The organism is Citrobacter sp. wls710 (genome assembly GCF_005281115.1).
GTDB lineage: Bacteria > Pseudomonadota > Gammaproteobacteria > Enterobacterales > Enterobacteriaceae > Citrobacter > Citrobacter werkmanii.
Genome location: NZ_SZXD01000011.1, coordinates 114,908 through 172,216 on the forward strand (window position 1 = coordinate 114,908; position 57,309 = coordinate 172,216).

General features: G+C 52.1%; 53 protein-coding genes, 1 tRNA gene and 1 other RNA gene (2 of these 55 only partly in view). 29 read left to right on the top strand and 26 right to left on the bottom strand.

The window, feature by feature from the left end:
- On the top strand, window positions 1–268 hold the final stretch of the coding sequence (gene megL, locus FDX14_RS04775) for a methionine gamma-lyase (protein ID WP_061380953.1). 929 nt of this gene lie to the left of the window's left edge; the window shows 268 of its 1,197 coding nt (coding positions 930–1,197); the start codon falls outside the window, past its left edge; the stop codon is at window positions 266–268.
- 117 nt (window positions 269–385) lie between these two features.
- Window positions 386–1,684, top strand: coding sequence for an aromatic amino acid transport family protein (locus FDX14_RS04780; protein ID WP_042311726.1), 1,299 nt, complete (start codon window positions 386–388; stop codon window positions 1,682–1,684).
- Between the two features lie 14 nt (window positions 1,685–1,698).
- On the opposite strand, the gene FDX14_RS04785 is transcribed toward FDX14_RS04780, so the two are convergent.
- From FDX14_RS04785 to FDX14_RS04840, 12 genes are all read right to left on the bottom strand, one after another.
- A complete protein-coding gene (locus FDX14_RS04785) occupies window positions 1,699–2,880 on the bottom strand; it encodes a sigma-54 interaction domain-containing protein (RefSeq protein WP_137349100.1) in 1,182 nt (393 codons plus the stop codon).
- A 176-nt stretch (window positions 2,881–3,056) separates the two neighbouring features.
- Window positions 3,057–4,061 carry a dipeptide ABC transporter ATP-binding subunit DppF gene (gene dppF / locus FDX14_RS04790; RefSeq protein ID WP_137349101.1) on the bottom strand — a complete coding sequence of 335 codons (1,005 nt, stop codon included), beginning with the start codon at window positions 4,059–4,061 and terminating at the stop codon, window positions 3,057–3,059.
- Window positions 4,058–5,041 (bottom strand): dipeptide ABC transporter ATP-binding protein, encoded by a 984-nt coding sequence (dppD, locus tag FDX14_RS04795; protein WP_137349102.1) that lies wholly within the window; start codon window positions 5,039–5,041, stop codon window positions 4,058–4,060. Before dppD ends, dppF begins: the two co-directional genes overlap by 4 nt.
- A gap of 10 nt (window positions 5,042–5,051) precedes the next feature.
- Complete coding sequence (gene dppC, locus FDX14_RS04800; RefSeq protein WP_042311715.1) at window positions 5,052–5,954, bottom strand: dipeptide ABC transporter permease DppC; 903 nt, start codon at window positions 5,952–5,954, stop codon at window positions 5,052–5,054.
- A gap of 9 nt (window positions 5,955–5,963) precedes the next feature.
- On the bottom strand, window positions 5,964–6,983 hold the full coding sequence (dppB, locus tag FDX14_RS04805; RefSeq protein WP_032940634.1) for a dipeptide ABC transporter permease DppB: 1,020 nt from the start codon (window positions 6,981–6,983) through the stop codon (window positions 5,964–5,966).
- 166 nt (window positions 6,984–7,149) lie between these two features.
- Window positions 7,150–8,757 carry a dipeptide ABC transporter periplasmic-binding protein DppA gene (gene dppA, locus FDX14_RS04815; protein WP_038635147.1) on the bottom strand — a complete coding sequence of 536 codons (1,608 nt, stop codon included), beginning with the start codon at window positions 8,755–8,757 and terminating at the stop codon, window positions 7,150–7,152.
- The gene (locus FDX14_RS25130) at window positions 8,672–8,908 is read right to left on the bottom strand and encodes a hypothetical protein (protein ID WP_162267364.1); all 237 of its coding nucleotides are present in this window, start codon (window positions 8,906–8,908) and stop codon (window positions 8,672–8,674) included. Before FDX14_RS25130 ends, dppA begins: the two co-directional genes overlap by 86 nt.
- A gap of 582 nt (window positions 8,909–9,490) precedes the next feature.
- A non-coding RNA gene (locus FDX14_RS04820) (RtT sRNA) lies at window positions 9,491–9,624 on the bottom strand.
- A gap of 32 nt (window positions 9,625–9,656) precedes the next feature.
- A tRNA-Pro gene (locus FDX14_RS04825) sits at window positions 9,657–9,733 on the bottom strand.
- Window positions 9,734–9,825: 92 nt separating this feature from the next.
- A complete protein-coding gene (eptB, locus tag FDX14_RS04830) occupies window positions 9,826–11,520 on the bottom strand; it encodes a kdo(2)-lipid A phosphoethanolamine 7''-transferase (RefSeq protein ID WP_042311709.1) in 1,695 nt (564 codons plus the stop codon).
- Between the two features lie 211 nt (window positions 11,521–11,731).
- Window positions 11,732–12,934: an L-lactate MFS transporter gene (locus FDX14_RS04835; protein WP_042311707.1), complete on the bottom strand. Its 1,203-nt coding sequence runs from the start codon at window positions 12,932–12,934 to the stop codon at window positions 11,732–11,734.
- Window positions 12,935–13,185: 251 nt separating this feature from the next.
- The gene (locus FDX14_RS04840) at window positions 13,186–13,887 is read right to left on the bottom strand and encodes an autotransporter outer membrane beta-barrel domain-containing protein (protein WP_042311705.1); all 702 of its coding nucleotides are present in this window, start codon (window positions 13,885–13,887) and stop codon (window positions 13,186–13,188) included.
- Window positions 13,888–14,046: 159 nt separating this feature from the next.
- Here FDX14_RS04840 and tag point away from each other — a divergent pair, with 159 nt between their 5' ends.
- Together tag and FDX14_RS04850 are read left to right on the top strand one after the other, a co-directional pair.
- Complete coding sequence (tag, locus tag FDX14_RS04845) at window positions 14,047–14,616, top strand: DNA-3-methyladenine glycosylase I (protein WP_137349103.1); 570 nt, start codon at window positions 14,047–14,049, stop codon at window positions 14,614–14,616.
- Complete coding sequence (locus FDX14_RS04850; RefSeq protein ID WP_042311700.1) at window positions 14,606–15,046, top strand: N-acetyltransferase; 441 nt, start codon at window positions 14,606–14,608, stop codon at window positions 15,044–15,046. Before tag ends, FDX14_RS04850 begins: the two co-directional genes overlap by 11 nt.
- Here the strand turns inward: FDX14_RS04850 and FDX14_RS04855 are convergent.
- Window positions 15,015–17,348 (bottom strand): molybdopterin guanine dinucleotide-containing S/N-oxide reductase, encoded by a 2,334-nt coding sequence (locus tag FDX14_RS04855; RefSeq protein ID WP_137349104.1) that lies wholly within the window; start codon window positions 17,346–17,348, stop codon window positions 15,015–15,017. The genes FDX14_RS04850 and FDX14_RS04855 overlap by 32 nt on opposite strands.
- Before the next feature lie 159 nt (window positions 17,349–17,507).
- Here FDX14_RS04855 and FDX14_RS04860 point away from each other — a divergent pair, with 159 nt between their 5' ends.
- The 6 genes from FDX14_RS04860 to ghrB all read left to right on the top strand — a co-directional run bounded on the left by FDX14_RS04860 (window position 17,508) and on the right by ghrB (window position 23,422).
- On the top strand, window positions 17,508–18,170 hold the full coding sequence (locus FDX14_RS04860; protein ID WP_003827397.1) for an OmpA family lipoprotein: 663 nt from the start codon (window positions 17,508–17,510) through the stop codon (window positions 18,168–18,170).
- Window positions 18,171–18,271: 101 nt separating this feature from the next.
- On the top strand, window positions 18,272–19,288 hold the full coding sequence (locus FDX14_RS04865) for a LacI family DNA-binding transcriptional regulator (protein WP_061380947.1): 1,017 nt from the start codon (window positions 18,272–18,274) through the stop codon (window positions 19,286–19,288).
- A gap of 100 nt (window positions 19,289–19,388) precedes the next feature.
- Complete coding sequence (locus FDX14_RS04870) at window positions 19,389–20,138, top strand: sugar phosphate isomerase/epimerase family protein (protein WP_137349105.1); 750 nt, start codon at window positions 19,389–19,391, stop codon at window positions 20,136–20,138.
- Window positions 20,139–20,141: 3 nt separating this feature from the next.
- A complete protein-coding gene (locus FDX14_RS04875) occupies window positions 20,142–21,080 on the top strand; it encodes a sugar kinase (protein WP_079225842.1) in 939 nt (312 codons plus the stop codon).
- A 64-nt stretch (window positions 21,081–21,144) separates the two neighbouring features.
- Entirely contained in the window at window positions 21,145–22,425 is a 1,281-nt protein-coding gene (locus tag FDX14_RS04880; RefSeq protein ID WP_042311692.1) for an MFS transporter, read from the top strand.
- 22 nt (window positions 22,426–22,447) lie between these two features.
- Window positions 22,448–23,422 carry a glyoxylate/hydroxypyruvate reductase GhrB gene (ghrB, locus tag FDX14_RS04885; RefSeq protein ID WP_137349106.1) on the top strand — a complete coding sequence of 325 codons (975 nt, stop codon included), beginning with the start codon at window positions 22,448–22,450 and terminating at the stop codon, window positions 23,420–23,422.
- 57 nt (window positions 23,423–23,479) lie between these two features.
- Here the strand turns inward: ghrB and FDX14_RS04890 are convergent, their stop codons facing one another.
- On the bottom strand, window positions 23,480–24,190 hold the full coding sequence (locus tag FDX14_RS04890) for a DUF3053 domain-containing protein (protein ID WP_042311688.1): 711 nt from the start codon (window positions 24,188–24,190) through the stop codon (window positions 23,480–23,482).
- 380 nt (window positions 24,191–24,570) lie between these two features.
- Between FDX14_RS04890 and FDX14_RS04895 the strand changes: the two genes are divergently transcribed.
- The 3 genes from FDX14_RS04895 (at window position 24,571) to cueP (ending at window position 26,081) form a co-directional block, all read left to right on the top strand.
- A complete protein-coding gene (locus FDX14_RS04895; RefSeq protein ID WP_003024273.1) occupies window positions 24,571–24,861 on the top strand; it encodes an HTH-type transcriptional regulator in 291 nt (96 codons plus the stop codon).
- A gap of 280 nt (window positions 24,862–25,141) precedes the next feature.
- Window positions 25,142–25,354 (top strand): transcription antiterminator/RNA stability regulator CspE, encoded by a 213-nt coding sequence (cspE, locus tag FDX14_RS04900; protein ID WP_000014594.1) that lies wholly within the window; start codon window positions 25,142–25,144, stop codon window positions 25,352–25,354.
- A 187-nt stretch (window positions 25,355–25,541) separates the two neighbouring features.
- Window positions 25,542–26,081: a copper-binding periplasmic metallochaperone CueP gene (gene cueP / locus FDX14_RS04905; protein ID WP_042311683.1), complete on the top strand. Its 540-nt coding sequence runs from the start codon at window positions 25,542–25,544 to the stop codon at window positions 26,079–26,081.
- Between the two features lie 66 nt (window positions 26,082–26,147).
- Here cueP and glyS read toward each other — a convergent pair whose 3' ends face one another.
- The 3 genes from glyS to FDX14_RS04920 form a co-directional block, all read right to left on the bottom strand.
- The gene (gene glyS, locus FDX14_RS04910) at window positions 26,148–28,217 is read right to left on the bottom strand and encodes a glycine--tRNA ligase subunit beta (protein WP_042311682.1); all 2,070 of its coding nucleotides are present in this window, start codon (window positions 28,215–28,217) and stop codon (window positions 26,148–26,150) included.
- Window positions 28,218–28,226: 9 nt separating this feature from the next.
- A complete protein-coding gene (gene glyQ, locus FDX14_RS04915) occupies window positions 28,227–29,138 on the bottom strand; it encodes a glycine--tRNA ligase subunit alpha (protein ID WP_001168552.1) in 912 nt (303 codons plus the stop codon).
- A gap of 95 nt (window positions 29,139–29,233) precedes the next feature.
- A complete protein-coding gene (locus FDX14_RS04920; RefSeq protein WP_137349107.1) occupies window positions 29,234–29,542 on the bottom strand; it encodes a YsaB family lipoprotein in 309 nt (102 codons plus the stop codon).
- Window positions 29,543–29,714: 172 nt separating this feature from the next.
- Here FDX14_RS04920 and FDX14_RS04925 point away from each other — a divergent pair, with 172 nt between their 5' ends.
- Window positions 29,715–30,710: an acyltransferase gene (locus FDX14_RS04925; RefSeq protein ID WP_137349108.1), complete on the top strand. Its 996-nt coding sequence runs from the start codon at window positions 29,715–29,717 to the stop codon at window positions 30,708–30,710.
- On the opposite strand, the gene yiaB is transcribed toward FDX14_RS04925, so the two are convergent.
- From yiaB to xylA, 3 genes are all read right to left on the bottom strand, one after another.
- The gene (gene yiaB, locus FDX14_RS04930; protein WP_137349109.1) at window positions 30,707–31,072 is read right to left on the bottom strand and encodes an inner membrane protein YiaB; all 366 of its coding nucleotides are present in this window, start codon (window positions 31,070–31,072) and stop codon (window positions 30,707–30,709) included. The two genes, FDX14_RS04925 and yiaB, sit on opposite strands and share 4 nt — an antisense overlap.
- Before the next feature lie 166 nt (window positions 31,073–31,238).
- Complete coding sequence (gene xylB / locus FDX14_RS04935; protein WP_137349110.1) at window positions 31,239–32,693, bottom strand: xylulokinase; 1,455 nt, start codon at window positions 32,691–32,693, stop codon at window positions 31,239–31,241.
- Window positions 32,694–32,765: 72 nt separating this feature from the next.
- A complete protein-coding gene (xylA, locus tag FDX14_RS04940; RefSeq protein ID WP_137349111.1) occupies window positions 32,766–34,088 on the bottom strand; it encodes a xylose isomerase in 1,323 nt (440 codons plus the stop codon).
- A gap of 357 nt (window positions 34,089–34,445) precedes the next feature.
- Between xylA and xylR the strand changes: the two genes are divergently transcribed.
- Window positions 34,446–35,624 (top strand): D-xylose utilization transcriptional activator XylR, encoded by a 1,179-nt coding sequence (gene xylR, locus FDX14_RS04945; RefSeq protein WP_042311672.1) that lies wholly within the window; start codon window positions 34,446–34,448, stop codon window positions 35,622–35,624.
- Window positions 35,625–35,693: 69 nt separating this feature from the next.
- On the opposite strand, the gene FDX14_RS04950 is transcribed toward xylR, so the two are convergent.
- The gene (locus FDX14_RS04950) at window positions 35,694–36,518 is read right to left on the bottom strand and encodes a protein bax (protein ID WP_042311671.1); all 825 of its coding nucleotides are present in this window, start codon (window positions 36,516–36,518) and stop codon (window positions 35,694–35,696) included.
- A 316-nt stretch (window positions 36,519–36,834) separates the two neighbouring features.
- Between FDX14_RS04950 and malS the strand changes: the two genes are divergently transcribed.
- Both malS and avtA read left to right on the top strand, forming a co-directional pair.
- Entirely contained in the window at window positions 36,835–38,865 is a 2,031-nt protein-coding gene (gene malS / locus FDX14_RS04955; RefSeq protein WP_137349112.1) for an alpha-amylase, read from the top strand.
- Between the two features lie 176 nt (window positions 38,866–39,041).
- The gene (gene avtA, locus FDX14_RS04960; RefSeq protein WP_079225834.1) at window positions 39,042–40,292 is read left to right on the top strand and encodes a valine--pyruvate transaminase; all 1,251 of its coding nucleotides are present in this window, start codon (window positions 39,042–39,044) and stop codon (window positions 40,290–40,292) included.
- 35 nt (window positions 40,293–40,327) lie between these two features.
- Here the strand turns inward: avtA and FDX14_RS04965 are convergent, their stop codons facing one another.
- Window positions 40,328–40,801, bottom strand: coding sequence for a 4Fe-4S binding protein (locus FDX14_RS04965; RefSeq protein ID WP_137349113.1), 474 nt, complete (start codon window positions 40,799–40,801; stop codon window positions 40,328–40,330).
- A gap of 117 nt (window positions 40,802–40,918) precedes the next feature.
- Window positions 40,919–41,734: an IclR family transcriptional regulator YiaJ gene (yiaJ, locus tag FDX14_RS04970; RefSeq protein WP_038642923.1), complete on the bottom strand. Its 816-nt coding sequence runs from the start codon at window positions 41,732–41,734 to the stop codon at window positions 40,919–40,921.
- A gap of 217 nt (window positions 41,735–41,951) precedes the next feature.
- Between yiaJ and yiaK the strand changes: the two genes are divergently transcribed.
- The 8 genes from yiaK (at window position 41,952) to araD (ending at window position 49,530) form a co-directional block, all read left to right on the top strand.
- A complete protein-coding gene (gene yiaK, locus FDX14_RS04975; protein ID WP_137349114.1) occupies window positions 41,952–42,950 on the top strand; it encodes a 3-dehydro-L-gulonate 2-dehydrogenase in 999 nt (332 codons plus the stop codon).
- Between the two features lie 11 nt (window positions 42,951–42,961).
- Window positions 42,962–43,426, top strand: a complete 465-nt coding sequence (locus FDX14_RS04980; protein ID WP_137349115.1) for a YhcH/YjgK/YiaL family protein — start codon at window positions 42,962–42,964, stop codon at window positions 43,424–43,426.
- 13 nt (window positions 43,427–43,439) lie between these two features.
- Entirely contained in the window at window positions 43,440–44,372 is a 933-nt protein-coding gene (locus FDX14_RS04985) for a DUF4862 family protein (protein ID WP_137349116.1), read from the top strand.
- Window positions 44,373–44,403: 31 nt separating this feature from the next.
- Window positions 44,404–45,723 carry an MFS transporter gene (locus FDX14_RS04990; protein WP_137349117.1) on the top strand — a complete coding sequence of 440 codons (1,320 nt, stop codon included), beginning with the start codon at window positions 44,404–44,406 and terminating at the stop codon, window positions 45,721–45,723.
- A 100-nt stretch (window positions 45,724–45,823) separates the two neighbouring features.
- The gene (locus FDX14_RS04995) at window positions 45,824–47,326 is read left to right on the top strand and encodes an FGGY-family carbohydrate kinase (RefSeq protein WP_137349118.1); all 1,503 of its coding nucleotides are present in this window, start codon (window positions 45,824–45,826) and stop codon (window positions 47,324–47,326) included.
- Window positions 47,326–47,988: a 3-keto-L-gulonate-6-phosphate decarboxylase UlaD gene (ulaD, locus tag FDX14_RS05000; RefSeq protein ID WP_137349119.1), complete on the top strand. Its 663-nt coding sequence runs from the start codon at window positions 47,326–47,328 to the stop codon at window positions 47,986–47,988. Before FDX14_RS04995 ends, ulaD begins: the two co-directional genes overlap by 1 nt.
- On the top strand, window positions 47,981–48,841 hold the full coding sequence (locus FDX14_RS05005; protein WP_079225830.1) for an L-ribulose-5-phosphate 3-epimerase: 861 nt from the start codon (window positions 47,981–47,983) through the stop codon (window positions 48,839–48,841). The genes ulaD and FDX14_RS05005 overlap by 8 nt, the downstream gene beginning before the upstream one ends.
- Window positions 48,835–49,530 carry an L-ribulose-5-phosphate 4-epimerase gene (gene araD, locus FDX14_RS05010; protein WP_137349120.1) on the top strand — a complete coding sequence of 232 codons (696 nt, stop codon included), beginning with the start codon at window positions 48,835–48,837 and terminating at the stop codon, window positions 49,528–49,530. The genes FDX14_RS05005 and araD overlap by 7 nt, the downstream gene beginning before the upstream one ends.
- A 40-nt stretch (window positions 49,531–49,570) precedes the next feature.
- Here araD and FDX14_RS05015 read toward each other — a convergent pair whose 3' ends face one another.
- The gene (locus FDX14_RS05015; protein ID WP_252182513.1) at window positions 49,571–51,496 is read right to left on the bottom strand and encodes a methyl-accepting chemotaxis protein; all 1,926 of its coding nucleotides are present in this window, start codon (window positions 51,494–51,496) and stop codon (window positions 49,571–49,573) included.
- Between the two features lie 177 nt (window positions 51,497–51,673).
- Window positions 51,674–52,063 (bottom strand): winged helix-turn-helix domain-containing protein, encoded by a 390-nt coding sequence (locus FDX14_RS05020; RefSeq protein ID WP_042311638.1) that lies wholly within the window; start codon window positions 52,061–52,063, stop codon window positions 51,674–51,676.
- Between the two features lie 423 nt (window positions 52,064–52,486).
- On the opposite strand from FDX14_RS05020, the gene FDX14_RS05025 reads away from it, so the two are divergent.
- On the top strand, window positions 52,487–53,287 hold the full coding sequence (locus tag FDX14_RS05025; protein WP_061380930.1) for a winged helix-turn-helix domain-containing protein: 801 nt from the start codon (window positions 52,487–52,489) through the stop codon (window positions 53,285–53,287).
- Complete coding sequence (locus tag FDX14_RS05030; protein WP_137349121.1) at window positions 53,277–53,750, top strand: YqeJ family protein; 474 nt, start codon at window positions 53,277–53,279, stop codon at window positions 53,748–53,750. Before FDX14_RS05025 ends, FDX14_RS05030 begins: the two co-directional genes overlap by 11 nt.
- A gap of 4 nt (window positions 53,751–53,754) precedes the next feature.
- Here the strand turns inward: FDX14_RS05030 and FDX14_RS05035 are convergent, their stop codons facing one another.
- The gene (locus tag FDX14_RS05035; RefSeq protein WP_042311635.1) at window positions 53,755–54,567 is read right to left on the bottom strand and encodes a helix-turn-helix domain-containing protein; all 813 of its coding nucleotides are present in this window, start codon (window positions 54,565–54,567) and stop codon (window positions 53,755–53,757) included.
- Between the two features lie 252 nt (window positions 54,568–54,819).
- On the opposite strand from FDX14_RS05035, the gene FDX14_RS05040 reads away from it, so the two are divergent.
- Entirely contained in the window at window positions 54,820–56,220 is a 1,401-nt protein-coding gene (locus FDX14_RS05040) for an MFS transporter (RefSeq protein WP_137349122.1), read from the top strand.
- A gap of 10 nt (window positions 56,221–56,230) precedes the next feature.
- Window positions 56,231–57,309, top strand: partial view of a glycoside hydrolase family 127 protein gene (locus tag FDX14_RS05045; RefSeq protein ID WP_137349123.1) — the 5' portion only. It continues 877 nt past the right edge of the window; only the first 1,079 of its 1,956 coding nucleotides appear in the window; the start codon lies at window positions 56,231–56,233; its stop codon lies beyond the right edge, outside the window.

The window sequence follows — 57,309 nt, forward strand, 5'->3', positions numbered from 1 at the left end:
AGGAATTATTAGCTTCGAAATCGCCGGCGGCCTCGAGGCTGGCAGACGGATGATCAATTCTGTAGAATTGTGCCTCCTCGCGGTCAGTCTCGGTGATACCGAAACCCTCATTCAGCACCCAGCGTCTATGACACATTCGCCCGTTGCGCCAGAGGAACGGCTTAAAGCAGGTATTACCGACGGGCTTATCCGTCTTTCTGTGGGTCTTGAAGATCCAGAAGATATTATTAACGACCTTGAACACGCCATCAGAAAGGCAACATTCTGACCACTACAGCCTGAGCCGACGCCGATCGGTTCAGGCTGTTGGGAATCAAGGCACAACAGTCTGGCTATACGCGCAATCCTTTTCCGGGGAGAGCGTGTATTTTGGGCAGGGGGTTCTATGCAGGACAACACATTACAATTAAGCAACAATACAGCAACCGCCGTACCAATCTCAAAAAAAATACCGTTCACGAAATACGATTTTGGCTGGGTATTACTCTGTATCGGCATGGCAATTGGCGCCGGAACGGTACTGATGCCGGTACAAATTGGCTTAACTGGTATTTGGGTATTTATTGTCGCCTTTATTATTGCTTATCCCGCAACCTATATTGTGCAGGACATTTATTTAAAAACATTATCAGAAAGTGAAACCTGTAATGACTATACCGATATTATAAGTCATTATTTGGGGAAAAACTGGGGCGTATTTCTTGGCGTCATTTACTTCCTGATGATTATTCATGGTATATTTATTTATTCCTTATCCGTAGTATTTGACAGTGCCTCTTATATCAAAACCTTTGGCTTGACCGAGGCCGACCTTTCGCAGTCAATAATCTACAAAGTTGCCATTTTTGCCGTGCTGGTCGCCATTGCTTCCGGGGGAGAAAAGCTGCTGTTCAAAATCTCCGGTCCGATGGTAGTAGTAAAAGTGGGGATCATCATCGTGTTTGGTTTTGCGATGGTCCCGCACTGGAACTTTAGCAATATCAGCGCATTTCCTGAAGCCTCGGTTTTCTTTCGCAACGTGCTGTTGACCATCCCGTTCTGCTTCTTCTCTGCGGTGTTTATACAGGTATTAAACCCAATGAACATCGCTTATCGCAAACGGGTGGCTGACCGGGTACTGGCGACGCGCATGGCGATACGCACGCATCGCATCAGTTACATTACGCTGATTGCGGTTATTCTGTTTTTCTCCTTCTCTTTTACCTTTTCGATTAGCCATGAAGAGGCCGTTTCGGCCTTTGAACAAAATATTTCCGCCCTGGCGTTGGCAGCGCAGGTTATTCCAGGACAAATTATTCATATCACCTCAACGGTACTGAATATCTTCGCCGTATTAACGGCGTTTTTTGGTATTTACCTGGGGTTCCATGAGGCGATTAAGGGTATTATTCTTAACGTCCTGAGTCGTGTCATTGACGTTGAGAAAATTAATCCGTTAGTGCTTACGCTGGGTATTTGCACATTTATTGTGATCACCCTGGTTATTTGGGTGTCGTTCCGCGTATCGGTACTGGTTTTCTTCCAGTTGGGTAGCCCACTGTACGGGATTGTGTCGTGTATTATTCCTTTTTTCCTGATCTATAAAGTAACGCAACTGGAGAAATTGCGCGGCGTTAAAACCTGGCTGATCCTGCTGTACGGAATTCTGCTATGCCTGTCGCCATTATTGAAGCTGATTGAATAACCCGTCTAACGCGCCTAGCTGCGAATTTTATTCAACACCGTCGTATGCGACACCCCCAACGCTTTAGCGATATGCCGCGACGACACATTATCTTCGACCATTTGTTCGATGAGCTGACGCTCAGCACTAAGAACCTGTTCTTTAAAAGGGCGTTCCGTTGGGGCTTGCTCAACCGCGGGTAAATTCACCATTCCCAGTTCGTCCAGGGTAATGACATCCGATTCCGCCATCAGCATCAGACGAATAATGGTATTTTCCAGTTCACGAACGTTTCCCGGCCAGGCGTGATGGTGCAAGGCCGCAAAACAGGCTTTATCCAGGATTATCCGGCGCTGAAATTCCTTCGCGTACTTCTGCACAAAGTGGCGAATAAGCAGAGTGATATCCTGCGGACGCTCCCTTAAAGGAGGAATGGTGAGTGAAAGTACGTTGATGCGATAATAGAGATCGGCACGCAGCAGACGCTGTTCCACCATCTCTTCCAGATTGGCGTTGGTCGCCACAATAATACGTACATTAACCGGTATAATTTGTGCCCCGCCAACGCGACGGATCCCACCATCCTGAAGCACACGCAGTAATTTAGCCTGTAAGCTCAGCGACATTTCACCAAACTCATCGAGAAATAGGGTGCCTTTATCAGCCATTTCAAACAGCCCTTTTTTGCCTTTACAATCTGCGCCGCTAAAGGCCCCTTTCTCATAGCCAAAGAATTCACTCTCCATCAACGACTCAGGTAATGCAGAGCAGTTGACCGGAATAAACGGATAAAACCGCCGCTGCCCGGAATTATGGATAGCCCGGGCCAGTAACTCCTTGCCGGTTCCCGTGTCACCGCGGATCAGAACGGTATATTTGCTGTCGGCAATTCTGATCGCCTTTTCGATAAGCAAGCGCATGCTCTGGCTACTGCAAATAATGTCAGAGAAATAGCGCGGGCGTTCCGGCTCGGACGTTGACAGTTCGCTTATCTCTTCACACAGGTAAGCGACGTTAATAATATCGGCGCGCTGGCTTAAACAGGATTGCACGCAGGAAATATCCTGTAACTGGCGGCACCAGGATTTAATCAGGATCCGTCCCGGCGTGACTTTCATGGAGATGATATTGATATCACAGCAGGAAAACTCCTTCAGGACATCCTCAACCATCGACAGACGATCAATTGTTTTAATATCCCAGCGTATCGTGACCACATTTGCTCCTGATCGTTAGCAACTGCGAAATCGCTATTTCTGTGACAAAAGGGAATCTGACTACATTTTAGACGCTGTGGAATAATGTTCTGCCAGAGGACTCACATTGTGGACGTAAAAACAAAATATAAAAAAACCGGAGCACAAGGCTCCGGTTATTAGGTCATAACCCACGTTTATCGCTGTTGGTTTTCATCCTGGTCAACGGCGAAACAGGCCACCAGCTGACCGCCATAGTCTTTCAACTGCGGCTGAAGCTGGGTACACGGACCAAAGCGGCGGCGGCAACGAGCATTGAACGCACAGCCCGGCGGCGGATTCAGCGGGCTCGGCAGCTCGCCGGTCAGTTTGATACGCTCGCGGCGGTCGTCCGGGTTCAGACGTGGCGTGGCAGAGAGTAGCGCCTGGGTATACGGATGACGCGGATTATTGAAGATCTGATCCTTGGTCCCCTTTTCCACGCAGCGGCCTAAATACATCACCATCACTTCATCGGCAATGTGCTCCACCACCGACAGGTCGTGCGAGATAAAAACGTAGGACAGTCCAAGATCCTGTTGTAAATCCATCATCAGATTCAGTACCTGCGCACGAACCGAAACGTCGAGCGCCGAGACCGGTTCGTCGGCAATCACCACGTCCGGGTCCAGCATCAGACCACGGGCAATCGCGATACGCTGACGCTGGCCGCCGGAGAACATATGCGGGTAACGATCGTAATGCTCCGTTTTCAGCCCGACTTTCGCCATCATCGCCAGCGCTTTTTCACGCCGCTGCTCTTTGCTAAGCGTGGAGTTGATCAGCAACGGCTCTTCCAGAATCTGCCCCACTTTCTTACGCGGATTCAGAGAACCGTACGGGTTCTGGAACACAATCTGGATTTTCTGCCGACGCAACTTCTGCGCCTGCGGGTCGTGCTTGAGCAGATCCTGCCCCTGGTAATACAGCTCACCGCCGGTCGGCACTTCAATCATCGTCAACAGGCGGCCAAGCGTGGATTTTCCACAGCCGGACTCACCTACCACCGCCAGCGTTTTACCGCGCTCGAGGGTAAAGGAGACACCGTCCAGCGCTTTTACCAGGCGTTCCGGGGCGAACATGCCCTTTTTCACCGGGTAGTGCTTTTTCAGATCGATAGCCTGCAACAGCGGCTGTTGCAAGGTGGCCTCATGCGTACTCATAGTGTGGGCCTCCCGGCATCATCAAGTGGGTAGTGGCATTTCGACTGACGACTGCCTTCCAGCAGATTCAGTTCAGGTTCTTCAGCGCGGCATTTGTCGGTTGCATACGGACAGCGCGGGTTCAGCAAACAGCCCGTCGGTCGGTCATATTTACCTGGGACCACACCCGGTAACGAGGCCAGACGCGCTTTATCCTGCGCAAACTCTGGCAACGCGCGTAGCAATGCCTGGGTATACGGATGACGCGGCGCGCGGAAAATATCCTGTGCAGCGCCGGTTTCTACGACTTGCCCGGCGTACATCACGATGATTTTGTGCGCCGCTTCTGCCACCAGCGCCAGGTCGTGGGTAATCAAAACCAGCGCCATATTCTCTTTTTGCTGCAACTCCAGCAGCAGCTCGATGATCTGCGCCTGAATGGTCACGTCCAGCGCCGTCGTCGGTTCGTCGGCAATCAGCAACTTCGGACGACAGGCAATCGCCATCGCGATCATCACGCGCTGGCTCATCCCACCGGACAACTGGTGCGGATACACATCCAGACGCGAAGCCGGATCGGGGATCCCCACCAGCGTCAGCAGGTCAATCGCCCGCTGAACGCGCGTTTTTTTATTGCCGCCCTGATGCACCTTGATGGCTTCCATAATCTGATAGCCGACGGTGTAGCACGGGTTAAGGCTGGTCATCGGATCCTGGAAAATCATCGCCACTTCCGCGCCCACAAGCTGGCGACGCTCTTTCTCAGAGATGCGCTTCAGGTCACGACCGTTAAACTCCAGATTTTCGGCCATCACACGGCCAGGGTAGTCAATCAACCCCATAATCGCCAGCGAACTGACAGACTTACCAGAGCCGGACTCTCCCACAATGCCAACCACTTCACCCTGGTTCACACTGTAGCTAATGCGGTCTACGGCGCGGAATTCGGAGCCTACGTCGCCGAAGTGCACCGATAATTTATCTACATTTAATAACGCCATCTCGAACCTCTTACTGCTTCAGTTTGGGATCGAGCGCGTCACGCAGACCGTCACCCATCAGGTTAAATGCCAGCACCGTCAGCAGGATCGCCAGCCCCGGGAAGGTCACGACCCACCAGGCGCTTTGGGCAAACTGCAGAACGTCAGAGAGCATGGTGCCCCATTCCGGCGTAGGCGGCTGTGCGCCCATCCCCAGAAAGCCGAGGGCAGCCATATCGAGAATAGCGTTAGAGAAACCAAGCGATGCCTGAACAATCAGCGGCGCAAGACAGTTAGGCAGAATATTGACGAACATTTGGCGCATCGCACCGGCTCCCGCCACGCGCGAAGCGGTAACGTAGTCGCGGTTGACTTCCACCAGTACGGCGGCGCGTGTCAGGCGCACATAGTGCGGTAACGCCACGAACGTCAGCGCCAGCGCGGCGTTGCCAATCGAGGGGCCAAATACCGCCACTAGCACCAGCGCCAGTAACAGGCTCGGCAGCGCCAGCATGATATCGACCACGCGCATGATAACGTTATCGATAATCCCGCCAAAGTAGCCGGCGATCAGCCCGAGAATGACCCCCATCAGCAGGGAGAGAACCACGACCAGACAGCCGACCAGCAGCGACAGACGCGCGCCGTACATCAGACGCGAGAGCACATCGCGGCCCACATCGTCAGTACCAAACAGGTGCGCCATCGTGCCGCCTTCCTGCCACGCAGGCGGTGCCAGCAGCGCATCACGGAACTGCTCAGCCGGATTATACGGGGCGAGAACATTCGCAAAGACCGCAATCAGAATCATGATGACAACATAAACCAGCCCGACAACCGCGCCTTTATTGCGCTTGAAATAGTGCCAGAACTCCTGCATCGGGGTCATCGGCACCGGTGCGGCAATAACTTTATTTTCAGTAACCTGTGACATGATGGCCCCTTACTTCTTATGACGAATACGCGGGTTCACCACGCCGTACAGCAGGTCTACCAGCAGGTTGACGAGAATAATCATCGTCGCGACCAGTAGCACCCCGCCCTGTACCACCGGATAATCGCGGCGCTGTAACGCATCGATCAACCAGCGTCCCAGCCCAGGCCATGAGAAAATAGTCTCGGTCAGGATCGCCCCGGCCAGCAACGTACCAACCTGTAGGCCGATAACGGTGACAACGGGCAGCATGGCGTTACGCAAAGCGTGAATGATGATGACGCGCATACGGGTCAGGCCTTTGGCACGGGCGGTACGAATGTAATCTTCACCCAGTACTTCCAGCATTGATGAACGAGTCATACGCACAATTACCGCCAGAGGAATGGTACCCAGCACCATCGCGGGCAGGATCATATGCGCCAGCGCATCAATAAAGTTACCCTCTTCACCCCAGATAGCGGTGTCAATCAGCATAAAACCGGTCAGCGGGTTGGAATCATCAAGGAATACCATGTCGCTCACCCGGCCGGAAACCGGCGTCAGGTTCAACTGCACGGAAACCAGCATGATCAGCATCATGCCCCACCAGAAAATCGGCATCGAGTAACCGGTCAGCGCCAGGCCAACGGCGGTGTGATCGAAAATGGAACCGCGCTTAACGGCGGCAAGCACACCCACCGGAATACCCACTGCGACGGCGAAAATCATCGCGCAGACACCAAGTTCCAGCGTGGCTTTAAAACGAGGCACGAACTCATCCCACACAGGTAAACGACTTTTCAGCGAGATACCTAAATCACCATGCATAACCCCCCAGATATAATGGAGGTACTGCTGCCACATCGGTTTATCCAAACCAAGTTCGGCCAGCAGTTGAGCATGACGCTCAGGGGAGATCCCACGCTCACCCGCCATGATCATTACCGGATCGCCGGGGATCATATGGACGAAGGCAAAAGTGAGAAGAGTGATACCGATAAACGTGGGGATGACGAGTCCCAAACGTCGGAGAATGAACTGCAACATAACCCGGATTCTCTCTAATGACGCACGGCCTGGAACCGTGAGTCTGTATTGCTCACAAATCTTATCCCACGCAAACTGCATCGCGGGTAAAGCATTACGCCGGATGGCGCTGCGCTTATCCGGCCTACACAACACCGGGGCGCAGCGCTTCCTTGATTGCTTTTAATTATTCGACAGAGACGTTTTCGAAGTGATGTTTGCCTAATGGATCAACCACATAGCCTTTAACTTCTTTACGCACTGGCTCGTACACGGTGGAGTGAGCAACAATCAGAGCCGGAGCCTGATCGTGCATAACAACCTGAGCTTGTTTGTACAGTTCGATACGCTTGTTGTGATCGTCGGTGGCACGCGCTGGCTGGATCAAGTCTTCAAACGGCTTGTAGCACCAGCGAGAGTAGTTTGAACCGTCTTTCGCTGCCGCACAGCTGAACAGGGTGGCGAAGAAGTTATCCGGATCCCCGTTGTCACCGGTCCAGCCCATCATAACGGCCTGATGCTCACCCGCTTTGGCGCGTTTCAGATACTCGCCCCACTCGTAGGTCACAATCTTGGCCTGAACGCCAATTTTCGCCCAGTCAGCCTGAACCATCTCCGCCATACGGCGCGCGTTCGGGTTGTACGGACGCTGTACCGGCATTGCCCACAGTTCAACGGTAAAGCCCTTGTCCTGACCGGCTTCTTTCAGCAGCGCTTTCGCTTTCTCAGGATCGTAACTGTAGTCTTTAATGTCATCGTTATAACCCCACATGGTCGGCGGGATCAGGTTCTTCGCAGCTACGCCAGCGCCCTGGTAAACGGCTTTGATGATCGCTTCTTTGTTTACCGCATAAGTCAGCGCCTGACGAACTTTAACGTCATCAAACGGTTTCTTCTCGGTGTTGTAAGAGAGGTAGCCCACGTTCAGACCAGCCTGCTCCATCAGGTTGATGTTTTTATCCTGCTTCATGCGCGCGATGTCTGCCGGGTTCGGATACGGCATCACCTGGCACTCATTCTTCTGCAGTTTGGCGTAACGCACGGAAGCATCAGGCGTAATAGAGAAGACCAGACGGTCGATCTGCGGCTTAGTACCCCAGTAGCCAGGGAAAGCTTTATACAGAATACGGGAGTCTTTCTGGTATTGCTGCAGCTGGAACGGACCGGTACCAATTGGGTTGAGGTCTACTTTCTCCGGGGAACCGGCTTTCAGCATGTTGTCCGCGTATTCTTTAGAAAGAATAGAAGCGAAGTCCATCGCCAGATCGGCCAGGAACGGTGCTTCCGGACGCGTCAGTACGAACTGAACGGTTTTATCATCCACTTTTTTCACTTCGGAGATCAGATCTGGCAGACCCATCCCTTCGAAGTATTCATAACTGCCGCCAGAGACTTTGTGGTACGGGTTCTGGGCATTTTTCTGACGATCGAACGAGAACACCACGTCATCGGCGTTAAAATCGCGCGTCGGTTTGAAATCTTTGTTGTCCTGCCACTTCACGCCCTGGCGCAGGTGGAAGGTGTAGGTTTTACCGTCTTCGCTGATTTCCCACTTCTCAGCAAGGCCCGGGATCACTTCGGTGGTACCGATTTTGAATTCAACCAGGCGGTTATAGATCGGTACGGAGCTGGCATCATAGGTGGTGCCAGAGGTGAAAAGCTGTGGGTTAAAGCCTTCAGGAGATCCTTCTGAACAATAAACCAGAGTTTTAGCCTGTACGCTTGCTGCGACGGTCATGGCCACCAGGCTCAGACCAAGCTTCAGCATCCCTGACTTCTTCAAGGAAATACTCATTCTTCTGCTCCAAATGTGATGTTTGTTGTTTTACCCTTTGCAGTGGGTTTGCACCGCCTGGCCTTTTTTGTTTTTTACCCGGCCGGGTCGGCGTTAAGAGGATGGGGATTCCGTTCACATAAGCGACTGAGTTGCAGTGCGGATTCTCCATGAAATGCCCCTCATGCCCTACAATCTGTCAACAGAATGTGAAAACGTCAATACAGGTAACCGTGATTTACACCAACGGTGAGAATTGACAAACAAAGATTAAAAAAAGTGCAGACGGCTATTTTCAGCAGGGAAATTTGTGCTACGCGCTCTGTGCCAGAATAAACTTCTTAATATTTCGCAACATTTGGTGATTAACATTTATGCAAATTCTTAAAACTTTCTAAATTAATGCTGCATATCTGAGCGATTAATACCATGAACGTTAAAACGCACAGCGGAAAATGCCAGGTTCAGCCATAAGTAGCGCAAAAAAAGTTTCATGCAAATATAAAAAAAGGCAATGGAATATGTCACAGAATCGTTAACAGTCAGTGGGAAGTGGCGCACAATTTTTGTAGGCAAAATGAAGGTCAAAGGTGGGTTTGGAATAACACCATACACGCCGGGATGAAACTAAGCCTGTAGGCCGGATAAGGCACCTGCGACGCCATCCGGCGATGCCTCCCGAATTGCCTGATGGCGCTGCGCTTATCAGGCCTACAAATGCAAAAACCCTGCTCATCGAGCAGGGTTTTGAATTTGGTCGGTGATAGAGGATTACTCGCCACTGCGTGGCTCGCCCTGCGGGCCGTTGCTGACGCAACGTTCTCTCGCTACGCTCGAGTCGAACCTCTTGCCCCCGGAGGTTCTCATCCTCGTCAATTCCGGAAAGCAAAAAGCCAGCCCGAAGGCTGGCTTTTCTAATTTGGTCGGTGATAGAGGATTCGAACCTCCGACCCCTTCGTCCCGAACGAAGTGCGCTACCAGGCTGCGCCAATCACCGAATGCGGGGCGCATCTTACTGCTCAGCAGCGCGCCCGTCAATCCCTTAGCATCAAAATGCCATTTGATCGGCGAGAAAGTCAGCAGCCTTCGTTACTGGGCTGCAACCTTCTTCGCGTCCGGAATACGGCACCAGTTGTTATTCTCGTTGATACCGCCATTTGGCGAGGTATAACCGAGGCAACCTAAAATAGTGTCGTATAGCTCCACATGACGACGCGGCACCTTCATATCAGCTTCTTGCTTCAGATGTGCGAACGCCTTCGCATGGTCGGGATCTTCCAGATACTTGTCAGACATCCACACCAGCATAGGAACGCGGAACTGCTCTGGCGGCGCCATTTTACGCGGCGTCCCGTGCAGGTGCTCACGCTCGTTAATCGACTCACCGTGATCGGCGGCGTAGAACACTATCGCTTTCTTATCGCGCAGCTGATCAAACACTTGCGTAATAAAGTGATCCACATAGGTTACCGAGTTATCGAATGAGTTGATCATCTCAGCTTTTGAGCAGCCGCTATCAACATTGACGCATTCCGGCTTCCACTGTGCATATTCACGGGTGTAGCGCTGCGTATAGTTAAAATGCGAGCCTTTGGTATGCAGAATAATCAGGTGCTTACTACCGTCATCGTTCTGCTGCAGAGACTGCTGCATCTCGGGAATCAACAGCATGTCATCAACGTTTTTGCCACGGTTACGCGGCTCAGCGCCGATCTGCTCACGGTAGGAGATGTTCTCCGCCATGGTATTACTGTAAAACCACATCTCGCTTTGCATTGCGTAAAGGTCTGTCTTGAACCCTAACTGAGTAAGCACGGCAAAAACGTTTTGTTCTTTGAGGGTTCGCTGCGGATTTTCTTCCGCCCCACCTTCACGGACAAACATGCAGCGCAGAGAAAGTTTGGTTGCCGTATCACAGGAATACCCCCGGAACGCGGCCAGATTTTTCTCCTGGGCGAGCCTTGGCGTGGTATTTCGCTCGTAGCCAAAAATCCCCATATGATCCCAGCGGGTGGTTTCGCCGATGATAAACACCACATAGGTGTCGTCGAGGTTCTTCGGCGCAACATAGGTAAACTTTTTGGCCGGGTTCATTAGCGATTTGTTATCTGAAGACTCATCCACCTGCGCCCAGGCGTACAGTCCCAACGCCGAGAGCCAGTTTGACGGCAAATAAGAGTTCGCCACAACCCCCCCATAGCTGGGTAGATCGATGCCGGTTTCCCGTTCAACGCTTCTCTGTTGCATACTCAACAGGCGAATCGGCACCCACACCATCAGACCTGCCAGTAACACCACCGCCACGCTACGCCATCTCATGCCCGGCGTACGAATCTGTCTCATCAGGGTATAGCGGCAGCGGTTACTCCAGATCAACACCAATGGGATAATACTGACCGAAACCAGCCACACGATGAAATGCCAGCCAACCACTTCTTTCGATAAATCAATATCCGTGGTCATGACGGAGGCAATAATACCGTAGCCAATAACCACGTTCAGGAAGGTCATATAATAGCTGGCGCCGGCAGAACACAGCACCACAAAGGTGGCCAGCACACGCCAGGCCCGTCGACCGAATAAAGAGAGAAGCCGTAATAAAAAGAAGGTCACCAGCACAGTGCCGGCTAATTCAACAACCGCAGAGAGTCCTTTCCAGACGGTGAATTCGTGCGCATATCCGCTAAAACGACGGAAAAATACAGCACAGTTCATAAACAAACCGATATAGATTGCCAGCAAGAAACTGAGTTTCTGCTGCGTCATCGACTTAATGTATCTCATGCAAACAAACCCTGGGGATCGGGATAAAAACTCCCTGCGCAGCGGCCAAACAGACTTTACAGGGGAAAAATGCGACAACAGCAGAGGTGAAATATCTACGGGCGCGGGTAAGTAGACCACAGGAGGGAAGAAAAGTGCTTATAGAGAATGCAAATGGCGCATATATTTTTGTAAATATATGCGCCAGGTATTAATCAGACCACTAATAGATTTAGGCGTGCGCCTCGGTATATACGCTACGTTGTGGCTGGCGAATAGTGGTAGAAAGTGCCAGCGAGATGATTAACAGCGCAAAGATAACGCAGAAGGTCACATAGAATCCGCCAAACAGCGAGGCGATAATGGAACCACAAATACTGCCGATACCGAAGCCCAGGTAAATAACCCCGTAGTTTTTAGCCAGGTTATTGAGGCCAAAGAACTCACTCACCAGTGACGGGAACACGGTGATGGTGCCGCCAAAGTTAAATGCCACACAAGCAATTGCCGCAAAGAAAGTAACGTCATTGAGCGGGGCGAAGAGCAGCGCCGCCATACCGACCAGCGAAACTACCTGACCAATGGTGATAACACGAATACGAGAGATTTTGTCGGACAGAATACCCAGAACCAGACGGCCTGACAGGTTAGCGATGGAGATGACGGTCACCGCATTTGCCGCCGTGGCAACATCCATATGCGCCAGGCTCTGCGCAATATCTTTCGCCACGCCAATTACATACAGCCCGCTCATACACGCAGTGAGGAACATCACGGCCAGCATCCAGTACTGTGGTTTACGCATGGACTGCGCCAGGCTGTAGTCGTTCTCGACCACACCATTTTTCGCCTTCACTTCCTGATTCGGCGCATCTTTCATCAGCATGGAGCCAAAAACGATCATCACCAGCACAATTGCGCCCCAGATCATAAAGGTTTTTTCCAGACCCACAGTGCTAAGCAGTTGGCTGTCGATAAATTTAAAACCGAGGCTACCCAGGCCATAAGAGCCGATGGCAAAGGCGGAAATCAGCCCCTTACGCTCAGGGAACCATTTTACGCAGTTGGAAAGGGTTAACAGGTATCCGGCGCCATCCGCCAGACCGACCAGTACACCGGCACTCAGCCACAGCATAATCAGGCTGTCAGAGTGGGCGGTTAAGAAGAAGCCGACGCCCAGTAAGATACCGGAGGCCATGGTGACGCGCTTCACGCCAAAACGTTCTTGCAGCTTCCCGGCGACGGAAGAAGAAATCGCCAGCCCCAGGCTCAGTAAACCAAAGGAAAACGCAACCTGGCTCACCGGTGCGTCAAGTTTAGAAGAGAGCGCGCCGTTAAACAGGCTCCAGGTATAAACAGAACCTAAGGCAAATTGGGTAATGATGGTGCCGATCAGTGTCAGCCAACGGGTACGCTGATAATCAGTAGTTTTCATGGCAGTCTTCCTGCATAAGCAAAATGGGAAATTCTCTGCCAACAACCATACCGAAGCGCCATTTATACCAGGAAAAAACGGCATGAAATGCCGTCAGAACGGAATGAAATGCCTGGATTGCGGAATGAATGACGAGACAAAAAGTTGGGATACTGAATTTTACCGCATGTGTTAGTACACGCTATCGCTGGAAAGCGTGTGGTTGTTGATCTCAATATGTAACTGAGATGTATAAACGATGATTGCTTTCGTTAAAATTTGGCACTTACCCCCATGGTGTACATATAGTCGCTGTTGTTGGTACTGTTTTCTGCCTGAGAAAGTGCGGCGTAAGCCGCCATATGTGGATTCAACAGCATATCTGCGCCGACGGTGACATCCAGCCAGTTACCGTCCTGTCCTGCTGTCGTCATGCGGCTGAGACCCGACTGCGTCTTCCAGATATTCTCGCCAAACTGTTGGTTATAGCTGATTTGCGCCCATGGTCGCACATCACCGAACTGCGAATTGACTCGCCAGCCTAACGTGCTGACGCTGGCATGCCACATCGGATCGGTCGGTGTTATTGAGGTCGCGCTATCACCAAACTCGTTGTAGGTAGACGTGGTCGAGCCGTCATAATGTAAGGCGGCGACCGGTCCGGTTGTTACCTGCCTGGAAAGAGGAAAGTTCCAGCCCATACTCATGCCGCTGGTCGTATCCATCAGCGTCTGATCGGCCAGATTCACCACCGGCCCCGCCACGTTCTGCGTAGAACGAATTCGTTCCTCCAGAATGTCGTTATAACGTGGTTGGTGATCGCTGTCCCATGTATAACGTTCAGCCGTATGCCCTGACATCGCATCAACGATATATTCTTGTTGCCAGCCATATGCTGTATTGATGGACAGCGCACAAACTACGACGCTCGCCAGAGTTAACCTTTGGCGACCACTACTGTTTCTTATAATCATCAACGCGACTCCAGAAAAGAGCCGAATTCGGCGATATTATTGTCATTGTGTGTAGGAAATCGGGGCCATCAGGCCCTGTATTAAATATTGTCTTTTTAGCTGGCGCGTCAAGGCGGGCCGAATGAAATTTTTACGCCAGTAAAAACAGCGAGGAAGAATATGCAGCGTTGCGGATGGGTCAGCCAGGACCCACTTTACATTGCCTATCACGACAAGGAATGGGGCGTCCCCGAAACCGATGGCAAGAAGCTGTTCGAAATGATCTGCCTGGAAGGCCAGCAGGCGGGATTATCATGGATCACCGTACTGAAGAAACGGGAAAATTATCGCCACGCCTTCCACCATTTTGATCCGGAAAAAGTGGCAGCCATGACCGAAGAGGATGTGGAAAGGCTGGTACAGGATGCCGGCATTATTCGCCATCGCGGAAAAATTCAGGCCATTATCGGTAACGCTCGCGCATTTCTGGCCATGGCGCAAAACGGTGAATCGTTTAGCGAGTTCGTCTGGTCATTTGTTGATAACCAACCGCAAGTGACCCGCGCCGCCAACCTGAGCGATATCCCCACCTCAACACCTGCGTCAGATGCTCTGTCTAAGGCGTTAAAAAAACGCGGGTTTAAGTTTGTCGGCACCACCATCTGCTACTCCTTTATGCAGGCCTGTGGTCTGGTCAACGACCATATCACCAGTTGCATCTGTTACCCAGGGGCACAACATGATTCGTGAATCTAAAGCTGACGATCTGCCGTCAATTCTGGCGCTGTGGATGGAAAGCACGATCCATGCCCATCCGTTTATCGACGAACGCTACTGGCGCGAAAGTGAACCCATCGTGCGTGATGTATACCTGCCCGCCGCGCAAACCTGGGTGTGGGAAGAAGAAGGTGTACTCAAAGGCTTTGTCAGCGTGATTGACGAACGCTTCCTTGGCGCGTTGTTTGTCGCGCCAGCGGCCATCAGAAGCGGAATTGGTACAGCGCTGGTGCAGCATGTGCAGCAGCGCTTTTCTCTACTCAGCCTGGAGGTCTACCAGAAGAATCAGTCAGCGGTAAACTTCTACCATGCGCTGGGTTTTCGCATTGAAGACGGCGCATGGCAGGAAGAAACTCACCACCCCACGTGGATTATGGGCTGGCAGGCGGATCAAACGCCGTAAGCGTCAGGGCGGGTCCATTGTATTTTTCGATCCACGCCAGGGCAGTGTTGCCCGCGCAGCCATTCCCCAGCTTCGAGCTGGGGAGATCTTTGGTCAGCACGTTGACGGCACCATTTTTACAAATACCACCGGCAGTGAGATCCAAATCAGGCCAGGCGCCTTCATGAATGCAAATGACGCCAGGTTTGATCCCTGTCGTCACGACAGCACCCGCCAGAACGTGCCCACGCGCGTTCCACACCCTCACCGTGTCGCCATCCTTAATACCACGTGCGTTGGCGTCCTGCGGATGGATCGTAACGGGCTCACGATCCGCCACCGCATACTGCTCACGCAACGCACTGTAATTCAACTGGCTGTGCAAACGGTGCGCCGGATGGGCGGAAAGCAGCTGTAACTGACCCGGCTCGGCGTTACCAAACCACTCATCAGGTTCCAGCCACATCGGGTGTCCAGCACAATCCGCATAGCCGTAACCAGCAATCTTCGCGGAGTAGATTTCAATTTTTCCGCTGTCCGTTTTCAGCGGATGCGCCTGTGGATCGCGGCGAAAATCCGCAAACCGGATAAAGTGCGCGCTGGCGGGGTTTTCCGGCATTTCAATCAGGGTGTTCCGCTGCCAAAACTCGGTGAAGGACGGCAGTGTGACCTGCTGGCTGGCCCCGCGCTGCCCGGCGATATTGTAAAAGGTCTCCAGCCACGCCAGCTCGCTTTTACCTTCGGTGAATCGTTCATAGCCGCCCCTTTCCCAGCGCTCACTCAGCTCGGCAAAGACATCAAAATCATTGCGCGCCTCATGCTGCGGCGGCACAACCTGCTTCATCGGCACCAGGTGCTGGTTGCTGTAATCACCCGTCATGGTGAGATCGTTGCGCTCAAACGAGGTGGTCGCCGGTAATACGATATCGGCATGCTTCGCGGCGGCGGTCCAGAAACACTCCGAGATAACCACCAGCTCCGGTTTTTGCCAGGCACGAATCAGACGGTTGGTGTCCTGGTGATGTGTAAAGTTGGCCCCGCCGGCCCACCACAACATGCGGATATCCGGGAAATGTCGGTCCATTCCGTTGTGCTGGTAAAAGCCTCCGGGGTTCTCCAGCGCTTCGACAATTCGCGCCACCGGGATTTTATCCACCGCATCGGTACCGCCTTTCACGCTGCCCTGCATCGAAGCCAATACTGCGGCGCGACGCGTTGGATTCCCACCGTTGGCAAAATGATACGACAGCCCAAAGCCTCCGCCTGGCGTGCCGATTTGCCCGAGCATGGCGGCCAGGGTGACAATCATCCAGTGTTTTTGTTCGCCATACTGCTGGCGCTGCATTCCCCATCCGGCCATCAGCATGGTGGTATTTTGGTGAAATATCGCCGCCAGTTCGCGTATTTTTGCCGCAGTTATCCCACAAATTTCAGCAGCCCACTCTGCCGTTTTTGCGACATTGTCAGTTTTACCCAGCAGATAGTCGGCAAACCGCTCATAACCAGTGGTACAACGGGCGAGAAAGTCTTCGTCGTGCCAGCCATTTTCCACCAGCGTATGCGCGATGCCCAGCATCAGCGCCACGTCGGTACCCATATGCGGGGCGATCCATTCCATCTTATCGCCAAAGAAATCCACGCTTTCCGATCGCATCGGATCGATACAGATCAAACGTTTGCCGCTATCACGCAATGCCTCAAAGTAAGCGAGACCCTGTTCGTCGGAAGCATTCCAGGCAATCTTCAGGGTATTCAGCGGATTGGCGCTCCATAACACCAACACATCGCTGTGTTCCAACACGACGGGCCAGCTGGTCTGCTGCTGGTAAACTTCGTTGCCGCCCACCACGTACGGCATGATGGCCTGCGCGGCGCCCGTGGAGTAATCCCCCAAATGCCCGGTATAACCGCCCGCCAGTGCCATATAACGCTGTAACAGGGTCGCGGCTTTGTGTAACACCCCGTTGGAACGCCAGCCGTAAGACCCGGCAAAAATCGAGGCCGGGCTATAGCTGTCACGGATACGTTTATGCTGCGTATGGATAAGCGTCAGCGCGTCATCCCAACTGACGCGAACAAACTCATCCTGCCCGCGCACGCCCTGTGGGCTTTCCGGCGAGGCGAGGAAGCCTTTACGTACCATCGGAAAACGTACCCGCGTTTTACTGTGTACCTGGTCACGCACCACGGTTTGCAAAGAGTTGGGATGAGTGGTGGGCAACGCGCCACGGGAGGAGAAAACGGTCTCGCCATCGGTTTCGACGAGAATAGGTCCCCAGTGGGCAGCGGTTAACACCGAGTAGTGTGCGGGTGAATTAGCCAAGATGGCGCTCCTGAATACGATGTAGCGGCTTATTTATTCTGCCGTTCAATGTTACTTACAAATTTCAGAGTCTTCCCTGGAATTTTCTTCATGTTCACACGTCATAATCAACCGCCACCGTCGCTGTGGCAAAGAAGAATAAGTCATTAAGGAATTGAGATGAAGAAACGTGTTTTTGTTATTGCTGCCATCGTGAGCGGCGCCCTGGCGGTTTCTGGCTGCACAACAAACCCTTACACCGGCGAGCGCGAAGCGGGTAAATCCGGTATTGGCGCAGGCATTGGCTCTCTGGTCGGCGCGGGTATTGGCGCACTCTCTTCTTCGAAGAAAGATCGTGGCAAGGGCGCACTGATTGGCGCAGCAGCTGGCGCGGCTGTTGGCGGTGGTATCGGCTATTACATGGACGTGCAGGAAGCAAAACTGCGCGAAAAAATGCAGGGAACTGGCGTCAGCGTGACGCGTAGTGGCGATAACATCATTCTGAACATGCCAAACAACGTCACCTTCGACAGCAGCAGTGCCAACCTGAAACCTGCCGGGGCTAACACCCTGACCGGCGTGGCCATGGTCCTGAAAGAGTACAATAAAACCGCGGTTAACGTGCTGGGCTTCACCGACAGCACCGGCAGCCAGGATCTGAATATGCGCCTGTCACAGCAGCGCGCGGACTCCGTCGCCAGCGCCTTGATCACTCAAGGCGTCGCCGCTAACCGTATCCGCACTCAGGGTATGGGTCCGGCAAATCCAATCGCCAGCAACAGCACGGCGGAAGGTAAAGCGCAGAACCGCCGCGTAGAGATTACCTTAAGCCCGATCCAGTAACGTTTTGAGCCGGAGACAGGCTGCGCCCGATCCGGCATGAAGCACTTGCCATCGTTGATTTTCGCGTTAAGGTGTTGTCACCAAATTCAGGGAAATCAGCGATGAGCAAATCAACACGGGCAACCATCAGCGATGTGGCGAAGGCCGCAAAAACCGGCAAGACCAGCATTTCACGCTACCTCAACGGTGAAAAGCACCTGCTATCCGACGCGCTGCTGGCCCGCATTGAACAAGCCATTGCCGATCTCGACTACCGACCCAGCCTGATGGCACGCGGCCTGAAACACGGTCGCACCCGCCTGATTGGCCTGATCATCGCAGATATTACCAACCCCTACTCCGTCAACGTATTAAGCGGAATTGAAGCCGCCTGTCGCGATAAAGGCTTTACCCCGCTGGTATGTAACACCAACAACGAAGTGGATCAGGAGTTGCACTATCTTGACCTGTTGCGCAGTTACCAGGTCGAAGGGATTGTAGTCAACGCCGTTGGGATGCGCGAAGAGGGGCTGAATCGCCTGCAACAGTCTGCGCTGCCGATGGTACTGATTGATCGTAAAATTCCTGATTTCGCCTGCGATATGGTCGGGCTGGATAACACCCAGGCCGCAACGGTTGCCACAGAACACCTGCTTGAACAAGGCTTTGAAGCCATTCTGTTTCTCAGCGAACCACTCGGCATGGTGAATACCCGCCGCGAACGTCTGAGCGCCTTTCGCGCCACGCTCGCACGCTATCCCGGCGTTATCGCGCAAAATGCCGAAGTTCCGCTAACGGACAATGCGCAACTGGATGACACGCTGCGCCAGTTCCACCAGCAGCATCGAGGCATGCGCAAAGCCGTTATCTCCGCCAACGGTGCCCTTACGCTACAGGTTGCCCGCGCCCTGAAGCGCATTGGCCTCAACTGGGGCAGCGATATCGGGCTACTTGGTTTTGACGAGCTGGAATGGGCCGAGCTGGCGGGTGTCGGTATTACCACGCTGAAACAACCCACATGGCAGATTGGCTACACCGCTGTGGAACAGGTTGTACGCCGGATCGATGGCGGCTCTGACGCCATTCAGGAACAGGTTTTCTCTGGTGAACTGATCGTGCGCGGCTCTACCGCCCGCTAAATTTCCTTCGTGATGGTGATCATAAATTCGACATCCCAGGCTTTCCTTTGGAACCGGTTCCATCTAGCGTTATAGCAAGAACGCTGGTTATGGAGTTTCCATGAAAAGAAAAATTATGGTGGTCACCGCCGCCTACGGCTATGAGCAGGTCCGCGCTGCGGGTGGACAAACCGCCATGCTGCCCATCATTGCTGAAGCCGGTGCTGACGGCGTCGAAATTCGCCGCGAGATGCTAACTGACGCCGAACTCACCACGCTGTCAACGATGGCCTCAGCGATCGAAATCTTCGGCCTGCTGGCCTGTTATTCAGCGCCTGAGCCGCTGTTCCTTGAGGACGGTAACCTCAACCCCCGTCTTCCGGCGCTATTTGCGGAAGCGCAGACCCTGCAAGCGCTGTGGTTAAAAGTCTCCCTTGGTCATTTTTCCCATACCGAACAGTTCGACGTTTTACGCGAATGGCTGGATAACAGCGGGATGGAGCTGGTTGTCGAAAACGATCAGACCGCCTGCGGACGCCTGCAGCCAATGCAGCACTTTAACGAAGCCTGCCAGACGCAAAACCTGCCGATATCGCTGACCTTCGATATGGGCAACTGGCTGTGGGTTGGCGACTCCCCGGAAGAGGCGGCGAAAAACCTGGCGCCAACCGTGGGATACATCCATGTCAAAGCCGCGGTTACACATCGCGACAGCTACCGTGCAGTGCCGCCTGATGCAGCCGATCCGCGCTGGCTGGCGCTGTTAAAAACGCTGCCTGACGATGTTCCGCGCGGCATCGAGTTTCCCCTGGAAGGACAGGATTTAACGGCGTTTCCCCGCCATTACGTCGAGCAGCTACGCGAGGAGTAACGCATGAAGAATTCACTGGATGTGGTCACTATAGGTGAAGCGATGGCGATGTTTGTCGCCACGCAAACCGGCGACCTGGCGGATGTAGAGCAGTTTATCAAGCGCGTTGCAGGCGCTGAACTCAACGTGGCGACCGGTCTTGCTCGTTTGGGTCTGAATGTAGGCTGGGTAAGCCGCGTAGGTAACGACAGTTTTGGCCGTTTTATTATTAAGTCGCTGGAAAAAGAAGGGATTGATGCGCAGGGAGTCACTCAGGACGAGCGCTTCGCTACCGGCTTTCAGCTTAAATCTAAGGTCGAAAATGGAACCGATCCCATTGTGGAATACTTCCGCAAAGGTTCCGCAGCCAGCCATCTCAGTATTGAGGATTACCACGAGGACTATTTTGCCAGCGCGCGTCACTTGCACCTGAGCGGCGTGGCAGCCGCGCTTTCCGCCAGTTCCTATGAACTTCTGGCGCATACCGCCCGCGCCATGAAAGCTCAGGGGAAAACCATCTCGTTTGACCCGAATTTGCGTCCGGTGCTGTGGAAAAGCGAAGCCGAGATGGTGGAAAAACTGAACCGGCTGGCATTCCAGGCTGACTGGGTTTTGCCTGGTCTAAAAGAGGGAATGATTCTCACCGGACAACAAACACCTGAAGCCATCGCCGACTTTTATCTGCGCCATGGTGTGAAGGCAGTCATTATCAAAACCGGGGCAGATGGCGCCTGGTACAAAACTGCCAGCGGCGAGCATGGCTGCGTCGCACCGGTAAAAGTCGACAACGTGGTTGATACGGTCGGCGCAGGCGATGGCTTTGCCGTGGGCGTGATCAGCGCTCTGCTGGAAGGCCGTTCGCTGCATCAGGCAGTGACCCGCGGCAATAAAATTGGCGCACTGGCCATTCAGGTTCAGGGCGACAGCGAAGGATTACCCACACGTGAACAATTAGGGGAATAAATCCCCGGCCACCGCTGTACCCTACATACAGAGGCGGCGTATCAGCATAACCAGAGGGCAGTCTATGAATAGCTCAACCAATGCAGCAAAACGCTGGTGGTACATCATGCCAATCGTGTTTATCACGTATAGCCTGGCGTACCTTGACCGCGCGAACTTCAGCTTCGCCTCCGCCGCAGGCATTAACGAGGATCTCGGCATTACCAAAGGGATCTCCTCTCTGCTGGGCGCTCTGTTTTTCCTTGGCTATTTCTTCTTCCAGATCCCGGGCGCAATTTACGCCGAGCGCCGCAGCGTACGAAAACTGATTTTCGTCTGCCTGATCCTGTGGGGGGCTTGTGCCTCGTTAACTGGGATGGTCAGCAATATTCCGATGCTGGCCGCTATCCGCTTTATTCTTGGCGTCGTTGAAGCTGCCGTGATGCCCGCAATGCTAATTTATATCAGCAACTGGTTTACGAAATCCGAGCGTTCACGCGCTAACACCTTCTTAATCCTCGGTAACCCGGTTACTGTTTTATGGATGTCCGTCGTTTCCGGTTATCTCATTCAGGCGCTGGGCTGGCGGGAAATGTTCATCATCGAGGGCTTCCCGGCCATCATCTGGGCGTTCTGCTGGTGGGTACTGGTAAAAGACAAACCGTCTCAGGTCGGCTGGCTGTCGGAATCCGAAAAAGCTGCGCTTCAGGCCCAACTGGAACAAGAGCAACAAGGGATCAAAGCCGTGCGTAACTACGGTGAGGCTTTCCGCTCACGTAACGTCATCCTGCTGTGTATGCAGTATTTCGCCTGGAGTATTGGCGTCTACGGGTTTGTGCTGTGGCTGCCGTCCATTATTCGCAACGGCGGCGCAAATCTGGGGATGGTGGAAGTTGGCTGGCTGTCATCCGTACCGTATCTGGCGGCGACGGCAGCGATGATTCTCGTCTCCTGGGCCTCTGATAAACTGCAAAATCGTAAGCTGTTTGTCTGGCCGCTGTTACTGATTGCCGCTTTCGCCTTTATCGGCTCCTGGGCTGTTGGCGCAGATCACTTCTGGCTGTCCTACACGCTGTTGGTTATCGCGGGCGCGGCAATGTATGCCCCATATGGTCCCTTCTTCGCCATCATCCCGGAAATGCTGCCACGCAACGTCGCCGGAGGTGCAATGGCGTTGATTAACAGCATGGGCGCGCTGGGCTCATTCTTTGGTTCCTGGTTTGTCGGCTACCTCAATGGCGCAACCGGCAGCCCATCCGCCTCGTACATTTTTATGGGGGTAGCGCTTTTTGCCTCAGTATGGCTAACTTTAATTGTTAAGCCTGCTAATAATTCCCAAATTCCGGTTGGCGCACGCCACGCTTAAATTTTAACTTACGGAGATTCGCATGAAGCCGTCCATTATTCTCTATAAAGCGTTACCTGACGATTTACTGCATCGCCTGGAAGAGCATTTTACTGTGACTCAGATGCCTAACCTGCGCCCGGAAACGGTCGCACAGCACGCCAAGGCCTTTGCCAACGCCGAAGGTCTGCTGGGCTCCAGTGAAGCCGTCAATACCGCGCTGTTGGAGAAAATGCCCAGGCTGCGTGCGACATCCACAATTTCCGTAGGCTATGACAACTTCGATGTCGATGCCCTCAATGCGCGTAAGGTACTGTTGATGCATACGCCAACCGTGCTCACGGAAACCGTCGCCGATACGGTAATGGCGCTGGTGCTAAGCACCGCACGCCGCGTGGTGGAAGTTGCTGAACGAGTGAAGTCAGGCGAATGGACCAAAAGCATAGGGGCCGACTGGTTTGGTACCGATGTCCACCACAAAACGTTGGGCATTGTCGGCATGGGTCGTATCGGGCTGGCGCTGGCGCAACGTGCGCATTTTGGCTTTAGCATGCCGATTCTCTATAACGCCCGCCGTCATCATCAGGAAGCGGAAGAACGCTTCAATGCGCGTTACTGCGATCTTGACACGCTGTTGCAGGAGTCTGATTTTGTCTGCCTGATCCTGCCATTAACCGACGAAACACATCATCTGTTCAGTACCGAGCAGTTTGCCAAAATGAAGTCTTCCGCCATTTTCATTAACGCTGGACGTGGCCCGGTGGTCGATGAAAAAGCGTTGATTAGCGCTCTGCAAAACGGCGACATTCATGCCGCAGGTCTGGATGTATTTGAGCAGGAGCCATTAGCGACAGACTCTCCGCTGCTGTCACTGCCCAACGTGGTGGCCGTGCCGCACATTGGTTCAGCCACGCACGAAACGCGCTATAACATGGCGGCCTGTGCGGTGGATAACTTAATCGATGCGCTGCAAGGAAGAGTGGAGAAGAACTGCGTCAACCCGCAGGTCGCGCAATAAACAAAAGGCCGGGTAGCGCTTACGCTTACCCGGCCTTCTATGTATTACAGCACTCTTTTACTGAGTGGCATTCACCGCAGCAGTCCAGGCTTGAGTAAACGCCTGATGCTGAGCAGCCAACGGGCCAATCAGCGTGTTGTACTGACTTGCCTGTTGTGAAGTTGGGAACTGGATACCGTTGGCGACAAAGCTCACCTGCGTATCCTGCTGCGCCACAAAATCACCGACCTGCACCAGTTGCTGCGTGAAGATTTGCGCGGCAGGGATCAGCGGCTGTAACGCCTCTGAAGGTGCAGTGACGACTTTATTGTAGACCTGGTCAAAGACCGGCTTGAGATCCTCGCCCTGCTTCAGCGCGCCATGCGCAGCATCTGCCTGCAGTTTCGCATTCTGCAACTGTTGCCCTAACACACCCAGTGCGCCATTTGCCTGACGCAGCGGTTCACGCTGAGTCACATAATCCTGAGGAACACGAATCGCATTTACGCTATCAACGACCGGGCGCAGACCGGAGTCCATCGCCTGATTAACCTGTTGAGAATAGCCATACAGAATCGCGTAATCGGACACAAACGGGCCAAACTGTTTTTTCTGATCGGCGGTCAGCGTTGGCAAACGCTCCCCGCTACGCATTGCAGTATTCTGCAGAAAATCGATAAACGCTTTGCGCTGATCGCCTTCTTTATCAAAACACCCACTCAGGCCAACTACCATTAAGAGCGCCAAAACAGGCGCAAACCAGCGAGAGCAGGACTTACCTGTCGCCATTTTAATACTCCTTTCACCCAAAAATGCGCACAACGACACCCGCGTGCCAGACGTTGACAAGGATAGTCCAGGTCAGGCTCGCAAGATACCCTTTCCGCGTAATCTTGTGAGGGAAAATAACCGTTCCCGCCCCCCTTTTTTTTGCTAAACAATGCGCCATTCATTACCCGGGGTCGTATTTTCGTTATCTTTACAATCGGGAGCGATCGTTCGGAGATCGCGACCTTAATCAGTTTGTTAGCCTGTAAAGGCTTGTCGCTCATACTCTGCTGAAACGAATCCATCACGCAAACCTTAGATCCGACTTCATTTTTTCCGACTACTCTTAAGGAGCTTCGATGAAATTCACGATCCCGCTGTGTGATTTATAGGAGTTCTCAATGGAATACAAAGATCCAATGTTTGAACTGCTGAGCAGTCTGGAGCAGATTGTTTTTAAAGATGTATCGCAGACAGTTACTCTGACGCAAAAAACCAACCCTTTCACCGAATTTGAACAGCTACGTCGAGGGACTGGTTTAAAAACAGATGATTTTGCCCGAGTGATGGGCGTGACGGTCGCGATGGTGCATGAATGGGAGTCTAAACGCGTAAAGCCTTCCACTACCGAATTGAAGTTGATGCGCCTGATCCAGGCCGATCCGAGATTAAGTAAGCAATTGATGGATTGAACTATTTTTTAATTTTGCTGAAGAACGGTCCGGTAAAAGGGCCGTTCCCTTACGGAGGGTATCCACAAATAAGAAAATAGTAGTTGCATCCACAGGCGTAAAATGAGTTAATGCTCTCAACGGTTTGACGTACAGACCATTACAGCAGTTTAGTAAGGCAAGTCCCTTCAAGAGTTATCATTGATACCCCTCGTAGTGAGCATTTCCTTTACTGTTAAAAAATCTGTAGAGCACGCCATATCGCCGAAAGGCACACTTATTTTTTAAAAGGTAATACACTATGTCCGGTAAAATGACTGGTATCGTAAAATGGTTCAACGCTGATAAAGGTTTCGGCTTCATCACTCCTGACGATGGCTCTAAAGACGTGTTCGTACACTTCTCTGCTATCCAGAACGATGGCTACAAATCTCTGGACGAAGGTCAGAAAGTTTCCTTCACCATCGAAAGCGGCGCTAAAGGCCCGGCAGCTGGCAACGTAACCAGCCTGTAAGCTTAAAAAGCTCAAAATTCTGAATCCCTGCCAAACGGCGGGGATTTTTTTTATCTGTATTTCGCAATACATCCCACCGAAACGCGTCTTTGCATTACTTTACCCGCCGTACCTTTGACCTTTCCCTAAGGGCAAGCTTTATAGTGAGCCAGTCTGTATTCCATAATGTTCACAAGGAATTGAAGCTATGTCGAAATCCTCACTGCTGCTGGTTTTAGGTTTGCTCACAACGGGTACTGCATTCGCGGCGACCCCGGAAGCCACTTTTCTGGCGGAACATGGACTCAGCGGTAAATCCGTTGAGCAAATCGTAGAGACTATTGACCAGTCGCCGCAGAGTCGCCCGTTGCCTTACTCAGCGTCTGTCACCAGCACCGCGCTGAAACTCTCTTCCGGCGATCAGGTTTATACCCTGCCGCTCGGTGACAAATTCTACCTGTCATTCGCCCCCTATGAATGGCAAACACACCCTTGCTTCAACCATAGTCTGTCTGGCTGCCAGGGCGAAATGCCGGAGAAGACATTCAATGTCAAAGTGACGGACAGTAAGGGAGAGGTCGTGGTACAAAAAGCGATGAAAAGCGGTCGAAACGGCTTCGTCGGGGTATGGCTACCGCGCAATATGGAAGGCACCATCGCAGTAAACTACAACGGTAAATCAGCCGAGTATCCCATTAAGACTATGGAAGACAGCCAGACCTGCCTGACTAAGTTGCAGTTGCGCTAACAACATAAAAAAATGCCGGATAAGGCGGAGACGCCATCCGGCATTTTCTAAGTCAGCTCAGGACCGTTACTGTAGCAGCGAAATATCCGCCACGCGCAGGAACAGCTCGCGCAGTTTTTCGAGCATAGACAGACGGTTAATACGCAGTTCTTTATCTTCTACGTTAACCATGACTTTCTCGAAGAAGGCATCGACCGGTTCACGCAGTGCCGATAGCTCAACCAGCGCTTCCTGGTAATGCCCGGCTGCAAAGACTGGCTCCAGCTTGTCGCGCAGCACCACAACCTGCATCGCCAGCGCAATTTCTTCCGGCTCTTTCAGCGTTGCCGCATTCACGCGGTCGTTCAGCGTTTCTTCAGACTTCGCCAGGATGTTTGATACACGCTTGTTCGCCGCAGCCAGCGCGGACGCGGCTTCCAGCGTACGGAAGTGCGATACCGCCTTCATACGCGCGTCGAAATCAGCTGGACGAGTCGGACGACGCGCCAGCACGGCCTGAATGGTATCAACGGTGTAACCCTCGTCCTGATACCATGCGCGGAAGCGACCGAGCATAAAGTCGATAACGTCATCCACGACTTTCGCGTTGGTCAGCTTGTCGCCGTACAGACGAACCGCTTCCTCGGTCAGCGTTTGCAGATCGAGATTCAGGTTCTTCTCAACGATAATACGCAGCACGCCCAGCGCGGCACGACGCAGCGCAAACGGGTCTTTGTCGCCTTTCGGATGCTGGCCGATACCGAAGATACCCGCCAGGGTGTCCATTTTGTCGGCAATCGCGACGGCACAGGCTACCGGGTTAGACGGCAGGTCATCGCCGGCAAAACGCGGCTGATACTGCTCGTTCAGCGCCACGGCCACATCTTCCGCTTCGCCATCGTGACGCGCATAGTGCATGCCCATCACGCCCTGGGTGTCGGTGAACTCGAAGACCATGTTGGTCATCAGGTCACACTTGGACAGCAGGCCCGCACGCGTTGCGTGGTTCACGTCAGCGCCAATCTGACCAGCAATCCAGCCCGCCAGCGCCTGGATACGATCGGTCTTGTCGCGCAGCGTACCCAGTTGCTGTTGGAACAGCACGGTTTGCAGACGCGGCAGATGATCTTCCAGACGTTTTTTACGGTCGGTATTGAAGAAGAACTCGGCATCCGCCAGACGCGGGCGCACAACTTTCTCATTACCGGAGATAATCTGGCTCGGATCTTTCGATTCGATGTTGGCAACGAAGATAAAGTTCGGCAGCAGTTTGCCATCGTTGGCGTAAACCGGGAAGTACTTCTGGTCGCCTTTCATGGTGTGAACCAGCGCTTCTGACGGAACCGCGAGGAATTTATCTTCGAACTTCGCGGTCAGCACTACCGGCCATTCTACCAGCGAGGTGACTTCTTCCAGCAGGCTTTCGCTCAGATCGGCGTTACCGCCAATTTTACGCGCCGCTTCTTCTGCATCGGCTTTGATTTTCGCTTTACGCTCAGCGTAATCCGCAATCACTTTACCGCGCTCACGCAGGATTTCTGGGTATTGATCGGCAGAATCGATGGTGAATTCCGCTTCGCCCATAAAGCGATGGCCGCGAATCACGCGATCGGACTGAATGCCCAGAATCGTTGCCGGAATCACTTTGTCGCCCAGCAGCAGAGTCACGGTGTGAACCGGACGCACGAAATGGACGTCAGACGCGCCCCAGCGCATCAGTTTCGGGATCGGCAGCTTAGCCAGCGAGGTGGCGATCATGTTCGGCAGCAGCGTTTCAGCGCTTTCGCCTTTCACATGCGCGCGATACAACAACCACTCGCCTTTATCGGTGGTCAGACGCTCGGCCTGGTCAACGGTGATACCGCAGCCACGCGCCCAACCTTCTGCCGCTTTGCTCGGTTTGCCTTCGGCGTCAAACGCCTGAGCAATTGCCGGGCCGCGTTTTTCAACTTCACGGTCAGGTTGCGCTTCAGCCAGGTTCGCGACTTTCAGCGCCAGACGACGCGGTGCGGCGAACCACTCAACGTTGCCGTGCGCGATGCCAGCGTTATCCAGCTCCGCGGTAAAGTTCGCAGCAAAGGACTCAGCCAGGCTGCGCAGTGCTTTTGGTGGCAGCTCTTCAGTGCCGATTTCCACCAGAAAAGTTTTCTCAGACATGGCCGCCTCTTATTTCTCTTTGTTGCACATCGGGAAGCCAAGGGCTTCACGGGAAGCGTAGTAAGCTTCTGCCACTGCTTTGGTCAGGGTGCGAATGCGCAGGATATAGCGCTGACGCTCGGTGACGGAGATGGCTTTACGCGCATCCAGCAGGTTGAAGCTATGGGCGGCTTTCAGAATACGTTCATACGCAGGCAGCGGCAGTGGATTTTCCAGCGCCAGCAACTGCTGCGCTTCTTTCTCGTACTGCTCGAAGCAGGTGAACAGGAAGTCCACGTCGGCATATTCGAAGTTATAGGTGGATTGCTCCACTTCGTTCTGATGGAACACGTCGCCGTAAGTGGTTTTACCCAGAGGGCCGTCGCTCCAGACCAGGTCGTAAACGCTGTCTACGCCCTGAATGTACATGGCCAAACGTTCCAGACCGTAGGTAATTTCCCCGGTCACAGGTTTACATTCCAGACCACCAACCTGCTGGAAGTAGGTGAACTGCGTGACTTCCATACCGTTCAGCCACACTTCCCAACCCAGCCCCCAGGCACCCAGCGTCGGGTTCTCCCAGTTATCTTCCACGAAACGGATATCGTGAATGGTCGGGTCCATACCCAGCTCTTTCAGAGAACCCAGGTACAGCTCCTGAATGTTGTCCGGAGACGGCTTAATCACTACCTGGAACTGATAGTAGTGCTGTAAGCGGTTCGGGTTTTCGCCATAGCGGCCGTCGGTCGGACGACGAGAAGGCTGCACATAAGCAGTCGCCATCGGTTCCGGCCCCAGCGCACGCAGGCAGGTCATTGGGTGAGATGTCCCCGCGCCGACTTCCATGTCCAATGGTTGAACGATGGTGCAGCCCTGGCGAGCCCAGTAATCCTGTAAGGTCAGGATCAAGCCCTGGAAGGTCCTGGTATCAAACTTTTGCATATTATTTCGTGCTGGATACGTGTGGATTTAAAGGAAGCGGTCAGTATACCCGCTGGCTGCAAGATATACAGTACGAAACGGGAAAAAGGGGGAACTTAGCGCATGGAAAGGTGCAAAAACTGCCCGTCTGCATCAAAAGAGCAGACAAAACTCTCTTTACGGAAGGTCGAACCACGCATCTCATAGCTGCCCTGGAATTGTTCCAGGCCGGAGATATCAATTTTCTGCGCGCCGATGTTATAAAGTTGTGCCGCCTCATTTTTGCACAGCGACTCCATATCCAGCGAGCGTGTTGCACTGACCTTAACCTTTTGCGCCTTCTGCGCGGGTGCAGACGGCTGTGTGTTGGCGCAGGCTACCAGCATGAGGGTAGCGATCGCGGGAAAGAAATACTTCATCATCATTTTATTACCGCCTGGTTTGCTGGTCAGTCTTATTATTAGTGTCTGGAAACAGATCCTATTTTGAGAATCTCATCAGACCATCTCAAGCTTTAGCGTAAAAACTCAGATTATTCCAGTGAGTTACGTACGCAAAATATCGGTCAGACTTTTTTTAATGGAGACAGAGGAACTGATGCAGCCCAAAATTTTCTGGATTGATAATCTGCGCGGAATAGCTTGTCTCATGGTTGTGATGATCCACACCACGACCTGGTACATCACCAATGCGCACAGCGTCAGCCCGTTGAATTGGGATCTGGCCAATGTGCTCAATTCCGCCTCTCGCGTCAGCGTCCCGCTGTTCTTCATGATTTCGGGCTATCTGTTTTTTGGTGAGCGCAGCGCCAAACCGCGCCATTTCACGCGCATAGCGCTGTGTATTCTTTTTTACAGCAGCGTGTCGATGGCCTATATTCTGTTGTTTACCTCGATCAATGCTGAGCTGTCGCTGAAAAACCTGCTGCAAAAACCGGTGTTCTATCACCTGTGGTTTTTCTTCGCCATCGCTGTCATCTACCTGGTTTCCCCGCTGATACAGGTGAAAAATATCAGCGGCAAGATGCTGCTGGCGCTCATGGTAGTGATTGGGGTAATTGCCAATCCCAACACCGTCTCGCAAAAAATTGGCGGTTTTGGGTGGCTTCCCATCAACCTGTACATCAGTGGCGATACCTTCTATTACATCTTGTACGGCATGCTGGGTCGGGCGATTGGCATGATGGATACGCAAAAGCGTACGCTCACCTGGCTCTGTGCGGCGTTGTTCATCACCGCGGTGTTTGTTATTTCTCGGGGCACGTTGCATGAACTGCGCTGGCGCGGCAATTTTGCCGATACCTGGTACCTCTACTGCGGCCCGGCGGTGTTTATTTGTGCCGCCTCGCTCCTGACGCTGGTCAAAAATACGCTCAGCAAGCGCACTCTGCCGATACTGGGCCTTATTTCCCGCCACTCGCTGGGCATTTATGGCTTTCATGCGCTGATCATTCACGCGCTGCGCACCAACGGCCTTGAACTCAAAAACTGGCCACCGCTGGACATGCTGTGGATTTTTAGCGCCACGCTGGCGGGTAGCCTGCTGTTGTCCATACTCTTGCAGCGTATCGATACGCGCAGGTTGGTGAGTTAAGACTCACCGTTTTGTTCATTCGGCCCTGGACGCAGGAGTAAAACTTGTCCGGCCAAACACAAGAAGAATGCTGCCAGGTATAGCCCCTTTTCGAGGGGCGTTAACGGTATATTCCATATCCCCACCAGCAGTAGCCCCAGCGTTATCAATGCCACCATCTGACACACGGAAGCGAAGCGTTCGTCGTTCTGATTGAGATTTTCAGCACGCTGATAAGCGTACGTCACAAACATTCCCGTCATCAGCGCACCCAGAAAATAGCCTTTGCCGCTTAATAACGGACATGCTCGCCATAAGCCGATAACGTAAATCAGTATGCCAGAGAAAAATAATATCCATGGCAACAGCCTGGTCGTCTTCATTGGGATCTCCTTATCCATCATGGATACAATATGAATAACCCGCTAAAGACAACACAGAAATATGCCACCACACTGGATTTTCAGAATAAATCCATTCGCATCAATTATTTATTGCATTGAAATATATATTTGATAAATCCCCTCTGCTATTCAGAGGGGAAAATCGTCAGGACATCAGCGGCTGTAATTGCTGATAAATACGACGGAAGGTTTCCCGACGATGTAGGTAAAGCGCATGGCGCTCAGCATCAGGATAATGCGCCTGTTCCAGCGTAAGCTGAGGCAGTATGTCTGCTAACGGCTGCTGCGGATTCATAGCGATTTGCGCCAGTCGCGCCGCACCAAGTGCAGGGCCGACATCACCGCCGGTACGGTAATCCAGCTGCAATCCGCTGATGTCAGACAACATCTGACGCCAGTATGCGCTGCGCGCCCCGCCGCCAATCAAGGTAATGCTGGCAGGCTGCACGCCGCACGCATGCACCACATCCATACCGTCAGCCAGCGCAAAACCCACACCTTCCAGTACTGCTCGCGCCAGTTCTGCCGGACCATGCTGATGCGTCAGACCGAAAAATACGCCCTTCGCCTGCGGGTTATTATGCGGCGTACGTTCACCGGACAGATAAGGTAAAAACCAGACCGGCTCGGCGTCTTCATTCGCCTGTTGCGCTGCGGCGATCAACGCTGGTACGCTCGCCTGTCCGGTTAATTTCGCTGCCCAATCCAGGCAGGATGCTGCGCTCAGCATCACGGACATCAGGTGCCATCGCTCCGGCAAAGCATGACAAAAACTGTGTACCGCGCTTTCCGGTTTGCTGAGGAAGCCGTCGCTTACCGCAAAATAGACGCCGGATGTACCCAGCGAAAGCATCGCCTGACCGGCATTCATCATGCCCACGCCAACCGCCCCCGCCGCGTTATCACCGCCCCCGGCAACGACCGCAACCTCACTCATTCCCCAGTTCCGGGCGACTTCTGGCAGCAATGTTCCGGTAATCGCACAACCTTCGTATAGCGCAGGCATATGCGCACGAGACAGCTTACAGGCCGCCAGCATGACATCACTCCAGTCACGTTTGGCGACATCCAGCCACATCGTACCTGCCGCATCAGACATATCGCTGGCAAAATCGCCGGTCATACGCAGACGCAGGTAATCTTTCGGCAACAGCACTTTATCAATCTGGCTGAAAATCTCCGGTTCGTGGTGCTGCACCCACAGCAACTTTGGCGCGGTAAAGCCAGGCATCATCAGGTTGCCAGTGATAGCACGAGACTGCGGAACCTGGTTCTCCAGCATTATGCACTCTTCACCGCAGCGGCCATCGTTCCACAGGATAGCGGGACGTAATACTTTCTGTTGCTTGTCCAGTAACGTCGCGCCGTGCATCTGGCCGGCAATCCCTAACGCTTTCACCTCACTGAGCGAATGCTGCTGGCCCAGCGCTTTTACGGCGCGATCCGTTGCCAGCCACCATTGTTCAGGGTCCTGCTCTGACCATAACGGATGCGGGCGCGAGACCGTGAGTTTCTCCGTTTGCGAAGCGATCACATCGCCCTGCTCATTCAGCAGAATGGCCTTTACGCCTGAGGTGCCTAGATCTATCCCGATATACATAGCGTATCGTTCCTTAAAGAAAGGCCCGGCAGCGCGTAGCTTTCCGGGCTTACGGACGTTCTCAGAAACCTGTTATTTGTCGAACAAATAATGGTTTACCAGATTTTCCAGCAGTTCCTGATGACCGCTCTGGTGCACTGGCGCCAGGTTATGTTGTTCAGCGTACTGCGCAATTTCCGTCAGCGTCATCTGCCCTTTCAGAATTTGCTGGCCCAGCTCACCATTCCAACCGGCATAGCGCTTGGCCACGCGCTGATCCAGGCCACCGTCCTCAATCATACGGGCCGCAATTTTCAGCGACAGCGCCATGGTATCCATTGCGCCAATATGACCATAGAACAGATCGTATTTATCGGTGCTCTGACGACGGACTTTGGCGTCGAAGTTCAGACCGCCGGTGGTGAAGCCGCCCGCTTTGAGGATTTCGTACATCACCAACGCATTCTCTTCTACGCTATTCGGGAACTGGTCAGTATCCCATCCCAGTTGTGCGTCACCGCGGTTGGCATCGACAGAGCCAAACAGACCCAGCGCGATAGCAGTGGCGATTTCATGATGGAAGGAGTGACCCGCCAGCGTGGCGTGGTTGGCTTCGATATTCAGTTTGATCTCTTTTTCCAGGCCAAACTGCTTGAGGAACCCGTAAACGGTCGCTGCATCGTAGTCGTACTGGTGTTTAGTTGGTTCCTGTGGCTTCGGCTCGATAAGTAAAGTGCCCTGGAAACCCGTTTTGTGTTTGTGCTCTACCACCAGTTGCATAAAGCGGCCAATCTGTTCACGTTCCTGACGCAGATCGGTATTCAGCAGCGTTTCATAGCCTTCACGACCGCCCCACAAAACATAGTTTTCGCCGCCTAGCTTATGCGTGGCATCCATCGCCGTGACCACCTGCATGGCAGCCCAACTGAACACTTCCGGATCCGGGTTCGTGGCCGCGCCCGCGCCGTAGCGTGGATTGGTGAAGCAGTTTGCCGTTCCCCACAGCAGCTTGACCCCACTTTGTTCTTGTTTTGCCGCCAGTACATCAACCATCTGCGCAAAGTTGTTTTTGTACTCTTTCAGCGACGCGCCTTCCGGCGAGACATCCACATCATGGAAGCAATAGTAAGGGACGTTCAGTTTGTGAAAGAACTCAAATGCGACATCCGCTTTGCGTTTCGCCAGCGCCAGTGCTTCTCCGGGCTGCTGCCACGGGCGATCGAAAGCGCCCATGCCGAACATATCCGCACCGTTCCAGCAGAATGTATGCCAATAGCAGGCGGCAAAACGCAGATGATCTTCCATACGTTTGCCCAACACGATTTCGTCAGGGTTGTAATGGCGAAATGCGAGCGGGTTAGTAGATTTAGTCCCTTCAAAACGAACACGATCGAGTTGGTCGAAATAAGCCTGCATAATAAGCTCCATAATCAGGTAATACGGCGAGTAAACTGCGATATAGCTATACTGGAATTTCCTGATATATTGCTCAATTACGTTATTTCACACCGCCATTAAGAGAATACCCAAACGTGCGCTGGCTCCCAAAAAATCGCATTGAAAAAAGAATTAAAAAAGCGATCGCGATCGAAGGTTCATCATTAAACAAAAAACCGTAATGCGCAGATAAAAAATGGCAATTGTCATCCCGCGTTCAGTATGTGAATTTTGCGTAGAATCAGAAAATAAAAATTTGTCACGCTTCATCAAGCAGTCGTACCTGCGGTTTTGCTAGTATCGACAGGCCACGTTAACCTTCCAGGACAGGTTCTTATGTTTGATAAACGTCACCGCATCACTCTATTATTTAATGCCAATAAAGCCTACGACCGCCAGGTGGTAGAAGGGGTGGGTGAATATTTACAGGCATCGCAATCAGAGTGGGATATATTCATTGAGGAAGATTTCCGCGCCCGCATTGATAATATCAAAGACTGGTTAGGCGATGGTGTTATTGCTGATTATGACGACGATGACATTGCACAATTACTTGCCGATGTGGATGTTCCTATCATCGGCGTCGGGGGTTCCTACCATGCGGAAAAGGATTATCCGCCGGTACATTACATTGCCACCGATAACCACGCGCTGGTAGAAAGCGCTTTCCTGCATCTGAAAGAAAAAGGGATCAACCGGTTCGCATTCTACGGACTGCCCGCTTCAAGCGGCAAACGCTGGGCCGCTGAACGTGAATATGCGTTTTGCCAACTGGTCGCGAAAGAAAAGTACCGTGGGGTTGTCTATCAGGGACTGGAAACCGCGCCGGAAAACTGGCAGCACGCGCAAAACCGTCTGGCAGACTGGCTGCAGACTCTGCCGCCGCAAACCGGCATTATCGCCGTCACCGACGCGCGAGCGCGGCACGTCCTGCAAGCTTGCGAACACCTGCATATTCCGGTCCCGGAAAAACTGTGCGTGATTGGTATCGACAACGAAGAACTGACCCGTTACCTGTCGCGGGTGGCGCTGTCATCCGTTGCTCAGGGGGCCAGGCAGATGGGGTATCAGGCCGCTAAGCTTTTGCACCGCTTACTGGCGAGTGAAGAACTACCGCTGCAACGCATACTGGTCCCTCCAGTGCGCGTCATTGAACGCCGTTCAACTGACTACCGTTCATTGACCGATCCGGCGGTGATTCAGGCGATGCACTTTATCCGAAACCATGCCTGCAAAGGCATTAAAGTCGAACAGGTACTGGATGCAGTGGGGATTTCGCGGTCGAACCTGGAGAAACGTTTTAAAGAAGAGGTCGGAGAAACTATCCATGCGGTGATTCATGCCGAAAAGCTGGAAAAAGCGCGCAGCCTGTTGATTTCGACCACGCTTTCAATCAACGAAATTTCACAAATGTGCGGCTATCCATCTTTGCAATACTTCTATTCCGTCTTCAAGAAAGAGTACGACACGACGCCAAAAGAGTATCGCGATGTGAATAGTGAAGTATTGCTATAGAGGGAATTGCCGGATGGCAGCTTCGTCTGATCCGGCCTACAAGATGATTTGTAGACCGGATTACACACGTTACATATGCGCGGCGATTAAGCGCTGGTTATCCTGATACATTGCGAACAGATAGTTGTTGTAGCTCTGTCCCTTAGTGGAATAACCCTTCAGCTTATGAATCATCGCAGTAGCGGTGACTTCCTGATCGGCTTTACGCAGTTGCGCGCGTGACTTACGGAAAGAAGAGTAAGCAGGGTGCGTATTCAGGTTAATGACATAGGCATTGACTGACTCTTTCACTGATTCAAACTGTGAGTAGCCTTTCACCTTACCCGGGGCATTGTTACAACGCCCTTTACCACATTTCATGCCAAACAGGTTGTTGTTGCTCCGCGCCAGTTTCGACGTACCCCAGCCGCTTTCAGCCGCAGCCATGGTTGCCACCATACTGGTCGGGATAATGTCTACACGCTCAAGCAGCGTATTCCACGGAATTTTACGCGTATTGCCAGACCAGCTCACCTTGTAGCGCTTGGCGATGTCTTTCATCCGCGTACGCTCTGTCGGCGACCAGCGATTCTGGTACTGTTTTGAAATCAGCCAGTTACGATCCGCCGTAATGGCAGCATTTTGGCTGGTAATATAAGGCATAACCGTCCGGAGAAACGCTTTTTTCCTTGGTGTTCCGGAAGGGTATTTTCGCAAATCAGGAAGTGAACTACTCTTTGCACTATTGCGAGAATACTCTTGTTTACTGCTAACCTGTTTATTACTTGCCTTGATTACCTGGGGCTTGTGACTCGTTGTCGCCGTGTGTGTCTTTGCCAGCACCTCACCCGAAAATGCAACGGTGAGTAACATAAGAATCATTGCCCCATATCGTCGAATGGGAGTCAATATCATTAGGTCTCCTGGTCGGATTTATACATTCCAACACCTTATATTTTTCACAAAAATGAGAGATGAATCTCAAATCATATCAAAAATAACGGTCAAGAGCACCCAAAGGAATAGTCCAATTCTGAAACTATGTCACGCGTTAACGATTCGGGGCGCCATTAATTTGATGAAAATGTGGGGGTTATCGCAAAATTAGTTCATTTTTTGCTCGCATTAGCTCACCCTCACTTCTCCTCCTGGCGGAATCAGCTCAAAGGAGGAGTTTCCGGCCTGATTTCACTGGCAAACTGGCGAAAATCGCAGCATCAAGGACAGCATTATGAAACTTGCCGCCGTTGCGCTGGCGCTAATGCCCGGCATTGCCATCGCCTCAACATGGACCTCTCAGGGACTTCCCACCTTCGAAGCGGAAGGTACGGGTAAATTCGTCAGCCATGCAGCGTTGACGAAGGGTACTCGTCCTTTAATTCTGAATTTTGACCAACAGTGCTGGCAGCCAGCTGATGCAATAAAACTCAACCAGATGCTGTCGCTCAAACCGTGTGAAGGCGCCCCGCCGCAGTGGCGTTTATTCAAGGACGGCGATTACACGCTGGAAGTCGATACCCGCTCCGGCACGCCCACGCTGATGCTCTCAGTCAAAAGCGCCGCAGACCCCGTCAGTGTCCAAATCCGCCAGTGTCCGAAATGGGATGGTTCGCCATTAACGCTGGACGTCAGTCAGACCTTCCCGGAAGGCGCCGTGGTGCGCGACTACTACAGTAACCAAACGGCGACGGTAAAAAACGGGTCGATTACCCTGCAGCCCGCCGCAACCAGTAACGGATTGTTGCTGCTGGAACGGGCGGAAACCGACGCCCCCGCTGCTTTCGACTGGCATAACGCGACGGTGTATTTCGTCCTGACGGACCGCTTTATGAATGGCGATCCGGGCAATGACCACAGCTACGGTCGGCGCAACGACGGTATGCAGGAAATTGGCACCTTCCACGGCGGCGATTTACGCGGTCTTGCCAGCAAACTCGACTATCTGCAACAACTGGGCGTCAATGCGCTATGGATCAGCGCGCCGTTTGAGCAAATCCACGGCTGGGTCGGCGGTGGCACCAAAGGCGATTTTCCCCACTACGCCTATCATGGCTACTACACTCAGGACTGGACCACGCTCGACGCCAATATGGGCAACGAAAACGATCTGCGCGCGCTGGTTGACGGCGCTCACCAGCGCGGCATCCGTGTCCTGTTCGATGTCGTGATGAACCATGCAGGCTACGCCACGCTAGCGGATATGCAGGAATATCAGTTTGGGGCGCTGTACTTATCAGGCGATGAGCTGAAAAACACGCTCGGCGAACGCTGGACGGACTGGAAGCCAGCCGCCGGGCAGAGCTGGCATAGCTTTAATGATTACATCAACTTCAGCGATAAAACCGGCTGGGAAAAATGGTGGGGCAAAAACTGGATCCGCACCGATATTGGCGATTACGACAACCCTGGTTTTGACGACTTGACCATGTCGCTGGCTTTCCTGCCCGATCTGAAAACCGAATCCACCACGCCTTCCGGCCTGCCTAATTTTTATCAGCACAAACCAGATACTCACGCCAAAGCTATCGCCGGCTACACGCCCCGTGACTATCTGACCCACTGGCTCAGTCAGTGGGTGCGCGATTACGGAATTGACGGCTTTCGGGTTGATACCGCCAAACACGTTGAGCTGCCCGCCTGGCAGCAGCTCAAAACACAGGCCAGCGCGGCGCTGGTCGAATGGAAGAAAGCCAACCCGGACAAAGCGCTGGATGATAAACCCTTCTGGATGACCGGTGAAGCCTGGGGTCACGGCGTCATGCAAAGCGACTATTATCGTCACGGTTTCGACGCGATGATCAATTTCGACTATCAGGAGCAGGCGGCGAAAGCCGTTGATTGTCTGGCAAATATGGATCTCACCTGGCAGCAGATGGCAGAAAAACTGCAGGATTTCAATGTCCTGAGCTATCTCTCCTCCCATGATACCCGGCTGTTTCGCGAGGGTGGAGACAAAGCCGCCGAGCTATTGCTACTGGCGCCTGGGGCAGTACAACTGTTTTACGGTGACGAGTCGGCCCGGCCTTTTGGCCCCACGGGTTCCGATCCCTTGCAGGGTACGCGCTCAGAGATGAACTGGCAGGATGTGACCGGGAAATCTGCCGCCAGCGTCGCCCACTGGCAACGTATCAGCCAGTTCAGGGCCAGACATCCCGCCATTGGCGCCGGTAAACAAACCACGCTGACATTGAAGCAGGGATACGGATTCGTCCGTGAACATGGCAACGATAAAGTTATGGTGGTGTGGGCCGGTCAGCACTGATCCTGACGGGCTTCTCGTACTCGCTAATGCGAGAAGCCCAATTCACGATAAAAAACCAGCCCGACAAAAATCTGCAGCACAAAACATCAATCCAGCCTGATACCCCTGATTTGCACCCCGCCATAGGTAGCGCTATGGTTAGCCACTTTACTACTCAGTTCGACAGACCACCTGCTATGACATTCTCACTTTTTGGCGACAAATTTACCCGCCATTCAGGCATCACACGCCTGATGGAGGACCTCAACGATGGCTTACGCACACCAGGCGCCATCATGCTCGGCGGCGGTAATCCGGCGCAAATCCCAGAGATGAAAAATTACTTTCAGTCTCTGCTGGCAGATATGCTGGAAAACGGCAAAGCCGCTGATGCGCTTTGCAATTATGACGGTCCACAAGGTAAAACCGAGCTACTGGCCGAGCTGGCGAAACTGCTACGTGAGAAGCAGGGTTGGGATATCGAGCCACAAAATATTGCACTGACAAATGGCAGTCAGAGCGCATTTTTCTACTTATTCAATCTCTTCGCCGGACGCCGCGCCGACGGAACAACACAAAAAGTGTTGTTCCCATTAGCGCCGGAATATATTGGCTATGCCGATTCCGGGCTGGAAGAAGAACTCTTTGTCTCTGCACGCCCAAACATCGAACTGTTACCAGAAGGGCAGTTTAAGTATCACGTTGATTTTGAACATCTGCACATCGGTGAAGAAACGGGGATGATCTGCGTGTCGCGCCCGACTAACCCGACAGGCAACGTGATCACCGACGAAGAGCTGATGAAGCTGGATCGGCTGGCCAACCAGCACGGCATCCCGTTGGTGATCGATAACGCGTATGGCGTACCGTTCCCTGGCATCATTTTTAGCGAAGCGCGACCGCTGTGGAACCCAAACATTGTGCTGTGCATGAGCCTTTCTAAGCTGGGTCTGCCAGGCTCCCGCTGCGGCATCATTATCGCCAATGAAAAAATCATCACCGCCATCACCAATATGAACGGCATTATCAGCCTTGCGCCCGGCGGAATGGGACCGGCGATGATGTGCGAAATGATTAAACGTAACGATCTTCTGCGCCTTTCTGAGACAGTGATCAAACCGTTTTATTACCAGCGCGTTCAGCAGACTATTGCGATCATTCGCCGCTATTTACCTGAAGATCGCTGTCTCATCCATAAACCAGAAGGGGCGATTTTCCTGTGGTTATGGTTCAAAGATTTGCCGATCACCACCGAGCTGCTGTATCAGCGCCTGAAAGCGCGCGGCGTGCTGATGGTTCCCGGTGACTACTTCTTCCCGGGGCTGGATAAACCCTGGCCGCATACTCATCAGTGCATGCGCATGAATTACGTTCCAGAGCCGGAGAAAATCGAAGCGGGCGTGAAGATTCTGGCGGAAGAGATCGAGCGCGCCTGGCTGGAAGGCTAACGCAAATCCCGACCCGAGCGTGGGTCGGAATCGCTTCACAGCGGCTGTGAACGCAGACGCTGTCGCTGCATACTGACAGCATCAATACACTGCAAGGCATTGGTCGGGCAGGCTTCTACACATGCAGGTCCCGTCTCGCGATGCCAGCACAAATCACATTTTATCGCCTGCGCCCGTGCCGTTCGTGCGACAACATTTATCGCCCCAAACGGACATGCGATCATGCAGCTTTTACAGCCAATACACTGCGCCTGTTCAACGAAGATATGTCCATGTTCACGACGAATAGCGTGCGTTGGACACACATTAGCGCAGGGAGCATCTTCGCACTGATGACAGGCTACTGCCGTCGTAAAGGCATCGTCTTTAATCACCCGAATCCGCGGGATAAACGCCGCGGAGGAGACCGATGCGCAATCCTGATTTTCCTGATGTGCGACAACGCAGGCAACTTCGCAGGTACGACACCCAATACATTTTGCCGCATCCGCCATAATAAACTCGTTCATTGCCCCCTCCGTCAGAGTGAAAACCACAGATTGCCAGAGAGAGACTCCCTGCTGCCTTGATCGGACAGGGGAAACGGTTAAATTTTGTCAGGTGACTGAACGACGCCTGGCATGCGCCTAATCGCGAACGGTAAAGCCCAGCTCATTGGAAATTGCCTGAGCGGTTTCGCGCAGCGGCTTAAGTAAATTCTTTTCCCCTACCTGCTTCAGACGTGAGGTAGAAAGTGAAATCGACACCGAATACGGCACCCGACCGTGAATATCAAACACCGGCACGGCAATACAGGAAACCCCCAGCTCGTTCTCTTCTCGATCCATCGCCATACTGCTTTCGCGGATTTGTGCCAGTTCGTCATACATCGCCGGTAAACCGGTAATGGTATTGCGGGTTAGAGGCTGAATCAGATCCTGATGGCTCTCCCAGTAGGACGCCACGTAATCCGCATGCCCAAACGCCATATAGATTTTGCCCATCGCGGAGCAGTATAGCGGCATATGCTGGCCGATATAGGCGCGGGTACGCAGCATGCCCGTTGTCGGCTCGAGCTTATAGATCAAAATAGCGTGGTCATCTTCACGGCTGGAGAAGTTGATGGTTTCGCCGGTGGCAATATTCAGCGCTTCAAGGTGCGGCGCGGCGACATGGATAATATTCAGTGACGACAGCGCCTTCTGCCCAACGGCGATAAATTTAGTGGTCAGCCGATAGCTGCCCGCAGCGGGTGCGGGTGTGACATAGCCGCAGGACTGCAATCCTTGCAGGAGTCGATGCACGGTACTTTTGTTCAGCCCCGCCAGTTCAGACAGGTGGGCCAGCGGGCACCCATTCGGATAGTTGCTCAGGATCTCAATCAACATCAAACCACGGAACAGGCTCTGACTTCCGGCTGGCCTCTCTTTGTCTTGCGTCATTTCACTCTCTTTTGTGCCCATTTTTTCCGCTCCCCTTTTCGTCGCGCTCTGATGGTAGCGCAAAGTGTGTTTCAGTTCACGATCTGAACCAAAAAAACACAACTATTTGATTTTGCAGATTTTAAAAAACAGGCCACCCCGTTGATCTGTTAAATTTTGATCGTTATATTTGAAATCAGATTTCGCATAGTGAAATTTAGAGATAAAAAAGCGATCAAATTTAAACAAGGAAACAGGAATGAAAGTCACCTTTGAACAGTTAAAAGATGCGTTCAATCGGGTACTGCTGGCACGCGGTATCGCCGTTGAAACCGCCGATGCCTGTGCAGAAATGTTCGCGCGCACCACCGAATCCGGCGTCTATTCGCATGGCGTCAACCGTTTTCCCCGCTTCATTCAGCAACTGGATAACGGCGACATCATTCCTGAAGCCAAACCACAGCGCATCACCAGCCTGGGGGCGATTGAGCAATGGGATGCCCAGCGTTCGATCGGCAACCTGACGGCGAAAAAGATGATGGACCGGGCCATTGAGCTGGCCTCCGATCACGGTATTGGTCTGGTGGCGCTGCGTAACGCCAACCACTGGATGCGTGGCGGCAGCTATGGCTGGCAGGCCGCGGAGAAAGGGTGCATTGGTATCTGCTGGACCAACTCAATTGCCGTCATGCCGCCGTGGGGTTCGAAGGAGTGCCGCATTGGTACTAACCCGCTGATTGTCGCCATCCCCTCCACGCCAATCACCATGGTTGATATGTCGATGTCGATGTTCTCCTACGGCATGCTGGAAGTGAATCGCCTGGCCGGTCGCGAACTGCCGGTAGACGGTGGCTTTGACGATGAAGGCAATCTCACCAAAGAGCCTGGCATTATCGAAAAAAATCGTCGCATTCTGCCAATGGGTTACTGGAAAGGTTCAGGTCTGTCGATTGTGCTGGATATGATTGCCACCCTGCTTTCTGACGGCTCTTCCGTTGCGGAGGTCACTCAGGATAACAGCGACGAATATGGCATTTCGCAGATTTTCATCGCCATTGAAGTGGATAAGCTGATCGATGGCGCCACGCGCGATGCCAAACTACAGCGGATTATGGATTTCATTACCACCGCCGAACGCGCGGATGAAAACACGCCTGTTCGTCTGCCTGGCCACGAGTTTACAAAGCTACTGGAAGAAAATCGCCGTAACGGTATCACCGTTGATGACAGCGTCTGGGCAAAAATTCAGGCGCTGTAAGGAGCAACACCATGATCTTTGGACATATTGCTCAGCCTAACCCGTGTCGTTTGCCCGTGGCGATTGAAAGGGCGCTCGATTTCCTGCGCACCACGGATTTCCACAAACTTGAGCCGGGCGTGGTGGAGATCGAGGGTAAAAATATCTTCGCACAAATTATCGATTTAACCACGCGTGACGCTGCCGAAAATCGCCCTGAAGTACATCGCCGCTATCTGGATATTCAGTTTTTAGCCTGGGGTGAAGAAAAAATCGGTATCGCCATTGATACCGGAAATAACCAAATCAGCGAATCGTTATTAGAACAGCGCGATATTATTTTTTATCACGCCAGCGAACATGAATCTTTTATTGAAATGATTCCGGGAAGTTACGCCATATTTTTCCCGCAGGATGTTCATCGTCCAGCATGTCATAAAACTGTCGCCACGCCGATCCGCAAAATAGTCGTGAAGGTTGCTATTTCAGTTTTATAAAAGGAGCACAAAAATGAAAGCTAACACTACCGGTTATATTATCGGTGCGTACCCTTGTGCACCCTCATTTCACCACAAGAGTGAAGAGGAAGAGAAGGACTTCTGGCGTCAACTCTCCGATACCCCGGATATTCGCGGACTGGAGCAGCCCTGCCTTGAGCATCTGCATCCGTTAGGTGACGAGTGGTTATTGCGCCATACGCCAGGCGAGTGGCAAATCGTGGTCACAGCGATTATGGAGACCATGCGCCGTCGTGGTAACAATAGCGGTTTTGGGCTGGCCTCCAGCGACGAAGAGCAGCGTCAGGCCTGTGTGGCGTATTACCGCCATCTGCAGCAGAAAATCAACCATATTAATGCGGCCAGCGCCGGGAAAATAATCGCCCTTGAACTGCATGCCGCTCCACTGGCAAGCAACCCAAATGTCGCTCAGGCCACCGACGCGTTTGCCCGTTCGCTCCAGGAAATTACCCGTTGGGACTGGTCCTGCGATCTGGTACTGGAACATTGCGATGCTATGACTGGCCCCGCACCACGCAAAGGATTTTTGCCGTTAGAAAACGTACTGGACGCGATCGCCGGTTACGACATCAGCGTGTGCATTAACTGGGCGCGATCGGCGATTGAAGGGCAGGACCTCGCCCTACCGCTGGCCCACACGCAGCAGGCCCAACGGGCCGGGAAACTGGGCGCGCTGATGTTCTCCGGCACGACGCTGACAGGAGAATACGGCGAATGGCAGGACCTTCACGCACCATTTGCCCCTTTCTGCCCGCAGAGCCTGATGACCACGGACCATGCCCGCGAATTATTCGCCTGCGCAGGAAGCGATCCATTGCAGTTTGCCGGTATTAAATTGCTGGAAATAAATGCCAATGCAGATGTGAACCATCGCGTAGCGATATTACGCGACGGCATCGCTGCATTAAACAAAGCAAAAATATAAAAATAACATACTACTCTACGAGAATATTAATATGAACATGACCTCTCGCCCTACACTCAAAGATATACCCCGTCAGCGCTGGCTGCGGATTATTCCCCCGATTCTGATCGCTTGTATTATCTCTTATATGGACCGCGTTAATATCGCATTTGCGATGCCCGGCGGCATGGATGAAGAATTAGGTATTTCCGCCACCATGGCCGGTCTGGCCGGGGGAATTTTCTTCATCGGTTATCTGTTTTTACAGGTACCCGGCGGAAAAATTGCCGTACACGGCAGCGGCAAGAAATTTATCGGCTGGTCGCTGGTTGCCTGGGCGGTTATTTCCGTTCTGACGGGATTGATCACTAATCAGTATCAACTGCTGGTTTTGCGTTTCTTACTCGGCGTGGCCGAAGGCGGCATGCTGCCGGTGGTGCTGACGATGATCAGTAACTGGTTCCCCGACGCCGAACGCGGTCGCGCCAATGCGATTGTGATTATGTTTGTGCCTATTGCCGGGATCATTACCGCCCCGCTCTCGGGCTGGATAATCACCGTACTCGACTGGCGCTGGCTGTTCATCATTGAAGGTTTACTCTCCGTCGTCGTTCTGGTGCTGTGGGCCTATACCGTTTACGACCGTCCGCAGGAAGCGCGCTGGATCTCTGAGGCGGAGAAAAATTACCTGGTAGAAACCCTGGCCGCCGAGCAAAAAGCGATTGCTGGAACAGAGGTCAAAAATGCCTCTCTGGGCGCGGTGTTGTCCGACAAAACCATGTGGCAACTTATCGCGCTGAACTTCTTCTATCAGACCGGGATTTACGGTTACACCCTGTGGCTGCCGACCATCCTCAAAGAGTTGACCCACAGCAGCATGGGGCAAGTTGGCATGCTCGCTATTCTGCCGTACGTCGGCGCGATTGCCGGGATGTTCCTGTTCTCTTCCCTCTCTGACCGGACCGGTAAACGCAAGCTGTTCGTCTGCCTGCCGCTGATTGGCTTTGCCCTGTGCATGTTCCTCTCTGTAGCGCTGAAAAATAACGTCTGGCTGGCTTATGCCGCACTGGTTGGCTGCGGATTCTTCCTGCAATCGGCTGCGGGCGTGTTCTGGACTATTCCGGCGCGTTTGTTCAGCGCGGAAATGGCCGGTGGCGCACGTGGGGTCATCAATGCGTTGGGTAACCTCGGCGGTTTCTGCGGTCCTTACGCGGTCGGCGTACTTATCACCCTGTACAGCAAAGATGCAGGCGTTTACTGCCTGGCCGTCTCACTGGCTCTGGCCGCGCTGATGGCGCTGCTGCTGCCAGCGAAATGCGACGCGGGTTCCGCACCGCTCAAAACACTGAACCCACATAAACGCACGGCGTAAAACAATGCCCGGGGGCGCTGCGCTTACCGGGCCTACAAAATCAATAAATACCCAAGGCCGGATACGCGCAGCGCCATCCGGCAAAAATGAGATAACAAAGATGAGTGATAGAGAGACCTTTTGGCTGGGGATCGATTGTGGCGGTACTTATCTGAAAGCCGGTTTGTATGATGCCAAAGGTCATGAACATGGAATTAACCGGCAATCGTTGCAGACCGTATCGCCATTACCGGGTTACGCCGAACGCGATATGCACCAATTGTGGCAACAGTGTGTTGCCACAATTGCCGGGCTGTTGAAACGCACTGGCGTATCCGGTGAACAAATCAAAGGCATTGGTATTTCCGCTCAGGGCAAGGGAATGTTCCTTCTCGATAAACAGGATAAGCCGCTGGGCAATGCCATTCTCTCTTCCGACCGACGTGCGATGGGCATCGTTCAGCGCTGGCAGCAGGATGGGATCCCCGAGCAGCTCTACCCGATCACTCGCCAGACATTGTGGACCGGACATCCCGCATCCCTCCTGCGCTGGGTGAAAGAAAATGAACCGCAACGCTACGCGCAAATCGGCAGCGTCATGATGGGCCATGACTACCTGCGCTGGTGCTTAACCGGCGTGAAAGGCTGCGAAGAGAGCAACATCTCCGAGTCCAACCTCTACAACATGACGACAGGTCAGTACGACCCGCGTCTGACCCAGTGGCTGGGCATCAGTGAAGTCGACAATGCGCTACCGCCTATTGTCGGTTCAGCAGAAATATGCGGGGAAATCACCGCTCAAACAGCCGCCATAACCGGTCTGGCGGCGGGTACTCCCGTCGTCGGCGGTCTGTTTGATGTGGTTTCCACCGCACTCTGCGCCGGGATCGAAGATGAACACACCCTCAACGCGGTGATGGGAACCTGGGCCGTCACCAGCGGGATCGCTCACGGCCTGCGCAACCACGAAGCGCATCCTTACGTCTATGGCCGCTATGTCAATGATGGGCAGTACATCGTTCACGAAGCCAGCCCGACCTCTTCCGGCAATCTGGAGTGGTTTACCGCCCAGTGGGGCGAACTCTCTTTCGATGAGATCAACCAGGCCGTTGCCAGCTTGCCAAAAGCCAGTAGCGATCTTTTATTCCTGCCTTTTTTGTATGGCAGTAACGCCGGGATGGAGATGACCAGCGGTTTTTATGGCATGCAGGCTATACACACCCGTGCCCACTTGTTACAGGCCATCTACGAAGGCGTGGTTTTCAGCCATATGACCCACCTCAACCGTATGCGTGAGCGCTTTACCAAGTCGCATACCCTGCGCGTTACCGGTGGTCCGGCGCATTCCAACGTCTGGATGCAAATGCTGGCGGACGTCAGCGGTTTACGTATCGAACTGCCGCAGGTTGAAGAGACAGGCTGCTTTGGCGCAGCGCTCGCCGCCCGCGTAGGCACCGGTGTTTATCACAATTTCAGCGATGCCCAGCGCAGCTTACAGCACCCGGTACGAACCCTGTTGCCGGACGCCGCGGCGCATGCGAACTATCAGCGCAAATACCGTCAATACCAGAATTTAATTACCGCACTGCAGGGCTATCACGCCCGTATTAAGGAGCACGAATAATGAGTCGACCATTACTGCAACTGGCGCTTGACCACACGAATCTGCAAGCGGCCCAACGCGATGTCGCGCTGCTACAGGAAAGTGTCGATATCGTTGAGGCAGGCACTATTCTCTGCTTAACCGAAGGCCTTTCCGCCGTGAAAGCGCTGCGAGCACAGTGCCCGAATAAAATCATCGTCGCCGACTGGAAGGTGGCCGATGCGGGCGAAACTCTCGCACAGCAGGCGTTTGACGCAGGCGCCAACTGGATGACCATCATCTGCGCCGCGCCGCTCGCTACGGTGGAAAAAGGCCATGGCGTCGCGCAGTCCTGCGACGGCGAAATTCAGATGGAACTGTTCGGCAACTGGACCCTGGATGATGCCCGCGACTGGTATCGCGTCGGCGTTCGCCAGGCAATTTATCACCGTGGACGCGATGCGCAGGCCAGCGGTCAACAGTGGGGAGAAGCGGACCTGGCGCGGATGAAGGCGCTTTCTGATATCGGTCTGGAGCTGTCAATTACCGGTGGAATTACGCCCGCCGACCTGCCGCTGTTTCGCGACATCAACGTCAAAGCCTTTATCGCTGGACGCGCGCTGGCGGGAGCACAAAACCCGGCGCAGGTGGCCGCCGAATTCCATGCGCAAATCGACGCCATCTGGGGAGCAAAATATGCGTAACCATCCGTTAGGTATCTATGAAAAAGCGCTGGCCAAAGACCTCACCTGGCCGGAGCGGTTAGTGCTGGCGAAAAGCTGCGGTTTTGATTTCGTTGAAATGTCGGTAGATGAAACCGATGAACGTCTGTCGCGCCTTGACTGGACTCCTGCCCAGCGCGCATCGCTGGTGAGCGCGATGCTGGAAACCGGCGTGGCCATTCCTTCTATGTGTCTGTCGGCCCACCGCCGTTTTCCCTTTGGCAGTCGCGATGAAGCCGTCCGCGCCCGGGCACGCGACATCATGACCAAAGCCATCCGCCTGGCCCGGGATTTAGGTATTCGCACAATTCAACTGGCCGGTTACGACGTCTATTACGAAGAACATGACGAAGGTACACAGCAGCGCTTTGCCGAGGGGCTGGCATGGGCAGTTGAGCAAGCCGCCGCCGCGCAGGTGATGCTGGCGGTAGAAATTATGGATACCGCATTTATGAACTCGATCAGCAAGTGGAAAAAGTGGGATGACATGCTCTCATCGCCGTGGTTCACCGTCTACCCGGACGTAGGCAACCTCAGCGCATGGGGTAATGACGTTACGGCTGAATTGACGTTGGGCATCGACCGTATCGCCGCGATCCATCTGAAGGACACGCTGCCGGTAACCGAAACTCATCCGGGCCAGTTTCGCGATGTCCCCTTTGGCGAAGGATGTGTGGACTTTGTGGGCATCTTCAAAACGCTGCATCAATTGAACTATCGCGGATCGTTTCTGATTGAAATGTGGACGGAAAAAGCAAAAGAACCGGTGCTGGAAATTATCCAGGCCCGACGCTGGATAGAAGACCGTATGCAGGAAGGAGGTTTCCCATGTTAGAACAACTGAAAGCCGAGGTACTGGCGGCGAATCTGGCGCTGCCGGCACATGGTTTAGTCACCTTTACCTGGGGTAACGTCAGCGCAGTAGATGAAACACGCAAGCTGATGGTGATCAAGCCATCCGGCGTGGAATATGACGTGATGACCGCCGATGATATGGTGGTGGTGGATATCGCCAGCGGCAACGTGGTTGAAGGCAGTAAAAAACCCTCTTCCGACACGCCAACTCATCTGGCGCTGTATCGCCGTTACCCTGAGATCGGCGGCATTGTGCACACGCACTCACGCCACGCGACAATCTGGTCGCAAGCGGGTCTTGATCTCCCGGCATGGGGCACCACGCATGCCGACTACTTTTACGGCACGATCCCATGTACCCGACTGATGACCATGGAAGAGATCATCGGTGAATATGAATACCAGACCGGCGAAGTGATCATTAAAACGTTTGAGCAACGGGACCTGAACCCGATGCAGGTTCCGGCGGTACTGGTGCATTCACACGGCCCGTTCGCCTGGGGTAAAAACGCCGCGGATGCTGTGCATAACGCAGTGGTACTTGAGGAGTGCGCCTATATGGGGCTGTTCTCACGCCAGTTGGCCCCGCAGTTACCGGATATGCAGCCTGAGTTACTGGATAAACACTATCTACGTAAACATGGCGCGAATGCCTATTACGGGCAGTAGCATAAGTGATAGCCGCTGCCAGTTAGCAGCGGCTAATTATTTAGAATTTAACCCAATTATTGTGATTACTTTCCTGCTTCACAGCTTCTACACTCATTTTTCGAATGCCCATTAGAGTCTGTGGGATGTTATTATATTCATGTGATACGTGGAAAACAGAAATAGCCTCTTCAAGCTTAAGCGCCTGTTCCTCTAACGAACTCGCTGCTGCAGAGGACTCCTCAACCAACGCCGCATTTTGTTGTGTAGTCGTATCCATTTCCGTCATTGCCTGAGCAATTTGAGTAACACCCCGACTTTGCTCACTGGTTGCCAGTGCAATATCCGCCATAATATCGCGCATCCGAATGACTGATTGCTCAATATCCGCAATCGCAATCCCCGAACGTTCAACCAATGCAAAACCGGAATCAACCTGTTTAACCGAATCAGTGATCAATTCCTCAATCTCTTTAGCTGATTGCGCGCTGCGCTGGGCAAGATTACGAACCTCTCCTGCAACAACTGCAAACCCTTTCCCCTGCTCCCCAGCGCGTGCTGCTTCAACGGCAGCATTCAACGCCAGAATATTCGTCTGAAAAGCGATCCCATTAATTACAGAGGTAATTTCCGAAATACGGTGTGAGCTAGTTCGGACGTTTTTCATTGATTCAATAACAACCTGAGAAATTTGGCATCCTTCATTGGCTTTTTTCGCTGCAAGTTCAGACAGCTTTAGCGCATCGTTGGCATTTGCTGCATTAAGTGCAATAGTTGAAGTTAATTCTTCCATACTCGCCGCAGTTTCAACCACAGCAGCCGCTTGTTCTTCTGTACGAGAAGATAAATCAATATTTCCCGATGCTATCTCTGATGAAGAGCGTGCGACACTATCTACACCTTCTCTCACGTCATGAATAATCGTTTTCAGATTGTTATTCATTGTATATATCGACTGCATTAATGAACCCAGTTCATCGCGTCGTTCAGTCTTAAGATCGTGAGTCAGATCCCCTTTGGCAATCTGTTCTGCCAAACGTAAAGTATCCTGAATTGGCAACGTTATCGAGCGCGTAATCAGCCATGCCAATAAAATCCCGATACCAATTCCCACTAAAGCCACAATCTCCATTTGCCATTCAACCGTAGTAGAAACTTCCACCACCCTTTGTTGCATAAGCGCATTAATATCATGAATTCCGTGCGCTAATTCAGCCGCATTTTTTGCCAGCTTACTGGATACTTCAAGCACCTCATTATTTAATTGGCGATAAGGCACAATATCACTGGCGTAACCTTTTATTTCCTTAATAATATTGTCAAGATAGGATTGCCTCTCGCTTGATAATAATGATTTGAATCGCTCGCCAAGAGCCAGACTTTCATCAATACGGGTTTGTAGCGTATGCAATTTATTTTCTGTCGGTGACTTCAAATATTCACTGAGCAATGTATCCAAATCACTCATCGCAAAACTAAATTGAGATATCATCATCCCGAGTTCTGGCTGCAAAGCTATATCATAGCTCCAGCGGTTTAAGCTCGTTGATTTAGTGTAAAAATCCTGACTATCAAGCCGTTGTTGCATTGCTACCTTTTTCGTCATTAATGAGTCAAACACTTCCCAATCTTCGAAACAATTTTTCAGTGCGCGTTTGCTTCGATTAAGAATATCCAAACCACTTTCAGACCATGTGAAAGCAAACAAATTTTCAAGATGCTGTGACAATTGCGCCATAGCAACCTTATTTTGTTTAACATAAGCGGCTTCTCCAGATAACTCATAGCTAATTCGGCTAAGTTTTGCTGCTGCCAAACTTTCGAGGAGTTTGATACTAACTGCATTTTTATCAACACGCTCCTGGATGTGCCTTAAGCCAAACAATCCTGAAGCCATAATAGAAATCATGATGATAAACATCGCAGAAAAACCTAATAGCATCTTTTTATTTAATTTTAAATTTAGAAAAAAGTACTTTATTTTCATATTTATGCCATCCAGTAGAAATGCCCAGAGAAGTGATTAATATTTTCCACTTGATACAGAAACCGGAGTAAGAAATGTTTATCCTGTAAAAAGATCCTGGGCATTACTGCCCAGGATAATATTTCGGAGGCGACATCACGCTCACGAAAAAAACTTTCCACAGGTGTCGGACTTATATTAAAAATCAACTAAACCATATAGCGGTTTTATATTATTCAGTCTTATAATGTAGCCACTGCCTTTAACATTAACAATGGTATCTGCAGGCAACCCTAAAAGGCTCAATTTTTTATTCAAATTACTTACTACTTTGCATAACCGTTGTGTTGAGGCACTTAAGTCATATTTTTCCCAGATATTGCTAAGTAATTCATCTCGCGATACATATCGATTCTCGGCGTTTATCAAAAGATAGATCAACAGACGAAACATCGTACTATTCAGAAATATACCACCAAATAAAATGATGCTATCCATCTTATGTACCGGAAGTCTAAATATTCTGGCTTCTTTAACATCGAAAAAAATTTCTCTACCAATCATAAATCCCTGTAATTGATATTTCATAGTTCAGCGACTCACTTTAACATCAGCCGATGATATCCAGACATTCTCATTCCTCCTTTACTTTCACACTGCAAGTGTAAAGTGATGAAAATTAATTTCAATATACATTCTGTGCACCCTTCCTCTAGCAACATTCCAGCCAAAATCAGAATAAAATGTAAAATAATATACCGGTTAATAAAATGATACTTTTTCAAGCAGCAAATTTACAGAATAAATCTCTAACAAATCGTACGCACTCATAATGACAATGCAAAACCAATTATTTATCTCAAATCACGGATAATAATTCTGTTTGAGTTTCACTGAAGCATTCTGTTGCGTGATAATCACTTCGTTGAGATTGACCTTAAGCCATTCCACTGAAACTGGGTAATGATGTTTGATGATTTATTCTGATTCAGAACGGACTCTCTTTGTTACATGTTGGGCATGAAAGTGAAAAATGTCATCATTATCAATAAATTAATTGTTTTTGAACCTGATAAAAATCGTCTAACCTCTTTAAAGGATTACCCAGAAAGAAACATCTCGCTGCACGCGCCAGTGTCTGCCTGCCTTTTACTGCTGCTACAGCATAACCATCAGCCCGTTACCCAGAAGTATCTGTTCAGTGAAGTATGGGAAAAAAATGGGGCGATTGTCTCCACCAATGCGATATATCAGAGTATTGCGTTGATCAGGAAAGCTCTCAGAGGAGTAGGTCTGGATGAGGAAATCATATTCACTCTGCCAAAAATAGGCTTCAAAGCTGAAGCTCATGTAGTGACAATTCCTTTCGATGAGTTCATGACCGCTCGCACTGCCCGGCAGGTTGCCGTTCCGGTAGAACTCTCCCCCCCGGCAACCGCTGCAAAAAAAAATATATTCAAGAGTAATTTTCTTCAGCGATCTATATTCATACCACTTCTTGGTGGCATATTTTTACTATTTTTCATTCTCTACTCACATCAGCATGAAAACTCTTTTTATGCTCATTACATAGATATTGGTAAATTACATGGCTGCCAGGTCTACTCGTCATGGTCAGGCAAGGAGAAAAGTACTCAAGTCTTTAACCAGTTCTACGTCAAACAAAACTTAACCTGCCCACCAGCAAAGACTGTATATATGACACTTAATAACTCACAATCCGGAACGTCTATTCTGATATGCCGCGATAAAATAAACTCCTCTCTCGCAAAGTGCAAATCATTATTTTTCATGGAGAAATATGATGACTAAGAAAATTTCTTTATTCTTATGGATTATATTTTTAGCAGGACTGGCGGCCACATTTATCATCCGCTGGCGCACGTCTACCGCGCATAAATATTTTTCCTGTGAAGCCCAATTAACATTGCAGGACCAAATCTCATCTTATGAAGTACTCATGAACTTCACTTTTTCTGGTGATTCGGGTAAATATGAAGCAACCGGTATTTACAGAGATCGACAGGGTCATGAAATAAAAACCAGTAATAAAGTGACTTTTGATTATTGGCGTAAAGGGCAAAATCTTTACCTGTTCTCAAAATCAACAAACGAACTACCTAAAAGGGATATTCCTATCCTTAGCTGGAAACCTGATTTCTTCAGGAAACACAATCGAGGACTTGCCCTGCAAGTCATACAACAGAACGCCGATGGATATTTATTTCTCTACGACCATACCCCTTTATTCTATTGTACACGTAACAACAACTGATCGATTATGAGTTTATATGTTCCTTACAATAGCGCCGTTTCCAGGCCGCTGGGGTCAGGCTGGTATGCTTGCGGAAGATTTTGCGAAAATAGCCCACGTCGTTAAATCCACATCTCCGCGCCACTTCAGTGAGCGACAGCGAATCGCTGATTAATAGTTTTTCTGCCGCCCTCACCCGTTGACGATGCAACGCTTCGGTGAGTGTCAGCCGAAAAGCGCCGCGGAAAACACGTCCCAGATAGTCGGCATTGCAATGCAGTTCTCTCGCCAGCGTTGAAGCACCAATCGGCAGGTGGAACTGGGTGTGAATCATTTGTTGCGCTTTCCATGCCAGCGCATTCCCAGGGCTATCAACAGGTTGCTCACCGGCGGCCGCGGATATTTGCTGCAAAATCAACAACAGGATCAGTTCCAGCGCCATGCTGCGATGAATGTTTTCCTGCTCGCGTAAAAACTGGCGAAACAGCGAAATAATATATTGCGGCTCGCTCACCCTGGTATGCTGAGGAATCGCAAGTAACGGTTCTGTTGATGAAGCATCGTTTCCTGTCGTTAACTCAAAGTGCAGCCAGTAAAATTTTAAATCGGGCGGAAATTGCCCGACGCCAATATGTAAGCGATGCGGCCACAGCAGCAAACTTTCTCCGGCATTCACGCAAAAAACAGTATGGCCTTCGCGAATCGTTAATGTCCCTTTTTCGACAAAGATTATTTCCCAGGATTGCAATTGCCGTGCAGGATGACTGCCGACGCCACGAGAAATAAATAACCCGCCGTTTTGCACTTTAATCGGAAGAGACATGGACAATTCGAGCATATATATTCAAATTCCCGCTTTTTGCATTAATTAAACCGACCTTTACCTTTGATTATTCACGATAAAATTGCTTTTCGCCGGATCGAAATCACATTTTCCCAATGAAGTCGGAATTGTCACCTTTTTATACTTTTCTCTTCCCTTGTTGACTCAAACATATCGTGCAAAATTAATCAGGTATTTTGCAAATTACATCCAAATAACCCGCAGCGTAGCGGGACACTTTCCGAACATCACTTCCGGGAGTTATTTATGACTTCGGCTCCGATTACGACATCTGATTTGGCACAGCGTGCACAAGACGACAAATTATCCCTTCGTGAAAAAATAGGTTATGGGTTAGGTGATGCAGGTGGGACGGTGATTACCTGCCTGATCATGAACTTCCTGACGTTCTTCTACACGGATGTCTTCGGGTTAACACCCGCGCTGGTCGGCACATTGTTTATTGCCCTGCGCGTGTTTGATGCGATTTCCGACCCCATTATGGGCGTTCTCGCCGATCGGACGCAAAGCCGCTGGGGACGCTTTCGCCCCTGGCAGCTGTGGGTCGCGGTTCCGATTGGCATTATCGGCGTGCTGACCTTTACCGTCCCAGACGCCAGCATGGGCGTAAAAATCGCCTGGGCATTCTGCACCTATCTGTTGCTCTCCGTCGGCTATACCGCCATCAACGTACCGTACTGTGCGCTGATTAACACCATGACCACCCGCCACAACGAGGTGATCGCCTGCCAGTCCTGGCGCTTTGTGTTGTGCGGCGTGGCGGGTTTTCTCGTCTCCGTCGGCCTGCCGTGGATGGTGGATGTGCTGGGCCAGGGCAATGCCGCGCAGGGTTACCAGTTCGGTGTCGGCGTGCTCTGCGCCGTTGCAGTGGTCATGTTCCTGTGCTGCTTCTTCTGGGTGCGTGAGCGCGTTCCGCTGGCGATGATGGGGAAATTTACCCTGCGCGAACATATTAGCGGTCTGCGCAAAAATGACCAGTTGCTGCTGATGCTGGTGATGTCGTTCCTGCTGATCAACGTCTTTAATATTCGCGGCGGCGGGTACATGTACTTCATTACCTATGTGCTGGAAGGCAGCACCGCTTACACGTCGCTGTTTTTCACCATGGTAACCTTTGCCTCTATCATCGGTTCAGTGCTCGTCAGCCCGCTGACCCGACGCATTGATACCGTCAAACTCTATTACTACACCAACCTGATGTTGGCCACGCTGGCGGTGCTGATGTGGTTCCTGCCAACCGGCCCGGCTTATCAGACATTGTGGCTGGCGATTATCCTCGGTAACGGCATTATCCTGGGCTTCACGCTACCGCTGCACTTCTCGCTGATGGCCTTCGCCGATGATTACGGCGAGTGGAAAACCGGCGTGCGCTCTTCCGGCATGAATTTCGCCTTTAACCTGTTCTTCATCAAACTGGCCTGGGCCTCCAGTGCGGGGATCATCAGCCTGTTGTTTATTTTTGTCGCCTATCATCCCGGCGCCGGTAATCAAACCGCCAGTTCGTTGCAAGGGATTACTGCCATGGAGACGCTGCTGCCCGCACTGTTCCACCTGCTGCTGGCGCTGTCTGTCCGCATCTGCAAACTCAATAACCCGATGATGTCGCGCATTGCTACCGATCTGCGTCAACGTCATGTACAGCCTTAAGGAGCACGAAATGAATGTACTGGAAGTCGACCTGCATAAGCTCACGGTCAGCGATCCGTTCCTCGGACAATATCAGCAGTTGGTGCGTGACGTGGTGATCCCCTACCAGTGGGATGCGCTCAATGACCGCATTACAGAAGCGGAGCCAAGCCATGCGATCGAGAATTTCCGCATCGCCGCAGGCCTTCAGCAAGGCGAGTTTTACGGGATGGTTTTTCAGGACAGCGACGTGGCGAAATGGCTGGAAGCCGTCGCCTGGTCGCTGTGCCAGAAGCCCGATGCGGAGCTTGAGAAAACTGCCGATGAGGTTATTGAACTGGTCGCCGCCGCCCAGTGTGATGATGGCTACCTCAATACGTATTTTACGGTCAAAGCGCCGGATGAACGCTGGACTAACCTCGCTGAGTGTCATGAGTTGTACTGTGCAGGTCATTTGATTGAAGCGGGCGTCGCTTTCTACCAGGCGACGGGGAAACGTCGTCTGTTAGAGGTGGTGTGCCGCCTGGCAGATCATATCGACAGCGTTTTTGGGCTGGGAGAAGATCAACTGCGCGGCTACCCCGGACACCCGGAAATCGAGCTGGCATTAATGCGTTTGTACGAAGTCACTCAGCAACCACGCTATATGGCGCTGGTAAATTACTTTGTTGAGCAACGCGGTGCGCAACCTCATTTTTATGACGAAGAGTACAAAAAACGCGGCCAAACGTCTTACTGGCACACCTACGGTCCGGCGTGGATGGTGAAGGATAAGCCCTATAGCCAGGCACACCAGCCTGTTTCAGAGCAGCAAGAGGCTATCGGTCATGCCGTACGTTTTGTTTATCTGATGACCGGCGTGGCGCATCTGGCACGCCTAAGTCAGGACGAAAGCAAGCGTCAGGATTGTTTGCGTCTGTGGAACAATATGGCCCAGCGTCAGTTGTATATTACCGGCGGGATCGGCTCGCAAAGCAGCGGCGAGGCGTTTAGCAGCGATTACGATCTGCCCAACGATTCCGTGTACGCCGAAAGCTGCGCCTCAATCGGGCTGATGATGTTCGCCCGCCGGATGCTGGAAATGGAAGCCGACAGCCAGTATGCCGACGT

What these genes read in the sequence shown, in the direction of transcription:
- FDX14_RS04850 (WP_042311700.1), top strand. Translation starts at nt 14,606, where the DNA reads ATGATTCGTGAATCTAAAGCTGACGATCTGCCGTCAATTCTGGCGCTG.
- FDX14_RS04925 (WP_137349108.1), top strand. Translation starts at nt 29,715, where the DNA reads ATGCAGCCCAAAATTTTCTGGATTGATAATCTGCGCGGAATAGCTTGT.
- xylB (WP_137349110.1), bottom strand. Translation starts at nt 32,693, where the DNA reads ATGTATATCGGGATAGATCTAGGCACCTCAGGCGTAAAGGCCATTCTG.
- FDX14_RS04865 (WP_061380947.1), top strand. Translation starts at nt 18,272, where the DNA reads ATGAGCAAATCAACACGGGCAACCATCAGCGATGTGGCGAAGGCCGCA.
- FDX14_RS25130 (WP_162267364.1), bottom strand. Translation starts at nt 8,908, where the DNA reads ATGGAGAATCCGCACTGCAACTCAGTCGCTTATGTGAACGGAATCCCC.
- FDX14_RS04920 (WP_137349107.1), bottom strand. Translation starts at nt 29,542, where the DNA reads ATGATGATGAAGTATTTCTTTCCCGCGATCGCTACCCTCATGCTGGTA.
- FDX14_RS04950 (WP_042311671.1), bottom strand. Translation starts at nt 36,518, where the DNA reads ATGATATTGACTCCCATTCGACGATATGGGGCAATGATTCTTATGTTA.
- dppD (WP_137349102.1), bottom strand. Translation starts at nt 5,041, where the DNA reads ATGGCGTTATTAAATGTAGATAAATTATCGGTGCACTTCGGCGACGTA.
- FDX14_RS04875 (WP_079225842.1), top strand. Translation starts at nt 20,142, where the DNA reads ATGAAGAATTCACTGGATGTGGTCACTATAGGTGAAGCGATGGCGATG.
- FDX14_RS04860 (WP_003827397.1), top strand. Translation starts at nt 17,508, where the DNA reads ATGAAGAAACGTGTTTTTGTTATTGCTGCCATCGTGAGCGGCGCCCTG.
- dppF (WP_137349101.1), bottom strand. Translation starts at nt 4,061, where the DNA reads ATGAGTACGCATGAGGCCACCTTGCAACAGCCGCTGTTGCAGGCTATC.
- xylR (WP_042311672.1), top strand. Translation starts at nt 34,446, where the DNA reads ATGTTTGATAAACGTCACCGCATCACTCTATTATTTAATGCCAATAAA.
- FDX14_RS04835 (WP_042311707.1), bottom strand. Translation starts at nt 12,934, where the DNA reads ATGAAAACTACTGATTATCAGCGTACCCGTTGGCTGACACTGATCGGC.
- FDX14_RS04965 (WP_137349113.1), bottom strand. Translation starts at nt 40,801, where the DNA reads ATGAACGAGTTTATTATGGCGGATGCGGCAAAATGTATTGGGTGTCGT.
- FDX14_RS04980 (WP_137349115.1), top strand. Translation starts at nt 42,962, where the DNA reads ATGATCTTTGGACATATTGCTCAGCCTAACCCGTGTCGTTTGCCCGTG.
- dppA (WP_038635147.1), bottom strand. Translation starts at nt 8,757, where the DNA reads ATGAGTATTTCCTTGAAGAAGTCAGGGATGCTGAAGCTTGGTCTGAGC.
- FDX14_RS04840 (WP_042311705.1), bottom strand. Translation starts at nt 13,887, where the DNA reads ATGATTATAAGAAACAGTAGTGGTCGCCAAAGGTTAACTCTGGCGAGC.
- FDX14_RS04870 (WP_137349105.1), top strand. Translation starts at nt 19,389, where the DNA reads ATGAAAAGAAAAATTATGGTGGTCACCGCCGCCTACGGCTATGAGCAG.
- FDX14_RS05025 (WP_061380930.1), top strand. Translation starts at nt 52,487, where the DNA reads ATGTTGGGCATGAAAGTGAAAAATGTCATCATTATCAATAAATTAATT.
- ghrB (WP_137349106.1), top strand. Translation starts at nt 22,448, where the DNA reads ATGAAGCCGTCCATTATTCTCTATAAAGCGTTACCTGACGATTTACTG.
- FDX14_RS04895 (WP_003024273.1), top strand. Translation starts at nt 24,571, where the DNA reads ATGGAATACAAAGATCCAATGTTTGAACTGCTGAGCAGTCTGGAGCAG.
- FDX14_RS05030 (WP_137349121.1), top strand. Translation starts at nt 53,277, where the DNA reads ATGATGACTAAGAAAATTTCTTTATTCTTATGGATTATATTTTTAGCA.
- FDX14_RS04780 (WP_042311726.1), top strand. Translation starts at nt 386, where the DNA reads ATGCAGGACAACACATTACAATTAAGCAACAATACAGCAACCGCCGTA.
- FDX14_RS04990 (WP_137349117.1), top strand. Translation starts at nt 44,404, where the DNA reads ATGAACATGACCTCTCGCCCTACACTCAAAGATATACCCCGTCAGCGC.
- FDX14_RS04890 (WP_042311688.1), bottom strand. Translation starts at nt 24,190, where the DNA reads ATGGCGACAGGTAAGTCCTGCTCTCGCTGGTTTGCGCCTGTTTTGGCG.
- glyQ (WP_001168552.1), bottom strand. Translation starts at nt 29,138, where the DNA reads ATGCAAAAGTTTGATACCAGGACCTTCCAGGGCTTGATCCTGACCTTA.
- dppC (WP_042311715.1), bottom strand. Translation starts at nt 5,954, where the DNA reads ATGTCACAGGTTACTGAAAATAAAGTTATTGCCGCACCGGTGCCGATG.
- dppB (WP_032940634.1), bottom strand. Translation starts at nt 6,983, where the DNA reads ATGTTGCAGTTCATTCTCCGACGTTTGGGACTCGTCATCCCCACGTTT.
- yiaB (WP_137349109.1), bottom strand. Translation starts at nt 31,072, where the DNA reads ATGAAGACGACCAGGCTGTTGCCATGGATATTATTTTTCTCTGGCATA.
- eptB (WP_042311709.1), bottom strand. Translation starts at nt 11,520, where the DNA reads ATGAGATACATTAAGTCGATGACGCAGCAGAAACTCAGTTTCTTGCTG.
- FDX14_RS05040 (WP_137349122.1), top strand. Translation starts at nt 54,820, where the DNA reads ATGACTTCGGCTCCGATTACGACATCTGATTTGGCACAGCGTGCACAA.
- xylA (WP_137349111.1), bottom strand. Translation starts at nt 34,088, where the DNA reads ATGCAGGCTTATTTCGACCAACTCGATCGTGTTCGTTTTGAAGGGACT.
- FDX14_RS05015 (WP_252182513.1), bottom strand. Translation starts at nt 51,496, where the DNA reads ATGAAAATAAAGTACTTTTTTCTAAATTTAAAATTAAATAAAAAGATG.
- FDX14_RS05020 (WP_042311638.1), bottom strand. Translation starts at nt 52,063, where the DNA reads ATGAAATATCAATTACAGGGATTTATGATTGGTAGAGAAATTTTTTTC.
- cspE (WP_000014594.1), top strand. Translation starts at nt 25,142, where the DNA reads ATGTCCGGTAAAATGACTGGTATCGTAAAATGGTTCAACGCTGATAAA.
- FDX14_RS04880 (WP_042311692.1), top strand. Translation starts at nt 21,145, where the DNA reads ATGAATAGCTCAACCAATGCAGCAAAACGCTGGTGGTACATCATGCCA.
- FDX14_RS05035 (WP_042311635.1), bottom strand. Translation starts at nt 54,567, where the DNA reads ATGCTCGAATTGTCCATGTCTCTTCCGATTAAAGTGCAAAACGGCGGG.
- avtA (WP_079225834.1), top strand. Translation starts at nt 39,042, where the DNA reads ATGACATTCTCACTTTTTGGCGACAAATTTACCCGCCATTCAGGCATC.
- yiaJ (WP_038642923.1), bottom strand. Translation starts at nt 41,734, where the DNA reads ATGGGCACAAAAGAGAGTGAAATGACGCAAGACAAAGAGAGGCCAGCC.
- tag (WP_137349103.1), top strand. Translation starts at nt 14,047, where the DNA reads ATGCAGCGTTGCGGATGGGTCAGCCAGGACCCACTTTACATTGCCTAT.
- araD (WP_137349120.1), top strand. Translation starts at nt 48,835, where the DNA reads ATGTTAGAACAACTGAAAGCCGAGGTACTGGCGGCGAATCTGGCGCTG.
- glyS (WP_042311682.1), bottom strand. Translation starts at nt 28,217, where the DNA reads ATGTCTGAGAAAACTTTTCTGGTGGAAATCGGCACTGAAGAGCTGCCA.
- malS (WP_137349112.1), top strand. Translation starts at nt 36,835, where the DNA reads ATGAAACTTGCCGCCGTTGCGCTGGCGCTAATGCCCGGCATTGCCATC.
- yiaK (WP_137349114.1), top strand. Translation starts at nt 41,952, where the DNA reads ATGAAAGTCACCTTTGAACAGTTAAAAGATGCGTTCAATCGGGTACTG.
- cueP (WP_042311683.1), top strand. Translation starts at nt 25,542, where the DNA reads ATGTCGAAATCCTCACTGCTGCTGGTTTTAGGTTTGCTCACAACGGGT.
- ulaD (WP_137349119.1), top strand. Translation starts at nt 47,326, where the DNA reads ATGAGTCGACCATTACTGCAACTGGCGCTTGACCACACGAATCTGCAA.
- FDX14_RS05005 (WP_079225830.1), top strand. Translation starts at nt 47,981, where the DNA reads ATGCGTAACCATCCGTTAGGTATCTATGAAAAAGCGCTGGCCAAAGAC.
- FDX14_RS04995 (WP_137349118.1), top strand. Translation starts at nt 45,824, where the DNA reads ATGAGTGATAGAGAGACCTTTTGGCTGGGGATCGATTGTGGCGGTACT.
- FDX14_RS04985 (WP_137349116.1), top strand. Translation starts at nt 43,440, where the DNA reads ATGAAAGCTAACACTACCGGTTATATTATCGGTGCGTACCCTTGTGCA.